Origin of the sequence: Frigoribacterium sp. PhB107, from assembly GCF_003751515.1 — a bacterium.
In the GTDB taxonomy this organism is placed as follows: Bacteria; Actinomycetota; Actinomycetes; order Actinomycetales; family Microbacteriaceae; genus Frigoribacterium.
Genome location: NZ_RJKU01000001.1, coordinates 57,672 through 115,342, shown reverse-complemented (window position 1 = coordinate 115,342; position 57,671 = coordinate 57,672). Strand labels below are relative to the sequence as shown.

44 protein-coding genes (2 of these 44 cut by a window edge) are annotated in these 57,671 nt (G+C 73.6%); 25 read left to right on the top strand and 19 right to left on the bottom strand.

Going from position 1 to position 57,671, the window contains the following annotated elements:
• On the bottom strand, window positions 1-747 hold the 5' portion of the coding sequence (gabT, locus tag EDF18_RS00440; RefSeq protein WP_123545439.1) for a 4-aminobutyrate--2-oxoglutarate transaminase. It extends 609 nt beyond the left edge of the window; 747 of the gene's 1,356 nt are visible here — the first part of the coding sequence; the start codon lies at window positions 745-747; its stop codon lies off the left edge, out of view.
• A 121-nt stretch (window positions 748-868) separates the two neighbouring features.
• Here gabT and EDF18_RS00435 point away from each other — a divergent pair, with 121 nt between their 5' ends.
• Both EDF18_RS00435 and EDF18_RS00430 read left to right on the top strand, forming a co-directional pair.
• On the top strand, window positions 869-2,377 hold the full coding sequence (locus tag EDF18_RS00435; RefSeq protein WP_123545437.1) for a PucR family transcriptional regulator ligand-binding domain-containing protein: 1,509 nt from the start codon (window positions 869-871) through the stop codon (window positions 2,375-2,377).
• Between the two features lie 25 nt (window positions 2,378-2,402).
• On the top strand, window positions 2,403-4,541 hold the full coding sequence (locus tag EDF18_RS00430; RefSeq protein WP_123545435.1) for an ATP-dependent DNA helicase RecQ: 2,139 nt from the start codon (window positions 2,403-2,405) through the stop codon (window positions 4,539-4,541).
• A 94-nt stretch (window positions 4,542-4,635) separates the two neighbouring features.
• Here the strand turns inward: EDF18_RS00430 and EDF18_RS00425 are convergent, their stop codons facing one another.
• Both EDF18_RS00425 and EDF18_RS00420 read right to left on the bottom strand, forming a co-directional pair.
• Complete coding sequence (locus EDF18_RS00425) at window positions 4,636-6,255, bottom strand: molybdopterin-dependent oxidoreductase (protein WP_123545433.1); 1,620 nt, start codon at window positions 6,253-6,255, stop codon at window positions 4,636-4,638.
• A gap of 108 nt (window positions 6,256-6,363) precedes the next feature.
• A complete protein-coding gene (locus EDF18_RS00420; RefSeq protein ID WP_123545431.1) occupies window positions 6,364-6,648 on the bottom strand; it encodes a hypothetical protein in 285 nt (94 codons plus the stop codon).
• A gap of 48 nt (window positions 6,649-6,696) precedes the next feature.
• On the opposite strand from EDF18_RS00420, the gene EDF18_RS00415 reads away from it, so the two are divergent.
• Entirely contained in the window at window positions 6,697-7,053 is a 357-nt protein-coding gene (locus tag EDF18_RS00415) for a hypothetical protein (protein WP_123545430.1), read from the top strand.
• Between the two features lie 97 nt (window positions 7,054-7,150).
• Here EDF18_RS00415 and EDF18_RS00410 read toward each other — a convergent pair whose 3' ends face one another.
• From EDF18_RS00410 to EDF18_RS00395, 4 genes are all read right to left on the bottom strand, one after another.
• Entirely contained in the window at window positions 7,151-9,658 is a 2,508-nt protein-coding gene (locus EDF18_RS00410; protein ID WP_123545428.1) for a glycoside hydrolase family 65 protein, read from the bottom strand.
• On the bottom strand, window positions 9,655-10,533 hold the full coding sequence (locus EDF18_RS00405; RefSeq protein WP_123545425.1) for an HAD family phosphatase: 879 nt from the start codon (window positions 10,531-10,533) through the stop codon (window positions 9,655-9,657). Before EDF18_RS00405 ends, EDF18_RS00410 begins: the two co-directional genes overlap by 4 nt.
• A gap of 153 nt (window positions 10,534-10,686) precedes the next feature.
• On the bottom strand, window positions 10,687-11,283 hold the full coding sequence (locus tag EDF18_RS00400) for a hypothetical protein (protein WP_123545423.1): 597 nt from the start codon (window positions 11,281-11,283) through the stop codon (window positions 10,687-10,689).
• A gap of 62 nt (window positions 11,284-11,345) precedes the next feature.
• Window positions 11,346-12,491 (bottom strand): zinc-dependent alcohol dehydrogenase, encoded by a 1,146-nt coding sequence (locus EDF18_RS00395; RefSeq protein WP_123545421.1) that lies wholly within the window; start codon window positions 12,489-12,491, stop codon window positions 11,346-11,348.
• A gap of 192 nt (window positions 12,492-12,683) precedes the next feature.
• Between EDF18_RS00395 and EDF18_RS00390 the strand changes: the two genes are divergently transcribed.
• From EDF18_RS00390 to EDF18_RS00380, 3 genes are all read left to right on the top strand, one after another.
• A complete protein-coding gene (locus tag EDF18_RS00390) occupies window positions 12,684-16,241 on the top strand; it encodes a DEAD/DEAH box helicase (RefSeq protein ID WP_123545419.1) in 3,558 nt (1,185 codons plus the stop codon).
• A gap of 135 nt (window positions 16,242-16,376) precedes the next feature.
• Window positions 16,377-17,138, top strand: a complete 762-nt coding sequence (locus EDF18_RS00385; RefSeq protein WP_233568917.1) for an MBL fold metallo-hydrolase — start codon at window positions 16,377-16,379, stop codon at window positions 17,136-17,138.
• Window positions 17,139-17,256: 118 nt separating this feature from the next.
• A complete protein-coding gene (locus tag EDF18_RS00380) occupies window positions 17,257-17,652 on the top strand; it encodes a hypothetical protein (protein ID WP_123545417.1) in 396 nt (131 codons plus the stop codon).
• Between the two features lie 151 nt (window positions 17,653-17,803).
• Here EDF18_RS00380 and EDF18_RS00375 read toward each other — a convergent pair whose 3' ends face one another.
• On the bottom strand, window positions 17,804-18,922 hold the full coding sequence (locus EDF18_RS00375; protein ID WP_123545415.1) for an SDR family oxidoreductase: 1,119 nt from the start codon (window positions 18,920-18,922) through the stop codon (window positions 17,804-17,806).
• A gap of 122 nt (window positions 18,923-19,044) precedes the next feature.
• Here EDF18_RS00375 and EDF18_RS00370 point away from each other — a divergent pair, with 122 nt between their 5' ends.
• The 3 genes from EDF18_RS00370 to EDF18_RS00360 all read left to right on the top strand — a co-directional run bounded on the left by EDF18_RS00370 (window position 19,045) and on the right by EDF18_RS00360 (window position 23,463).
• Window positions 19,045-19,743, top strand: coding sequence for a T6SS immunity protein Tdi1 domain-containing protein (locus EDF18_RS00370; protein WP_199732287.1), 699 nt, complete (start codon window positions 19,045-19,047; stop codon window positions 19,741-19,743).
• Between the two features lie 10 nt (window positions 19,744-19,753).
• Window positions 19,754-21,601: a threonine/serine exporter ThrE family protein gene (locus EDF18_RS00365; RefSeq protein WP_233568916.1), complete on the top strand. Its 1,848-nt coding sequence runs from the start codon at window positions 19,754-19,756 to the stop codon at window positions 21,599-21,601.
• Window positions 21,602-21,681: 80 nt separating this feature from the next.
• Window positions 21,682-23,463: a DEAD/DEAH box helicase gene (locus tag EDF18_RS00360; RefSeq protein WP_123545413.1), complete on the top strand. Its 1,782-nt coding sequence runs from the start codon at window positions 21,682-21,684 to the stop codon at window positions 23,461-23,463.
• A 192-nt stretch (window positions 23,464-23,655) separates the two neighbouring features.
• Here EDF18_RS00360 and EDF18_RS00355 read toward each other — a convergent pair whose 3' ends face one another.
• On the bottom strand, window positions 23,656-24,009 hold the full coding sequence (locus tag EDF18_RS00355) for a hypothetical protein (RefSeq protein WP_123545411.1): 354 nt from the start codon (window positions 24,007-24,009) through the stop codon (window positions 23,656-23,658).
• 200 nt (window positions 24,010-24,209) lie between these two features.
• On the opposite strand from EDF18_RS00355, the gene EDF18_RS00350 reads away from it, so the two are divergent.
• The 3 genes from EDF18_RS00350 (at window position 24,210) to vsr (ending at window position 25,550) form a co-directional block, all read left to right on the top strand.
• On the top strand, window positions 24,210-24,566 hold the full coding sequence (locus EDF18_RS00350) for a hypothetical protein (protein WP_148050018.1): 357 nt from the start codon (window positions 24,210-24,212) through the stop codon (window positions 24,564-24,566).
• Between the two features lie 191 nt (window positions 24,567-24,757).
• Window positions 24,758-25,057, top strand: a complete 300-nt coding sequence (locus EDF18_RS00345) for a hypothetical protein (RefSeq protein ID WP_123545408.1) — start codon at window positions 24,758-24,760, stop codon at window positions 25,055-25,057.
• A 109-nt stretch (window positions 25,058-25,166) separates the two neighbouring features.
• Window positions 25,167-25,550 carry a DNA mismatch endonuclease Vsr gene (gene vsr, locus EDF18_RS00340; protein ID WP_123545406.1) on the top strand — a complete coding sequence of 128 codons (384 nt, stop codon included), beginning with the start codon at window positions 25,167-25,169 and terminating at the stop codon, window positions 25,548-25,550.
• 147 nt (window positions 25,551-25,697) lie between these two features.
• On the opposite strand, the gene EDF18_RS00335 is transcribed toward vsr, so the two are convergent.
• Window positions 25,698-29,129: a TM0106 family RecB-like putative nuclease gene (locus tag EDF18_RS00335; protein ID WP_369878075.1), complete on the bottom strand. Its 3,432-nt coding sequence runs from the start codon at window positions 29,127-29,129 to the stop codon at window positions 25,698-25,700.
• Window positions 29,130-29,307: 178 nt separating this feature from the next.
• On the bottom strand, window positions 29,308-30,174 hold the full coding sequence (locus EDF18_RS00330; protein ID WP_123545404.1) for an AraC family transcriptional regulator: 867 nt from the start codon (window positions 30,172-30,174) through the stop codon (window positions 29,308-29,310).
• Window positions 30,175-30,302: 128 nt separating this feature from the next.
• On the opposite strand from EDF18_RS00330, the gene EDF18_RS00325 reads away from it, so the two are divergent.
• The 9 genes from EDF18_RS00325 to EDF18_RS00285 all read left to right on the top strand — a co-directional run bounded on the left by EDF18_RS00325 (window position 30,303) and on the right by EDF18_RS00285 (window position 46,015).
• Complete coding sequence (locus EDF18_RS00325; protein ID WP_158614587.1) at window positions 30,303-33,734, top strand: DUF5107 domain-containing protein; 3,432 nt, start codon at window positions 30,303-30,305, stop codon at window positions 33,732-33,734.
• Between the two features lie 9 nt (window positions 33,735-33,743).
• A complete protein-coding gene (locus EDF18_RS00320) occupies window positions 33,744-34,757 on the top strand; it encodes a substrate-binding domain-containing protein (protein ID WP_199732286.1) in 1,014 nt (337 codons plus the stop codon).
• Between the two features lie 81 nt (window positions 34,758-34,838).
• Entirely contained in the window at window positions 34,839-36,383 is a 1,545-nt protein-coding gene (locus EDF18_RS00315; RefSeq protein WP_123545399.1) for a sugar ABC transporter ATP-binding protein, read from the top strand.
• A gap of 14 nt (window positions 36,384-36,397) precedes the next feature.
• Window positions 36,398-37,447 (top strand): ABC transporter permease, encoded by a 1,050-nt coding sequence (locus EDF18_RS00310; protein ID WP_199732285.1) that lies wholly within the window; start codon window positions 36,398-36,400, stop codon window positions 37,445-37,447.
• A 3-nt stretch (window positions 37,448-37,450) separates the two neighbouring features.
• Complete coding sequence (locus EDF18_RS00305; RefSeq protein WP_199732284.1) at window positions 37,451-38,641, top strand: zinc-binding dehydrogenase; 1,191 nt, start codon at window positions 37,451-37,453, stop codon at window positions 38,639-38,641.
• On the top strand, window positions 38,638-39,603 hold the full coding sequence (locus tag EDF18_RS00300) for a hypothetical protein (RefSeq protein WP_123545397.1): 966 nt from the start codon (window positions 38,638-38,640) through the stop codon (window positions 39,601-39,603). Before EDF18_RS00305 ends, EDF18_RS00300 begins: the two co-directional genes overlap by 4 nt.
• A gap of 216 nt (window positions 39,604-39,819) precedes the next feature.
• Window positions 39,820-41,490, top strand: coding sequence for a DUF3375 family protein (locus tag EDF18_RS00295; protein WP_158614586.1), 1,671 nt, complete (start codon window positions 39,820-39,822; stop codon window positions 41,488-41,490).
• Window positions 41,487-42,383 carry a DUF4194 domain-containing protein gene (locus tag EDF18_RS00290; RefSeq protein ID WP_123545394.1) on the top strand — a complete coding sequence of 299 codons (897 nt, stop codon included), beginning with the start codon at window positions 41,487-41,489 and terminating at the stop codon, window positions 42,381-42,383. The genes EDF18_RS00295 and EDF18_RS00290 overlap by 4 nt, the downstream gene beginning before the upstream one ends.
• Window positions 42,380-46,015, top strand: coding sequence for an ATP-binding protein (locus EDF18_RS00285; protein WP_123545392.1), 3,636 nt, complete (start codon window positions 42,380-42,382; stop codon window positions 46,013-46,015). Before EDF18_RS00290 ends, EDF18_RS00285 begins: the two co-directional genes overlap by 4 nt.
• A 377-nt stretch (window positions 46,016-46,392) precedes the next feature.
• On the opposite strand, the gene EDF18_RS00280 is transcribed toward EDF18_RS00285, so the two are convergent.
• Genes EDF18_RS00280 through EDF18_RS00260 form a run of 5 tightly spaced genes read right to left on the bottom strand, consistent with a single transcriptional unit; the run spans window position 46,393 to window position 51,782 of the window.
• Window positions 46,393-47,373 (bottom strand): citryl-CoA lyase, encoded by a 981-nt coding sequence (locus EDF18_RS00280; protein WP_123545390.1) that lies wholly within the window; start codon window positions 47,371-47,373, stop codon window positions 46,393-46,395.
• Window positions 47,370-48,635 carry a CaiB/BaiF CoA-transferase family protein gene (locus EDF18_RS00275; RefSeq protein ID WP_233568913.1) on the bottom strand — a complete coding sequence of 422 codons (1,266 nt, stop codon included), beginning with the start codon at window positions 48,633-48,635 and terminating at the stop codon, window positions 47,370-47,372. Before EDF18_RS00275 ends, EDF18_RS00280 begins: the two co-directional genes overlap by 4 nt.
• Window positions 48,632-50,185 (bottom strand): tripartite tricarboxylate transporter permease, encoded by a 1,554-nt coding sequence (locus EDF18_RS00270; protein ID WP_123545388.1) that lies wholly within the window; start codon window positions 50,183-50,185, stop codon window positions 48,632-48,634. The genes EDF18_RS00275 and EDF18_RS00270 overlap by 4 nt, the downstream gene beginning before the upstream one ends.
• A complete protein-coding gene (locus EDF18_RS00265) occupies window positions 50,185-50,784 on the bottom strand; it encodes a tripartite tricarboxylate transporter TctB family protein (protein ID WP_199732283.1) in 600 nt (199 codons plus the stop codon). Before EDF18_RS00265 ends, EDF18_RS00270 begins: the two co-directional genes overlap by 1 nt.
• Window positions 50,781-51,782 carry a tripartite tricarboxylate transporter substrate binding protein gene (locus EDF18_RS00260; protein ID WP_233568912.1) on the bottom strand — a complete coding sequence of 334 codons (1,002 nt, stop codon included), beginning with the start codon at window positions 51,780-51,782 and terminating at the stop codon, window positions 50,781-50,783. The genes EDF18_RS00265 and EDF18_RS00260 overlap by 4 nt, the downstream gene beginning before the upstream one ends.
• Before the next feature lie 140 nt (window positions 51,783-51,922).
• Here EDF18_RS00260 and EDF18_RS00255 point away from each other — a divergent pair, with 140 nt between their 5' ends.
• Genes EDF18_RS00255 through EDF18_RS00245 form a run of 3 tightly spaced genes read left to right on the top strand, consistent with a single transcriptional unit; the run spans window position 51,923 to window position 54,446 of the window.
• Complete coding sequence (locus EDF18_RS00255; protein WP_123545384.1) at window positions 51,923-52,771, top strand: IclR family transcriptional regulator; 849 nt, start codon at window positions 51,923-51,925, stop codon at window positions 52,769-52,771.
• 60 nt (window positions 52,772-52,831) lie between these two features.
• The gene (locus tag EDF18_RS00250; RefSeq protein ID WP_123545381.1) at window positions 52,832-53,494 is read left to right on the top strand and encodes an RraA family protein; all 663 of its coding nucleotides are present in this window, start codon (window positions 52,832-52,834) and stop codon (window positions 53,492-53,494) included.
• A complete protein-coding gene (locus tag EDF18_RS00245) occupies window positions 53,487-54,446 on the top strand; it encodes an NAD(P)-dependent oxidoreductase (protein ID WP_199732282.1) in 960 nt (319 codons plus the stop codon). Before EDF18_RS00250 ends, EDF18_RS00245 begins: the two co-directional genes overlap by 8 nt.
• 300 nt (window positions 54,447-54,746) lie before the next feature.
• Here the strand turns inward: EDF18_RS00245 and EDF18_RS00240 are convergent, their stop codons facing one another.
• From EDF18_RS00240 to EDF18_RS00230, 3 genes are all read right to left on the bottom strand, one after another.
• The gene (locus tag EDF18_RS00240; protein WP_233568911.1) at window positions 54,747-55,481 is read right to left on the bottom strand and encodes a small multidrug efflux protein; all 735 of its coding nucleotides are present in this window, start codon (window positions 55,479-55,481) and stop codon (window positions 54,747-54,749) included.
• A 107-nt stretch (window positions 55,482-55,588) separates the two neighbouring features.
• The gene (locus EDF18_RS00235) at window positions 55,589-56,308 is read right to left on the bottom strand and encodes a GPP34 family phosphoprotein (protein ID WP_123545379.1); all 720 of its coding nucleotides are present in this window, start codon (window positions 56,306-56,308) and stop codon (window positions 55,589-55,591) included.
• The gene (locus EDF18_RS00230; protein ID WP_123545378.1) at window positions 56,305-57,150 is read right to left on the bottom strand and encodes a MerR family transcriptional regulator; all 846 of its coding nucleotides are present in this window, start codon (window positions 57,148-57,150) and stop codon (window positions 56,305-56,307) included. Before EDF18_RS00230 ends, EDF18_RS00235 begins: the two co-directional genes overlap by 4 nt.
• 306 nt (window positions 57,151-57,456) lie before the next feature.
• Here EDF18_RS00230 and EDF18_RS00225 point away from each other — a divergent pair, with 306 nt between their 5' ends.
• On the top strand, window positions 57,457-57,671 hold the 5' portion of the coding sequence (locus EDF18_RS00225) for an FN3 domain-containing metallophosphoesterase family protein (RefSeq protein ID WP_123545376.1). It continues 2,305 nt past the right edge of the window; only the first 215 of its 2,520 coding nucleotides appear in the window; it begins with the start codon at window positions 57,457-57,459; the stop codon falls past the right edge of the window.

Sequence of the window (57,671 nt, the reverse complement as noted above, 5' to 3'; positions counted from 1 at the left end):
GAACCCGGGCGCCGGCACGATGAAGCCGCCCTCGCCCTGGATCGGCTCGATGACGACTGCGGCGAGGTTCGCGGCGCCGACCTGCTTCTCGATCTGCGAGATCGCGCGAGCCGCGGCCTGCGGCCCGTCGAGCCCCGCGTCCCGGTACGGGTACGACAGCGGGGCGCGGTAGATCTCCGGGGCGAACGGCCCGAAGCCGCTCTTGTAGGGCATCGACTTGGCGGTGAGCGCCATCGTCAGGTTCGTGCGGCCGTGGTAGGCGTGGTCGAAGGCCACGACGGCGGACTTCCGCGTGTACGACCGCGCGATCTTGACGGCGTTCTCGACCGCCTCCGCGCCGGTGTTGAACAGCGCCGAGCGCTTGTCGTGGTCGCCGGGCGTGAGCCGGTTGAGGGCTTCGCAGACCTCGACGTAGCCGTCGTAGGCCGTGATCATGAAGCAGGAGTGCGTGAAGCGCTGCACCTGCTCGACGACCGCCTCCACGACGCCGGGGGCCGAGTTGCCGACGCCCGTCACCGCGATGCCCGAGCCGAGGTCGATCAGGGTGTTGCCGTCGACGTCGACGAGCACTCCCCCGCCGGCCGCCTCCGTGAAGACGGGCAGCGAGACGCCGACGCCCGCGGCGACCGCGCCGCGCTTGCGCTCCATCAGCTCGCGGCTCCGCGGGCCGGGCACCTCGGTGACGAGACGGCGGCGCTGCTCGAGGCCGGGGCCTCCGCGCGGGGTGGTGACTGTGGTGCTCGACATGCAGGCGCTCCTTCGACGTTGCGGCGACTCTAGGGAGCCGGGGCGCACCTCCTCGACCGACATTTCGTCGCATGTTCGCCTCCGGCCTGCCAGATCGGCAGGCCGGTGCTAGGTTCGGCGCGTGCGCCCCACCGTCCGAGCCCTCGTCCGCCAGGCTCCCCTCGGCCTGCGCCTCCTCGACCCGACGACGCGCACCGACGAGCCGCTCTCGTGGGTGCACAGCTCGGACCTGGTCGACCCGTCGCCCTTCGTCGCCGCCTCGACCATGCTGCTCACGACCGGCAGCCAGTTCCGGGCCGACGCGACGCAGGACGACTACGACGCCTGGGTCGAGCGGGTCGTCGGCGCCGGCGTGGTCGCCCTCGGGTTCGGCGCCGGCGTGCACCGGCCCGACACGCCCGTCGAGCTCGTGCTCGCCGCCTCCGCCCTCGGGGTGCCCGTCGTCGAGGTCCCCTGGCGCACCCCCTTCATCGCCGTCGCCCGCTGGGCGGCCGACCAGCTGGCCGAGGAGGCGCGCGACCGCGACCGCTGGACGCTGCGGGCCCAGCGCGCCGTCTCCGTCGCGGCCATCGGCGACGGCGGGCTCGACGCCGTGCTGCGGGTGCTCGGCGAGCAGCTCGGCGGGTCGGTGGTGCTGCACGGGACGGATGCCGCGGCCGACCACGGGCAGGTCGACCAGGGGCAGGTCGAGGCCGAGGTCGCACGGCTCCTGCGCCGCGGGGCCCGGGCCGGCAGCACCGTGACCGTCCCCGGGGCCGTGGTGTCGCTGCAGACCCTCGGCCGGCGGGACGGCCTCCGCGGCGTCCTCGCCGTCCGCACCCCCGCCGAGCTCGACACGGCCGCCCGCGCCGTCCTCACCAGCGTGGTCGCCCTCGCTGAGGTCACCCTCGAGCGCGACGTCGCCCGGCTGCGCGGGCAGCGCGAGCTCTGGCGGCAGGTGTGGTCGCTGCTGGTGGCAGGGCAGGTCGAGGTGGCACGGTCCATCACGAGGTCGGTCGGGGTGGGCATCGCCGCGGGGCCGGTCGTCGTGGCCCTCGCCGCGCCTCCTCGGGACTCGCCCGACCACGCGACCGAGGCCGTCGAGCGACTCGCCGCCGGTCGGCCCGACGTCTTCGTCGCGCTCGTCGACGGGAGGATCGCCGTGCTCGCCGCCGAGAGCGCCGTCGATCTGCCAGCGCTCGCCGCCGCCCACGGCCTGCGGATCGGCGTCTCGGACGTCACCGACCTCGACCACCTCGCCGGTGCCGTGGCACAGGCCGAGCGCGCCCTCGCCGTCGCGACGTCGTCCGCCGAGGAGGCGGTGGTCACCTGGGCGAGCCTCGCGGCCGGCGGCCTCGTGGCCGCGCTCTGGTCGGAGGGGGCCGCCGAGCTCGCGTCGTCCCGCCTCGCCCCCGTGGCAGCCCTGCCCGACGGCGACGAGCTGCTCGTCTGCTGCCGGACGTGGCTCGAGCACAACGGCGCCTGGGACCCGGCCGCCCGCCGACTCGGCCTGCACCGCCACAGCCTCCGCGCGCGGGTGGCCAAGGTCGAGTCCGTGCTGGGGCTGCCGCTCGACGGCTTCGCCGGGCGGGCCGAGCTGTGGGCCCTGCTGGAGGCCGCGGGCGCGGGAGTCGGCACCGGGCCTCGCTGACGGTGGCCCGTGACAGCATGGCCGGATGACGACGAGCAGCACGGCCAGCACCACGACCGACATCGACGCCGAGGCGCTCGAGCTGCTGCGGGCCCTGACGGGCCGCGACGACGCCGTGTTCCACGACGGCCAGCTCGAGGCGATCCGCGCGCTCGTCGCCGACCGTCGTCGCGCTCTCGTCGTGCAGCGCACCGGCTGGGGCAAGTCGGCCGTCTACTTCATCGCGACCCTGCTGCTCCGACGCCGGGGCGGCGGGCCGACCCTGCTGGTCTCGCCGCTCCTCGCCCTGATGCGCGACCAGGTGGCCGCGGCGAGCCGCGCCGGCGTGCGGGCGGTCGCGGTCAACTCGGCGAACGCGCACGAGTGGTCCGACGTGCAGCAGGCCCTCGCGGCCGACGAGGTCGACGTGCTGCTCGTCTCGCCCGAGCGCCTCAACAACCCGCGGTTCCGCGACGAGCAGCTGCCCGTGCTGGTGGCACGCCTCGGCATGCTCGTCGTCGACGAGGCGCACTGCATCAGCGACTGGGGCCACGACTTCCGGCCCGACTACCGGCGGCTCGCCGACCTGATCCGCACCCTGCCGACGACGGTGCCCGTGCTGGCCACGACGGCGACCGCGAACGAGCGGGTCGTCGCCGACGTCGAGGAACAGCTGACGGCGGGGCCGGACGACCAGGTGCTGACGATCCGCGGCTCGCTGGCCCGCGCCTCCCTGCGGCTCGGCGTGCTGACGCTGCCCACCTCGCGTGACCGGCTCGGCTGGCTGCTCAGCCACCTCGACGACCTGCCGGGCAGCGGCATCATCTACACGCTCACCGTCTCGGCGGCCGACGACACGGCCCGCCTGCTCCGTGAGGCCGGCCACGCGGTGCGCTCGTACTCGGGCCGCATCGACAACGAAGAACGCGAGGCGCTCGAGGGCCAGCTCAAGCGCAACGAGCTCAAGGCGCTCGTCGCCACGAGCGCCCTCGGCATGGGCTTCGACAAGCCCGACCTCGGCTTCGTGGTGCACCTCGGGGCGCCGTCGTCGCCCGTCGCCTACTACCAGCAGATCGGCCGCGCGGGGCGCGCGACCGACAACGCCGACGTGCTGCTGCTGCCGGGCACGGAGGACGCCGAGATCTGGCAGTACTTCGCGACCGCCTCGATGCCGTCGGAGGCCCGCGCGTCGGCTGTCCTCGCCGAGCTCGGCGATACGCCCCTGTCGACGCCGGCCCTCGAGGCCCGGGTCGACGTCAAGCGCTCGCCGCTCGAGCTGATGCTCAAGGTGCTCGACGTCGACGGCGCGGTGTCGCGGGTGCAGGGCGGCTGGGTCAGCACGGGGCGGCCATGGGTCTACGACGCCGAGCGCTACGGGCGCATCGGCGAGGCCCGGGTCGCGGAGCAGCAGTCGATGATCGCCTACGAGCGCGCGACGACCTGCCGCATGCAGATGCTCCAGCTCGACCTCGACGACACCGCTGCTGCGCCCTGCGGGCGGTGCGACATCTGTGCCGGTGCCTGGTACCCGAGCGAGATCGGCGGCGAGGCTGCCGCGTCGGCCTCGACCTCGCTCGACCGGGTCGGCGTCGAGATCGAGCCCCGGGCCCAGTGGCCGACGGGCGCCGACCGGGCCGGCGTGCCCGCGAAGGGCAAGATCGTCGAGGGCGAGCGCGTCGAGACCGGCCGCGCCCTGGCCCGCCTCACCGACCTCGGCTGGGGCACGACGCTGCGCCAGGTCTTCGCGGCCGGTGCCGAGGACGCCCCGCTCACCAAGGCGCTGCTCGACGGGGTGGTCCGCGTGCTCAAGGAGTGGCCGTGGGCCGAACGCCCGGTCGGTGTCGTGTCGATGCCGTCGTCGTCACGCCCTCAGCTCGTCGGCTCGCTCGCCGAGGCCATCAGCACCGTGGGGCGCCTCCCTCTGCTCGGCTCGCTCACGCCGACGCGACCGTCAGCCGGTCGAGGCAGCAGAGGAGGCGGCAACAGCGTCTACCGGCTCGCCGACGTCTGGCAGGCGGTCGAGGTCGGCCCCGAGCTGGCCGCCGCGCTGGGTCAGGTCTCCGGGCCCGTGCTGCTCGTCGACGACCTCGTCGACAGCCGCTGGACGATGACGACCGCCGGGCGCGAGCTGCGCCGGGCGGGGGCGTCGGCCGTGCTGCCGTTCTCGCTGGGCGTCGTGGGCTGAGGCTCGCCCGTCCCGGACCGTCCAGGGCCGTCTCCGGACTGTCGGGGCCTGTCAGGGCCTGTCGGGGGCTGTCGAGGCCCGTCGGCCAGCGGGCTCAGCGCACCGACACCGCGTGCTCGTCCCAGCCCTCCGCGCCGTTGGGCGCGGGCGGCAGCTCGGTCTCCGACTGGACGGTCCCGTCGGCGCTCGTCGCGCGGACGCGCAGCGTGTGCCCGCCCGACGACGCCGACCAGCGGTAGACCCACTGCACCCAGGTGTCGGGCGAGATCGACTCCGCCAGCTCGGCCTCGTCCCACGCGCCTCCGTCGACCTGCACCTCGACGCGCGAGACGCCGGTGTGCGGGTGCCAGGCCACTCCGGCGACGGCGACCGTGCCGGCGTCGACGGTCGTCCCGGCGGCGGGCACGTCGATGCGCGACTCGAGCTTGACCGGGCCGAGGGCGTCCCAGCCGCGGGGGGTCCAGTAGCCCTCGGCGTCGGCGAAGCGGGTCACCTCGAGCTCGGTCACCCACTTCGTCGCCGAGACGTAGCCGAAGAGGCCGGGCACGACGAGGCGGGCGGGGAACCCGTGCTCCTGGGGCAGGGGCTGGCCGTTCATGCCGACCGCGAGCAACGCCTCGGTGTCGTCGTCCTGCAGCACCTCGAGCGGCGTGCCCGCGGTGAAGCCGTCGATGCTGCGGGAGAGCACCATGTCGGCGCCGGCTTGCGGGCGGGCCCGGGCGAGCAGGTCGCGGAGCGGGTAGCCGAGCCAGAGCGCGGTGCCGATCAGCGTGCCGCCGACCTCGTTCGAGACGCAGCTGAGCGTGGCCGTGTGCTCGACGAGCGACAGGGCGAGCACGTCGTCGAACGTGAGCACCACCTCCTCGTCGACCAGGCCGTGGATGCGCAGCGACCAGTCCGCCGGGTCGATGCCGGGCACGCGCAGGGCGGTGTCGATCCGGTAGAACTCGTCGTTCGGCGTGATGTACGACGTGAGGCCGTCGACGTCGAGCGAGGCGCCCGCGGGCACCGCCTCCTCGGCGGTCGCCGCGGCCGGCAGGCGCAGGGCCGCGCGCAGCTGCGTCACGTTCGCCCGCGTCGCGTTCCAGGCACGGGCACCGGTGCCGAGCACGACCGACGCCGCACCGGCCGCGCCCGCGAGCAGCACGAAGCTGCGGCGCTCGAGGCCGGGGCCGCGGAGGGGCGGCGCGGGCACCGAGGCCTCGGACCAGCCGGTGCGGGTGGTCGCCTGCCAGCGGGAGAGCCTCCGGACGAGCGCCGTGAGGAGGAGCAGGGCGACGAGCGTGCCCACCGCGGTGGGCACCCCGTTGATGCTCGACGAGTCGGCTCGGGTGAGCACGGCGATCATCGCGAGCACTCCCCCGAGGCCGAAGACGACCTTGCCTGCCGGGGGCCGACGGAGCTCGGCGATGCCCGCGCCCGCCGTGATGACGGCGAGCAGCACCCCCATGAGGGTGAAGAGCGCTACCTTGTCGCCGGTGCCGAAGAGGGCGACCATCGTGTCCTTGGCCACGGGAGGTGCCAGGTCGATCACCGCGGAGCCGACCGCGTAGAGCGGGCTGCCGCCGGGGCCGGTCACGACGGCGGCGAGCTCGGCCGAGGCGAGGAAGGCCGCCGCCGAGACGACGCCGGCGACCGCGGCCCAGCCCGAGGAGGTGCGGGTCGTCATGCCCTCGCGGGTCGCTGCTGCGGGTGGGTCGAGGCGCACGGACATGCGGTCAGGCTAGGCGGCGGCGCTCGGGATCCGCTGGGGCCGGGCGCGCCTCACCGTGGGCTCCGCTCACTCGTCGTCCACGACTCGTCGTCGGTCACTCGTCGTCGGTCACTCGTCGTCGTCGACGAGGCTCTCCATCAGCTCGACGATGAACGCGACGGACGACTCGGACCCGGCGGCCGGCTCGACGTCGTCGTCCGCATCGACGACGAGCAACGGGATGCCGGGGCCGATCACCAGCTGCGCCATGTGGGCCACGCCGCCGAGACGTGCCGCGACCGGGACGCGGAACGTGCGGTCGTCGTCGCTGAACTCCATGGCGGCGGCGAGCAGCACCTCGGCCAGCTCGTCGGTCACGATCAGTTCCTGGCCTGCGTAGAACAGCGTCTTCATGCCAGCCACCCTACGGGCGCGGCGCGCACGTGCCGTAGCCTCGGGCGCATGGCAGAGAAGCGAGCACCCCAGGTCGAGACCGGCGACGCAGACGTGACCCGCGCCTCCTTGGAGCTCTCGTTGCCGGTGTCGCTGCTCGCGGGCGTCGTGCGCCGCGCCGTGCAGTCGACGCCCGCCTTCTCGTTCACGTCGGCCGACGAGCAGGGCGCACGGCTGATCCGCCGCTCGGCGACGGCGAGCGACGCCGACACCGTCCACCTCGTCTTCGAGGAGGCGGGCGCGGGCAGCCGCATCTCCGGCGAGGTGCACGCGCCGGCCGGGACCATCGGCGTCAGCGTCAAGAAGCGCGACGCCGACACGATCGCGCTGTTCGACGCCATCGCCTCGGCGGCCGGGCCCTTCTAGCCCTCGGCCTCGGCGCGAGCCCGGGTCACGACGACGGCCGGCCCCTCCGAGGAGGTGCCGGCCGCGTTCCCGAGGACGTCGAGCTCTGGGTCGTCGCCTAGGCCGACGCTTCGTCGTCGTCGTAGCGGTCGATGCTGATCGTCGGGATCGACGCCGTGATCACGGAGCCGTCGGCCCGGACCAGCCCGCGCAGGTCGCTTGTCGTCGGCACCTTCGTGGTGATGCGGGGGCCCTGGTCGTCGAGCGCGACGCGCACGGGCCGGTCCGCCGGCACCTCGACCGTCTCGCCGCGGACGCTGACCGTGAGGCCCTCGCCGTCCTCGATCGTGAAGACGATCTCGTCGACGGCCAGGTCGACGCGGAGGCGGCTGCCCTTGACCGTCAGGCGGAACGTGAGCTCCTCCCAGTCTGCGGGCAGGCGCGGGTCGAAGCTGACGCCGCCGAGGTAGTCGCGCATGCCGCCGTAGCCGTTGACCAGCGCGCTCCAGATGCCGCCGGTCGACGCGACGTGGACACCGTCCGCGGTGTTGCGGTGCAGGTCGGCGAGGTCGACGTAGAGCGACGACAGGAAGTACTGCATCGACAGCTGGTGGTGGCCCACCTCGGCCGCGATGATCGACTGGACGACGCCCGAGAGCGTGGAGTCGCCCGTCGTCAGCGCGTCGTAGTACTCGAAGTCGCGCAGCTTCTGCTCGGCCGTGAACTCGTCGCCCTGCAGGAACAGCGCGAGCACCACGTCGGCCTGCTTGAGCACCTGGAACCGGTAGATCACCAGCGGGTGGTAGTGCAGCAGCAGCGGGCGCTTGTTCGCCGGCGTGGCGTCGAGGTCCCACAGCTCCTTGTCGAGGAACTGCGCATCTTGCGGGTGGATGCCGCGGTGCTCGTCGTAGGGGATCTCCATGGCCTCGGCGGCGCGCTGCCAGCCGGCGACCTCCTGCTCGTCGAGCCCCAGCCGGGAGACCATGCGCTCGTAGGCGACCGGCGACTCCTCCGCGAGCTTGGCGACGTAGCGGACGGCGGCCCGGAGGTTCGCGCGGGCCATGACGTTCGTGTACAGGTTGTCGTCGACGACGGTCGTGTACTCGTCGGGGCCCGTGACGCCGTCGATGTGGAACCGCTGGTCGCCGTTCGAGCGCCAGAAGCCGAGGTCGGCCCAGAGCCGTGCCGTCTCGACGAGGATGTCGACGCCGCCGCGCTCCATGAAGTCGAGGTCCCCCGTGGCCTGGACGTACTGGCTGAGAGCGTGGCTGATGTCGGCGTCGATGTGGTACTGCGCGGTGCCGGCCGCGTAGTAAGCGGACGACTCGAGCCCGTTGATGGTGCGCCACGGGAAGAGGGCGCCGCGCTGGTTCAGCTCGACGGCGCGGTCGCGGGCGGCGTCGAGCATGCCGAGACGGAAGCGCAGGGCGTTCCGTGCGACGTTGGGCGCCGTGTACGTGAGGAACGGGAGCACGTAGATCTCGGTGTCCCAGAAGTAGTGCCCGCCGTAGCCGGACCCGGTGACGCCCTTGGCGGCGATGCCCTGGCCGTCGGTGCGGGCCGTCGCCTGCGCGAGCTGGAAGAGGTTCCAGCGGACGGCCTGCTGGATCTCGGGCTGGCCCCCGACGACGACGTCGGTCCGAGCCCAGTAGTCGTCGAGCCAGGCCCGCTGCTTGTCGAACATCGCCTGCGGCGGCTCTTCCGCGGCACGGTCGAGGGTGCGGTCGCAGCGGTCGGCGAGCTCGCGCGGCGGCACGCCGCGGCTCGTGTGGTACGTCACCGTCTTGATCATCTTCACGGACACGCCCGCCTTCGCGCGGACGCGGTACACGTGCTTCGACAGGTCGTCGTCGATCGACGACGACTCGTCCCACTCGTTCTCGGTCTCCATCACGTGGTCGGCGCCGACCGCGATGGTCATGCCCGAGTTGGTCGTGCGGTAGCCGAGCACGGCGCGGGCGCCGCCGTTGCGGGCCAGCACGGGCTGCAGCACCCTGTCCTCGAAGGACTCGGCGCGGCGGGGGTCGAAGGCGTCGGCGGCGGCCCGCATGCCCGCGTGGTACTCGTCGCCCATGTCCTGGCGGTTGAGGATCTGGCTCGAGATCAGCAGCGAGGCGTCGGCGTCGAGCACGGTGACCTCGTACTCGATGATCGCCAGGTGGCGGTCCTCGAGGCTCACGAGGCGGCGGCTCGTGACGAGCACCCGCTTGCCCGACGGGGTGCGCCACTCGACCTCGCGGCTGAGGACGCCGTCCTGGAAGTCGAGCCGGCGGCAGTGCCGCAGGATGTCGGCCTCGAAGAGCACGAAGGGCTCGTCGTCGACGTAGAGCCGGATCACCTTCGCGTCGGGCACGTTGACGATCGTCTGGCCGACGCGGGCGAAGCCGAACGCCTCTTCTGCGTGGCGGATCGGCCACGTCTCGTGGAACCCGTTCACGTAGGTGCCGAACGAGTGGCCGCCGCGCCCTTCGTCGGGGTTCCCGCGGAGCCCGAGGTAGCCGTTGCCCACGGCGAAGATCGTCTCGGAGACGCCCTCGTCGCCCTGGTGGTACTCGTCCTCGACGAGCGCCCACTCGTCGACGGGGAACCGGCTGCGGTCGAGCGGGTCGGAGGTGATGTGGTTCACGGCTGTGCCTCTGCGGTCTCGGTGCTGGTCGTGTCGGGGGTGCCGGTGTTGGTGGTGTCCGCGCTGCTGGTGGTGGCGGTGTCGGCCTCGGCCGTGCGGGCCGGGTCGGGCGACGAGGAGGCGCGGGCCGAGCCGAGCGCGGCGACCACCTCCTGCAGGTCGTCGACCACCACGTCGGCGCCGGATCGGAGCAGCGCGTCGCGGCCGGTGCCGCGGTCGACGCCGAGCACGAGGCCGAACGAGCCGGCGCGGCCGGCCTCGACCCCGCTGGTCGCGTCCTCGACGACGACGCAGTCCGCGGCCGTGAGGCCGAGACGGCGGGCGCCCTCGAGGTACGTGTCGGGCGCCGGCTTGCCCGCGATGTTCTCGGCGGCGGCCACCGCGCCGTCGACGATCACGTCGAAGCGGTCACGCAGCCCTGCGGCCACCAGCACGGGCACGGCGTTGCGCGAGCTGGAGACCACCGCGACCTTCACGCCGAGGGCGATCGCGCGGTCGAGGAACTCGACGCTGCCCGGGTAGGGCTCGACGCCGTTCTCGTCCAGCTCGGCCGCGAAGACGGCGTTCTTGCGGTTGCCGAGGCCGCGCACGGTCTCGGCGTCGGCGCTGTCGTCGTCCGTGCCCTCGGGCAGCTCGACGCCGCGCGAGGCGAGCATCGCGCGGACTCCGTCGTAGCGGGGGCGCCCGTCGACGTGCTCGAAGTAGTCGGCGTCGGTGAACGGGGCGAGCCCGTGCGCGTCGAACCAGTCGTTGAAGAGGCGGGACCAGGCGCGCATGTGCACCTCGGCCGTCGGCGTGAGGACACCGTCGAGGTCGAAGAGGAGCGCGCCGAGCTCGCCGAGGCGGGACGCGTCGCGCGGGAGGGTGGAGGCCATGCACGGATCCTTCGAGGAGGTGTCGGTCAGAGGCGTTCGGAGCGCCCCGGAGCGACGACGGCCCGTGGTGCGCGCCAATTCTGGCACCACGCGGGCGTCCCGCACGACACCGCGGGGCCCTTCCTCCCAGCGACGTCCCTTCCCTCCCCTGGCTCAGCGCAGTGCGCGCACCGCCTTCGCGACGACGCGGACGGCGACCACGCCCGTCACGACCCACGGGCCGGCGACGATCAGCGGGTCGAGCCACCGGTGGTGGCGGTCGACGCGGGTCGAGTCGCGGGACGCGGCCCGCGCCTCCTTCTTCGCCTCGGCGGTCACGCCGGTCTCGGTCAACAGGTCGTCGGGCCGGCCGCTGACGAACGACCGGAGGTGCGCCCCCGTCGCGTCGACGCGGTCGCCGGCGACGAGCAGCAGCCAGTGCGCGAGGCGTCCCTCGCTGTAGCGGTCGTAGGCGAACCGGCGGATCGCGCCCGACACGCCGTGCAGCGGCTGGGCCGTGCCGAAGACGGGCGTGACGAAGGCGTGCTCGATCGAGCGCTCGCGCCCCTCGGCGCCGGGCTGCCGCTCGGGGAAGTCCCACCGGGCCCCGGAGGCGCCGGGCGCGAACTGCAGCTTGGGGTGCGACGGGCGGTCGGCCGGGTCGAGGTCGGCACCCCAGCCGGGCACGCGCTCGCGCAGCTGCTCGGCGCTCGGGACGTCGCGGGGCTTGGAGGGCACGTACGCCAGGGGGATGTCGTCGTGGTCGCTCATGGGATGTCTCCTCGTCCGTGGGACAGGTACGGGACAGGTGCTGCTGCGGGTGCCGGTCGGCCTCAGGTGCCCGGCACGACCAGGGTCTTGATGTTGCCGTCGAGCTTCGCCGAGAAGAGGTGGTACCCCTCGGCGATGTGCTCGAGGGGCACGCGGTGCGTGACGATGTCGCTCGGCGTGAAGTGACCGGCCCGGATGTGCTCGAACAGGCGCGGCCACTGCCGCTTGACCGGCGCCTGGTTCATGCGGAGGGTGAGGCCCTTGTTCAGGGCGTCGCCGAACTTGACGGCGCTGAAGATGGGGCCGTAGGCCCCCAGCACCGAGACGGTGCCGCCCTTGCGGACGCCGTCGATGGCCCAGTTGAGCGCGATCGGGGACCCGCCCTGGAGCTTGAACTTGGCGCTTGTCACGTGCTGGATCAGGTTGCCGTCGGCCTCGGCGCCCACCGCGTCGATGACGACGTCGGCGCCCAGGTAGTCGGTCTGCTTCTTGAGCTCGACGACGATGTCGTCGTGCTCGGCGAAGTTGAGGGTCTCGGCGTGGGCGAAGCTGCGGGCCTTCTCGAGGCGGTACTCGAGGTGGTCGACGACGATCACGCGCGCGGCGCTCATGAACCAGGAGGAGCGGGCGGCGAAGAGCCCGACCGGCCCGGCGCCGAGCACGACCACCGTGTCGCCCTGGGCGATCTCGCCGAGCTGGGCGCCGAAGTAGCCGGTGCTGAGGGCGTCGGTCATCAACAACGTGTCCTCGTCACGGATGTCGTCCGGGATGATGCTCGGCCCCACGTCGGCGAACGGCACCCGCACGTACTCGGCCTGCCCGCCGTCGTAGCCGCCGGTGGTGTGCGAGTAGCCGTAGATGCCGCCGACCGCCGTCGCGTTCGCGTTGACGTTGTGGCAGTTCGAGTACAGGCCGCGGGCGCAGAACCAGCACGAGCCGCAGTAGATGTTGAAGGGGACCATCACGCGGTCGCCCTTCGCCAGGTTCTCGACCGACGACCCGACCTCCTCGACGACCCCGATGAACTCGTGCCCGAAGGTGTGGCCGATCCTCGTGTCGGGCATCATGCCGTGGTAGAGGTGCAGGTCGGAGCCGCAGATGGCCGCGAGGGTCACCCGCACGATCGCGTCGTTCGGGTGCTGGATCGTCGGCACGTCCTTCTCGTCGACGCGGATCTTGTACGGCCCTCGGTACGTCATCGCCCTCATGCGTGCTGACTCCTCATCGTGCTGGGTCCTCTCGTCGGTGTGGCTCCCCGAGCCAACACCGGACGGCGCAGGGGCTGACGGGGCTTGTCGACGCGCGCCGGGAGCCCTATCCTCGCCCCGGCCGCACGGCGGTCGACGTCCTCCTCGACGGCCCCGTCCGCCGGTGTCGGCGGCTGCTGGGATCATGGGCGCATGCCCTCCCCCGAGTCGACGGACGCGCCCGCGCCCCTGGTCGACGCCGTCGACGTCATCCGGCTCGTCGGGCCGCGCGCGTTCTCCCGCGCCAAGGAGTACGCCCGCGACGAGCACGTCCTCTCGTCGTCGTGGGATGTGGAGGGGCAGGTGCTCTCGGCCGAGGTGCGGGGCAGCGTCGCCGCTCCCTACCGCTGCAGCGTCGTGCTCGCTCCGGGCCGCGGCGAGCACGGGCGCCCCACGAGCAGCGAGTGCAGCTGCCCGCTCGGCGGCGACTGCAAGCACGTCGCCGCGGCCCTGCTGGCCAACAACGCACGGGTCTTGTCTCCGGATGCTGGCCTCGTGCGCACGGCTTCGGGCGCAGGAGGCGCGGGCTGGGCCACCGGCGTCGCGGGCGGCGACGAGACGGTCGCCTCCCCTGCCGTCGTCGCAGGCGCTGCCGCCGGCACCGGCTCCCCCGCCGACTGGCGCTCGCGCCTGGCCCAGCTGACCGAGCCGCCTCGCCTGGTCGACGCCCGCACGACCCGCATGGGACTGCTCTTCGAGCGTCGGCCGCGAGCACGGCCCTCACGCAGCCGCTGGGACGCGCCGTCGCCGGCGCCGCTCGTCGACGCGCAGGGCCGTGCCACGGGCGGGCTGGGCGGGGGCGGGCTGGTGACGGGTGCCTCCCTGGGCGGGGCGGCGGGCGCCTCCTGGCGTCTCGGGGTGCGGCCGGTCAGCCTCAGCCGCACGGGCAACTGGGTGCGGGGCGACCTCACCTGGACGTCGCTGCCGTACCAGATGAACCGCCTGCAGATCGCGGCCGACGTGCACGCCTGGTTCGGCCAGTTCGCGGCCCTGCACCGCTCCGTGCACGCGGCCTGGGTGGCGGGCGAGAGCGACTGGCTGATGCTCGACGACTTCTCCAGTCCGCTGCTCTGGCCCCTGCTCGACGAGGCCGACCGACTCGGCATCGCGCTGGTGACCGGCAAGCGGAGCACGGACGTCACCGTCGCGGCGAGCGCCCGGGTGAGCGTCGACGCGCGCCGCGACGACGACGGGGGGCTCGTCCTCGAGGCGGGTGTGACGGTCGACGGCGTGCTGCGCACGGGTGACGAGACGGGCACGGTGGCCGACCACGGCGTCTATGTCGTGACGCCCGCCCCTGCCCTGTCGATCGTGCTCGCGCCGACGGCCGTGCCGCTCGGCGACGAGCAGCGACGGCTGCTGACGTCGGCGCGCGAGGTCGTCGTGCCCGCCGACGACGCGGACGAGTTCCTCCGCGACTTCTACCCCGCGCTGCAGCAGGCCGTGGCGGTGACGAGCAGCGACGACTCGGTCGTGTTCCCCGAGGTGCTGCCGCCGCAGCTCGTGCTGACGGCCACCTTCGGCACGGGCGACAGCCTCGGGCTCGCCTGGCACTGGGAGGTGGCGGGCCGCGTCGTGCCCCTCGGCTCGGCGGCACCGGCACCCGGCGTCGTCGTGCCCGACGTCGAGCAGTGGGGCGTCCCCGCCAGGGGGACGAGGCTCCGCGGCGTCGCTGCGGCCGAGTTCGCCCACGCACGCCTCCCCGACCTCGAGGCCCGGCGCGACGTCCGCGTCGACGTCGTCGGCGAGCGCCCTGACTACCGCGAGCTCACCGAGGCTCCGCACCTGACCGTGACGACGATCGAGACCGACAAGCGCGACTGGTTCGACCTCGGCGTGCTCGTCACGATCGAGGGGCGCACCGTGCCGTTCGTCCCGCTGCTGACGGCGCTGGCCAAGAGGCAGCGCAAGATGCTGCTCGTCGACAAGTCGTACCTCTCGCTCACGCACCCGGCGTTCGACGAGCTCAAGCGACTGATCGACGAGGCGACCTCGCTCGACGAGTGGGAGGTCGAGACTCCCCGCATCAACCGGTACCAGGCGGGCCTCTGGGCCGAGTTCGACGACCTCGCCGACGCGACTGTCCAGGCGGAGAGCTGGCGGCGGACGGTGGGCGGGCTGCTCGCACTCGCCGACGCGGCCGACGCCGCCGCCGGTGACGGCGAGGACGAGCGCGGGGCTGCGGCCGTCGTGGCCGCGTCGGCGTCCTCCGCACCCGTCCCCGCCTCCGTGACGGCCACGCTGAGGCCCTACCAGCTCGAGGGCTTCCGCTGGCTGGCGTTCCTGTACGAGCACGGGCTCGGCGGCGTCCTCGCCGACGACATGGGGCTCGGCAAGACACTGCAGACGCTCGCCCTCGTCGCCCACGTCCGCGAGACGGAGGCAGCGACAGCAGGGGCAGCAGCAGCGGCGAGCGTCGGCTCCTCCGGCGGCGGCTCCCCCGGCCACGACTCGCCCGACTCCCCGACACCTGCCCCGTTCCTCGTCGTCGCCCCCACCTCCGTCGTCTCGGGCTGGGCGTCCGAGGCCGCTCGCTTCACCCCGGGCCTCACGGTGCGCACGATCACCGAGACCGAGGCGAAGAGCCGCGGGGGTCTGCGGGAGGCGGCGGCCGAGGCCGACGTGGTGGTCACCTCCTACGCGTTGTTCCGTCTCGACTTCGCGGCGTACTCCTCGCACTCGTGGGCTGCGCTGGTGCTCGACGAGGCCCAGAACGTGAAGAACCCGCAGTCGCAGACGCACCGGTGCGCCGTCGACCTCGACGTGCCGGTGACGATCGCCATCACGGGCACCCCGCTCGAGAACGGCCTGATGGACCTCTGGGCGCTGTTCCGCATCGTCGCGCCCGGGCTGCTGTCGACGAGCGTCCGCTTCTCGGACGACTGGCTGAAGCCGATCGCGACCGGTGAACGACCCGAGCTGCTGCAGGCGCTGCGGCGTCGGATCCGGCCGCTGATGCTGAGGCGCACGAAGGAGCTCGTGGCGCCCGAGCTGCCCGAGAAGCAGGAACAGGTGCTCCGCGTCGACCTGGCGCCGGCGCACCGAGAGCTGTACGACGCGTTCCTGCAGCGGGAGCGCCTCAAGCTGCTCGACCTCATCGACGACCTCGACCGCAACCGGTTCATCGTGTTCCGCTCGCTGACCCTGCTGCGGATGCTCGCGCTCGACGCGGTGCTGATCGATCCTGCCTACGACGACGTGCCCTCGGCGAAGCTCGACCAGCTGCTCGACGAGATCGACGACGTCGTCGCGGGCGGCCATCGCGCGCTCGTGTTCAGCCAGTTCACGTCGTTCCTGTCGCGCGTCGCCGACCGACTCGCCGAGAGGGGGGTCGCCCACGAGTACCTCGACGGGTCGACGAGGCGACGGGCCGAGGTGATCGAGCGCTTCCGCTCGGGGGCGTCGCCCGTGTTCCTCATCAGCCTCAAGGCCGGCGGGGTCGGCCTGAACCTGACCGAGGCCGACTACGTCTTCGTGCTCGACCCGTGGTGGAACCCCGCCGCCGAGTCGCAGGCGGTCGACCGTGCCCACCGCATCGGCCAGACGAAGCGGGTGATGGTCTACCGGATGATCGCGAACGACACGATCGAGGAGAAGGTCCTCGCGCTCAGCCGCAAGAAGGCCGCCCTCTTCGACGCGGTCGTCGACGACGACGCCGTCTTCAGCTCGTCGCTCACCGCGGACGACATCCGCGGCCTGCTCGACGCCTGACCGACGGTGGTCGAACCCGGACACGGGCTGACTGGTGCCTGACACCGTCGGCCCGGCGCGCGGCTCCGTGGCCCCTCGACAGGGGCTCCTGTCAAGCCGTCTGCGCGGACGAGCCCGCCGTGGTTCGGTCGGTGCATGTCGTTCCTCCGCCCCTCCGCCCTGCTCGAGCGCGACGTCGCCCCCGGCGTGCACCGCCTCGAGGTCGCCGACACGAACCTGTACCTGGTCGAGCACGGCACGAGGGTGCTGATCGTCGACGCGGGTCTCCCTGCTGCGTGGCCGCACCTCCTGCAGGCCCTCTTCGAGCTCGGCCACGGCCGGGACGACGTCGACGGCGTCCTCCTCACCCACGCCCACTTCGACCACGTCGGCTGCGCTCGTCAGGTGCGGCGGCGCTGGGGGCTGCCGGTGTGGGTCCACGAGGCGGACGCCCGTCTCGCGGCCCGGCCGTACTCGTACCGCCACGAGCGCCCCCGCTGGAGGTACCCGGTCGAGCACCTCGCCGCCCTGCCGGCGCTCGGCCGCATGGCCCTCGCGGGCGCGCTGGGGGTGCGGGGCGTCCGGGACGCCGAGCCGATCGGTGCCGGCACCCCGTTGCCCGAGGGCGCCGTGATCGTGCCGACGCCGGGACACACCGACGGGCACGTCGCGCTCCACCTGCCCGACCGCGACGCCGTGATCGTCGGGGACGCGCTCGTCACGCTCGACCCCTACACCGGCGGTCGCGGCCCGCAGATCGTGGCCGGAGCCGCGACGGCGGACAGCGACGTGGCCCTCGCCTCGCTCGACGCCCTCGCCTCGACGGGAGCGCGGGTGGTGCTCCCCGGCCACGGGGCGCCGTGGCGCGACGGCGTCGAGCGTGCGGTCGAGCTGGCGCGGCGCCGCGGCGCTCACTGAACGGGGTGCCGCGGCGCGCGCTGAGCGGCCTGTGAACGGCGCACTGCTCAGTCGCACGGGAGGGCACTGCCTCCGAGATGCCTGACGATCACTCGCGAGCGCGGCGTACGGTCGCCGCATGGACGAGACGACACCGACCGACCGCACGCCCGAGCGCGACGCCGCGGAGCTCGCGCTCGCGATCGTGTCGCAGGCGGCGGCCATCTCCCAGGGCGACGACGAGGCGCTCGACGCCAGCGACGACAACCTGCGCGAGGTGGTCGCTGAGCAGGCGGGCGACCCGCTGACCGAGAAGCAGGAGGCGGTCGTCTCGACCCTCGGAGCAGCCGGCGGCAGCCTCGCGGCCGGCCTCAGTGCGGCCCTGGCCGAGGCACGCGGCGTCGACGCCACCGTGGTGCTCGGCGCCACGGCGCAGTCGATCCTCGCCCACGCGGACGACGTGCCCCTCGCGGAGGGCGCCCCCCGCCTCGACGACGCGTCTGACGGCCCGGCGGACGACACGCGCCTCCCCTAGCTCGCGACCCGCGCCTCCTCGGCTCAGCCCCGTCTTCCGCAAATGCCGACTGTCAGCCGTCGAGCGGCGCAGCAACAGGTGGAAGTGCAGGTATTGCAGCACCAGCGGTCGGCATGTGCGCGATGTTCAGCGCGCGGGAGGCGCACCCGCCCTACGGCACCAGGCGTGCCGCGCGGTACCGGTCGAAGAGCTCGGTGAAGGCGCGCTCCGTGCGGCGGAACCCGACGAACCCGGCCTCGCGGCTCTTGCCCATGTCGGTGACGACCTCCATCTCGCGACCGAGGTCGGCGTCGGTGTGCCACCACGACGCGACGCGCGCGAGGTCCGGCTCGGCGAGACCGTGACCTGCGGCGAGCGCCGCCCAGTCCTCCTCGCGGCCGGCCATCTGCACCTCGAGCGGCTGCGGCGCGCCCGACGGCCCGGAGACCAGCGCCGGGTCCACGCCGAGGTGCGCGGCGAGGCGGGGCCACATCCAGCGCCAGCGGAACACGTCGCCGTTGACGACGTTGAACGGCTCGTCCGCGCCGGCAGGGTCGGTCGACGCCCAGACCATGTGGTCGGCGAGCAGGCCGGCGTCGGTCATGTCGGTGAGCGAGTTCCACTGCGTCTCGCTGCCCGGGAACACGAACGGCAGCCCGTGCTCACGGCTCAGAGCGGCAGCAGCGGCGATCGTGAGGCCCATGTTCATCGCGTTGCCGACGGCGTAGCCGATCACGGTGTGCGAGCGGTGCACTGACCAGGTGAAGCCCTGGCGCTCGGCGGCGGCGAACAGCTCGTCCTCCTGCGCGTAGTAGAAGTTCGGGGTGTCGAGGCGGGGCTCCTCCTCGTGGAACGGCGTGTCGGGCATCTCGCCCGCGGCGTACGCCTCGAACGGGCCGAGGTAGTGCTTGAGGCCGGTGACCAGCGCGACATGCTGCACGGGCGCGTGCGCCAGGGCGGCGAGCAGGTCGCGGACCATGCCCGCGTTGACCGCGATGTTCTCGGCCTCGGTCTCCTGGCGCGACCAGGCCGTGAAGAAGACGTGGGTGGGGCGTTCGCCGGCCAGCGCCTCCTGCAGGCTGTCGGCGCTGCGCAGGTCGGCGGCGATGCCGCGGACGCCGGGGGCCGAGGAGGCGCGGCGCGACAGCGCGAGGACGTCCCAGCCGTCCGCCGTGAGGCGCTCGACCAGCGCGGTGCCGGTGATGCCGCTCGCGCCGACGACGAGCGCGGTGCGCGGGGCGGCCGAGGAAGTGGTCGAGGGGTCAGGGGAAGTGGTGTCGGCAGAGCTCATCCGTGGTGCAACCGGGTCGGCGGCCGTGCATTCCCGCAGGTCTGGCCTGAGCTCGGGCGGACCACCTCCTGAGTTCTCGTCAGCTCTCGACGGGCGCGCGCGGTCCCCCTAAGCTCACGCGAATGAGGAACCCGTTCCGGCGCTCGACGACGAGCCCCCAGGACACCGCGGTCGCACCCGAGAGCGCGCCTGCCAGCACCCCCGCCGGGCCGGCGCTCCAGCCGGAGGCCGCGCCCGCTGCCGAGCCCGCCTCCGGGCCCGGGACCCCCGAGCGCGCGGCCGGGCCCACTGCCCCCGAGCCCGCTGCCGGCTCGCCCGGCTACCACCTCCTCCCGTCGCCCCGTCCTGTCGGCGACCTGCCCGGCTGGGAGGGGCTGCACCGCTCGTACACCGACGTCGTCGGCTACTCGCACCTGGGGCACGTGTTCCTCCACGACCGGCGCGAGGGCACCTTCGGTGTGCTGCACCCCTTCCGAGACGCGTTCAAGGACTACGGCCGCTTCGACTCCCTCGAGCACTTCGACGCCATGGTCCTGTCCGACGAGGGCTTCGACGAGTTCGTCCTGCGCCGCCCCCACCTCGACGAGGTCGCCCGCCGTACGGGCCCCCTCGGCCCCGACCAGGTGTACGTGCCCGTGCCGTACCCGTTCCTCGGCGGCGACGAGTCGCCCGACAGCTACGACCGAGGCGACGTCTGGACGTTCCTCAGGATCGTCCCGCAGATGTTCGCCCGGCAGCGGGCGCAGGAGGCGGAGGCCGAGTTCTCGGGGGACGCGCCGGTCGGCGACGGTCGCAGCGACTCGCCGGGTGCGCCTGCCTAGACTCGTCCCGATGTCCGAACGCCCCGCCTCCGACCGACCTGCCGACCGCGACGGGACGCCGACCCGGGAGGGCACACCCGGCTTCGCCGACGGCCCACGGGCGTACGACCCGCCGCCGAGGCGACCTGCTGCTCCCGAGGCAGGACCTGAGGCCGACGGGGCTGCTCCCGGCGGCGCCCCGAGCGCCGCGACCGACAGGACAGGCGGCAGCGCCGCCGGTGCCGGCGCGCACCAGGAGGTGCCGGGGACCACCCGGGACCCCGCGGCTCCCTGGATCCCCACCTACCGGACGCCGCCGAAGGCCCCGGCCAAGGCGTCGGGGCGGGGTGCGCCCAAGGCGCCCTCGGCCCCGCGGCCGGCACGCGTCCGCCGCCGTCGGGTCGACGCGCAGGAGATGCGCGACGTCCGCGCCCGCCTGCGCGGCACGATCTACGAGGGCACGACGCCCGCCCACGGCCATCTCGGCGACCTCTACTCGCCCCGTCAGATCGTCGACTTCTGCCTCGACCTCGGCGAGGTGATGCTCGCCTCGGGCGCCGACGTCCGCACCGTCGAGGTCGCGATCGTCGCGGTCGGCACGAAGTGGAACCTGGCCCCGCTCGAGCTCGACATCACGGGCACCGCGATCACGGTGCAGTACACGCCCGTCGAGGGCCCGCCCCTCGTGAAGATGCGCGTCGTCGCGGCCGAGGGCAGCGACCTGCACCGGCTCTCGCTCGTCTACCAGATCGTCGACGAGCTGCTGCACGACGAGCGCGACATGACGAGCGCCGTCGAGGGGCTGGTCACGGTGCTGCGCTCTCCCCCGCGCTGGCCGACCTGGATCACGGACGCGGCCATGGGCCTGTTCGGCGTCTCCGTCTCCCTGCAGGCCGGCGGCTCGCTCGCCGGCGCGGCGGGCGCCTTCGTCCTGATGGTCGGCGCGATGGTCCTCGGGCGCTGGCTCACCCGCAAGGGCATCCCGAACTTCTTCATCGTCGCCCTGCAGTCGGCGAGCGTCGCCGCCGTGGGGTCGCTCGCGATCGGGGCGGGCGCGGTCGGCGCCGGCAGCGCCGCCGCGATGGTGGCCGCCGTGGTGGTGCTGATCCTGCCCCACGTGACGATCGTCACCTGGGCGCAGGACGCCATCTCGGGCTTCCGCGCGATGGCGTTGTCCCGGGCGCTGATCATCGCCTTGATCGTGGCGGGGATCGCCGTGGGCATCCCCGGCGGGCTGGCCCTCACCTCCGGCCTGTCGATCGAGGTCGACCCGACCGACATCACGCTCCGGACCCTGCCGATCTGGCTCCTCCTCGTCACGACCTTCTTCGCCGCGTCGGCGACGGCCGTCACACAGGGGGCCAACGCCCGCGTCGTGCCGGTCGCGATCGGCGTCGCGCTCGTCGGCACCGTCACCCTGTGGTGCCTGAAGCAGCTCGAGGTGCCCCTGCTCGGCGCGACGTTCCTGGTGGCCACCCTGCTCGGGGCGCTCAGCACCGTCATCGCGGCGCGCCTGCGCGTCTCGGCGACCGCCATCGCCGTGCCCGCCTTCTGCGGCTCGCTCCTGCCGTCGCTCGCCGTCGCCTCGGCCTTGCTGAACGTCATGGCGGGCACGGGCGGAGCAGCGCTCGACGTGGTCGGCTCCGTCTCGACGACGCTCGCCATCGGCGCCGGCCTGGTGCTCGGCAGCCTGCTGGCCACCCCCGGCGCGCGGCGCTCGCTGCGGCGCAGGGTGAAGCGCGTCGTGGTGCAGTCCGAGCGGCTCGACACCTCGCCGATCAGCATCGTCGGCCCGCAGACGCCGGCGCCGGGGAGCAGCGGCGGGACGACGGGCTCGGCAGCCGCAGGGGGCCCGGGAGGCTCGACCGGCGGCGCCTGAGCTGCCTCGCCGGGCACGTCTCGACGACCCGCCCGCGCCGAGCGGCCGTGGGAGCACCCGCAGTCCTCTACCCTTGCAGGATGAGCGACACCACCGAGAACGACACGATCGACGCCGATGCACCCGAGATCGGTCCGACGTTCTCGGACCTGGGTCTGAGCGACCAGGTGCTCAAGGCGATCAAGGAGATCGGCTACGAGACCCCCTCCGCCATCCAGGCGGCCACCATCCCCACCCTGCTCGGCGGACGCGACGTCGTCGGCCTGGCCCAGACCGGCACCGGCAAGACGGCGGCGTTCGCGCTGCCGATCCTGTCCCGCCTCGACGTCTCGGCCAAGAAGCCGCAGGCCCTCGTCCTCTCGCCGACGCGCGAGCTGGCCCTGCAGGTCTGCGAGGCGTTCGAGCAGTTCGCCAGCGGCATGCGCGGCGTCCACGTGCTGCCCGTCTACGGCGGCCAGGCCTACGGCGTCCAGCTGAGCGCGCTGCGCCGCGGCGTCCACGTCGTCGTCGGCACGCCCGGCCGCATCATGGACCACCTGGCCAAGGGCACCCTCGACCTGAGCGAGCTCAAGTACCTCGTGCTCGACGAGGCCGACGAGATGCTCAAGATGGGCTTCGCGGAGGACGTCGAGACGATCCTCGCCGACACCCCCGACGACAAGCAGGTCGCGCTCTTCTCCGCGACGATGCCGCCCCAGATCCGTCGCATCTCGAAGCAGTACCTCAACGACGCCGAAGAGATCACGGTCAAGGCCAAGACCACCACCTCGGTCAACACGAGCCAGCGCTACCTGATGGTCTCGTATCCGCAGAAGGTCGACGCCCTGACGCGCATCCTCGAGGTCGAGGCCTTCGAGGGCATGATCATCTTCGTCCGCACGAAGAGCGAGACCGAGACCCTCGCCGAGAAGCTGCGGGCCCGCGGCTACACGGCCGCCGCGATCAGCGGCGACGTGGCCCAGGCTCAGCGCGAGCGCACGGTCGGCCAGCTCAAGAGCGGCAAGCTCGACATCCTCGTCGCGACCGACGTCGCCGCCCGCGGCCTCGACGTCGACCGCATCACGCACGTCGTCAACTACGACCTGCCGATCGACACCGAGTCGTACGTGCACCGCATCGGCCGCACGGGCCGTGCCGGCCGCAGCGGCGCGGCGATCAGCTTCGTCACCCCCCGTGAGCGTCGCCTCCTCGGCGCCATCGAGAAGGCGACCCGCCAGCCGCTCACGCAGATGCAGCTGCCGACTCTCGAAGACGTCAACGTCACGCGCCTCGCGCGCTTCGACGACCAGATCACGGAGGCGCTGAACCAGGAAGCGAGGATCAGCGCGTTCCGCGACATCATCGGCCACTACGTCGAGCACCACGACGTGCCCGAGGCCGACGTCGCCGCCGCCCTCGCCGTCGTGGCTCAGGGCGAGACGCCCCTGCTGCTCGACCCAGCCGACGAGCGCCCGGCCCGGCGCGACGACCGTCCGGCCCGCGACGACCGCGGCTCGGCCTCCGGCTCGCGCGACGACCGCGGCGGGCGCTCCGACCGCGGCGACCGTGCCGAGCGCGGCCCCCGCACCTCGAAGCCGATGACCGCCTACCGCATCGAGGTCGGCCGTCGTCAGCGCGTCGAGCCCCGTCAGATCGTCGGCGCGCTCGCCAACGAAGGCGGCCTCAGCCGGGACGACTTCGGAGCGATCCAGATCCGTCCCGACTTCTCGATCGTCGAGCTCGCCTCGGACATCAGCCGCGACATGCTCGACCGCCTGGCCGACACCCGCATCAGCGGCACGCTGATCGAGATCAAGCCCGACCGTCGTAGCGGCGGCGCGCCCCGTCGCGACGGCGACCGCGACCGCAAGCCCCGCTACTAGCCTCCGGCCGCGGGCGCGGCTGCGGCTGCGGTGCTGAATACGCGTAAAGGGACAAGACACCTGCGGGCCCGCGGGTGCCTTGTCCCTTTGCGCGTATTTCTTCTCCACGTCGACGAGCGGAGAGGCCGCGGCGCGGGCGGGCACGGGCCGGAGCGGAGCGCGATCGTGGGAAGCGGCGACGCATGCCGGGAGCTACGCGGCGCGCCGGCGACGTGCGCGCACCTGGCGCCGCACGAACTGGATCACGGCGAGCACGACCATCCCGGGCACGAGCACCGACAGGAGCCCGCTGAGCCCGTTCTCGAGCATGCCCAGCGACACCATGTCGTCGGTGACCTGCCGGGCGCCGACGAGCAGTGCGACCCCGACGAGGGCCGTGACGAGCGACAGCACGGCGGCGAGCCCGAAGACCCGGAGGCCGTCGCCGCGCACGATCTGGATCAGCCCGTCGAGGAGGAACGATCCGATCAGCGGCAACGCGACCGCGAGGAGCAGGACTCCCACGATCATCAGCAGCAGGCCCATGAGGCCGGTGGCGTCGAACACACGACCCCCTCTCGTCGCAGCGACCCTAGCGGCGTCGTCTGGGCGACCCCTGCCGTCCAGCCGTGAGCGAGCCCAGGAGCGCGACCCGCGCCTCCTCGGCCCCGGTCAGCAGGTGCGGGAGACGACCAGGCAAGATGGTCACGCGACGCTCGTCGTGCCTGCCTGCCTGCCTGCCCCGCCCCGATCCCGTGAGGACCGCCGTGAACACCCAGCCCGAGGGCGTGCCCGCCCTGTTCGGCATCGTCCAGCTCGCCCTGACGCTCGGAGCCGTGGTGCCGCTGGCCGTGGCCGTGCTGGCCGTCGTGCTCTTCGTGCCCAGGCAGAGGAGGCGCGCCACGGCGGACGACGCCCGTCGCCTGCACGACCTGGCTCGCGTCGCCCTGCTCGGCTCGGGCCTCGCGACCGCGGCACTGCTCATCGGCCGGCTCGTGACGTCGGCGTCGGGCGGCGCCTCGTTCGTGTCGGGGGTGTCGTCGGCGCTGCTGGCGGTCGCGGTGCTGACGGTGGTCGTCTCCGGGGTGCTGTTCTTCGTGGTGGCGACCAAGCCGCAGGACTGAGGCTCGCGACACGGCCCGACGCCTCGACGGCGCTCTGGCCGGCCGTCTCAGCCCCGGGGCTGAGACTCGCGCGGCCGGGTGTCGCATGGTCCCACCGGTCTGTATCGTTGCGCGGCATGGACTCCCCGTCGCCCCCGCCGTCGCCTTCGCCTTCGCCGTCGCCGTCGCCGTCTCCGGCGAGGCGTGGTCGTGTGCGCGTCGCCCGTGTCGTGGCCGTGCTCGGCGGACTCGTGGGCGTCACCGCAGCGATCCTGCTCGTGAGCGTGCCGTGGGCCGAGCCGGGGCCGATCGCCGCCGCGACGGCGCTGGCGGTAACGGTCCCGACGGCGGGTGCGGTCGGAGCCGTCGCTGCGGTGACGACGGTGCTCCCCTCGAGCGAGCCGTCGGAGCACGAGGCCGTCGACGTCGCCCTGCTGGTCGTCGACGTGGCCGTGGTCGTGCTCGTGCTGCCGGCCATCTGGCTGGTCGGCGTCCTGCTCGGCGGCCCCTGAGGCCGGTTCTGGCCTGCCGTTCCTCCTCCGAGCGACGCAGCCGTCGAGCGTCCACAGGCGACGCCGCCCGAGTGGGGTCGGACGCCTCCTCGCCCTAGCGTCGTCATCCATGCCCTCCTCGTCGCACCCCAGGCGACCCACGGCAAACGAGTTCGACTCGGACGCGGCGACCCGTCTCCGGATGAGCCGCATCCGTCGTCGCGACACGAGGCCCGAGTGGCTGCTGCGAAGAGCCCTCCACGCCCGCGGCTGGCGCTACTTCGTCGACCGACCGGTGCGGGGCGTGAGCCGGGGCCGACCCGATCTGCTGTTCCCGCGTCTCCGGGTGGCGGTCTTCGTGGACGGCTGCTTCTGGCACTTCTGCCCGGCGCACACCCACCTCCCCCGGTCCAACGCGACGTACTGGCACGCGAAGCTGCTCGCCAACCGGCAGCGCGACGCCCGTCACGACGCCGAGCTGACGCGGGCGGGCTGGCGCGTGGTGCGTGTCTAAGAGCACGACCCTGCCGGGGTCGCCTTGGCGACCGTCGAGGCCGTCCTCGTCGCCGCGCAGCACGCCCGAGCCGCCGCGAGGCGAAAGACGACGTGAGAGCGACAAGACGACGCGATGTTCCGCGTTGCCTTGTCGTCTTCGGGTCGCCTAGCCCGGCTGCTGGCCCGGCTGGCTGCCCTCGACGAGCTCGATGAACCGCGACAGCAGCCCGAGACCGGCGATCGAGGTCGGCATCGACGACGCCAACGCCGGCGAGTGCACGAGCCACGCCGCCCACTTCGCGCGCGAGATCGCCACGTTCAGCCGGTTCGGCATCAGCAGGAAGTCGAGCCCCCGTGGGATGTCGGCCGCCGACGACGCGGCGAGCGACACGATGGCGACGACCGCCTCCCGGCCCTGGAACAGGTCGACCGTGCCCACGGTCGTGCCGGCGTAGCCCGCGCTTTCGAGCAGCTCGCGGATCACCGCGCCCTGCGCGTTGTAGGGCGCGACGACGATCACGTCGTCGTCGGTCAGCGAGCGGCTGCCGCGCTCGTCGGTCCAGCGGCGGCCGACGACGTCGCGCACGAGCTCGACGACCCGCTGGGCCTCGTCGACCGACGACGTCGTGTCGCCCGCGTGCACGACCGGCGCGACGTGCAGCCCCGGCTCGACTCCCTCGAGCAGCCGGGACGGAGCGCGCGACTCGAGCTGCCCCGCGTACGAGAGCCGCGACACCGGCGCCGTCACCGCAGGGTGCATCCGGAACGTCCGCGACAGGAAGTACCCGAGCTCGGCGGGCAGCACGTCGTGCCCGTCGGCCACCCAGCCGAGCGCCGACTCGTCCACGGGCTCGGGGTGAGAGCCCTGGCTGACCTGCGGCAGCTGCTGCGGATCGCCGAGCAGCAGGAGGCGCTGGGCCGCCACCGAGGAGGCGATGGTCGGGGCCAGCGAGAACTGCCCGGCCTCGTCGACCACCAGCAGGTCGAGCGACCGGCGCGCGATCGTGTCGCCGTTGGCGAAGGTCCACGCCGTGCCGCCGACGACGCCGCCGGTCTCGCCGGCCCCGGCGAGGAAGCCGGCCACCGCGGCGCCGTCCTTGACCGGGGTCCAGGCCGCCGCCTCCAGCGTCTCGGCGTCGGTGCCCTTCTTGGGCACCTTGACGACGCGCGAGGAGTCGACGCCCTTGGCGACGACCGCCTCGAGGAAGTTCTCGACGACCGCGTGCGACTGCCCGACGACGCCGACGCGCCAGCCGTGCTCGCTCACGAGGCGGGCGACGACGGTCGAGCCGACGTAGGTCTTGCCCGTGCCGGGAGGCCCCTGCACGGCGAGGTACGAGCGGTCGAGACCGAGCAGCGTGCGGGTCACGGCCGCCACGGTGTCGTCACCGACGACGGGCACGACTCCCCCGCGCGGCGGGATCCGGCGCAACAGGTCGAGCGCCGGGTCCGGCCGCATCGCCGGCAGCTCGTCGAGCAGGGCGCGGCCCCACCCCGAGATGGCCTCGGGCTGCGGGGCCGCCCGAGGCGGCGCGGCGGGAGTCAGCGCGAGCGGGAACTGGTGGTGCGGCTCGCCGCCGCTCGCCAACGACTCCTTGACGAGCAGGACGACGCTGTCGCCGTCCGCGTCGACGTCGAGCACCGTGGCACGACCGGACGCACCGCGGAGGCCGGGCCCGGCGGCGCGGACAGTGGGCGGCAGCGGCGCGTCGTAGACGAGGTGCGGCGACGGACCGCCTGCGCTGAGACGGCTGCCCGGCCCGAGCGAGCCGACGAGGCGCAGGTCGCGCGAGAGGGTGCGGGCCCGCGGCAGCTTCTCCCAGTCGCGGACGACCTCGGCACGCTCGACGACGAACACGTCGCGGGTGTCGCCCCACTCGTCGACCGGGCCGCGGAGGCGGTCGAAGTGCTCCTGCCAGAAGGTCTTGGCCTCGCGCCGGTGGTAGTCGATCGCGGCCGCGGCGAGCGCCAGCGCCGTCTGGTCGGCGTCGCGGTCGAGCGGGTCGACGTCGGCCAGCAGGGCGGCGAGCTCGACGAAGACGGGGTCGGGCTCGGCCTTCACCCGCTCGTCGTCGACGAGCGGCAGCAGGTCGTCCGAGGCCTCGACGTCGGTGGTCGCGGCGAAGCCGAGCAGCCAGTCGCGCAGCCGCAGGGTCGAGCGGCAGTCGTACTCGTTGTAGTCGGCGACCTGGTCGAGCCGGGCCTGACCGGACGGGTCGCCGGCGCGCAGTGCGGTGATCGCCTCGACGTAGGCCGTGATGCTGTCGGCCGCGTTGACGACGCCTGCGTCGTCGCGCAGGTCAGGGCCCATGTACAGCGGCTCGAGCTTCTTGATCGAGTAGCTGCGCGAGCCGACCAGCAGGGCCTTCCGCACGATCGGGTAGAGGTCGACGAGCACGCCGTCGCGCAGCAGGTCGTCGACCTCCTCCTCGCCGACGCCGTGCCGGGCGGCGAGCGAGAGCAGGTGCGTCCGCTCGTAGGAGGCGTAGTGGTAGATGTGCATGCCCGGGTGCGCCGCGCGTCGCTCGCGGACGAACGCGAGGAACGCGACGAGCGCACGTCGCTCTTCTCGGAAGTCGTGCGCCCAGAACGCGGTGAACCGCGCCTCCTGGTCGACGAGGCCGAAGAGGTAGTCGAGGCCCCACACGCTGCTGTCGCCCTCGGTGTACAGCGGGTCGCCCTCGAAGTCGAAGAAGACGTCGCCGGGGTCGGGTGCCGGGATCGCGGCGAGCGCCCCGGCGTCGACGAGACGCACCTCGGGTCGGCCGTGCTCGCTCGCCAGCTGCAGCTGCGCCTGGCCCCGGAGGCGCGCGAGGGCGGCGCCGCCCACTCCCGGCACGCTGCCGGTGCTGACCGCCAGTTCGTCGATGCTGTGCACGCCGGCGTCGTTCAGCCGGGAGCGCTGCGAGAGCGTCAGCCCGGCGACGAGCACGAGGTCGCGGTGCAGCTCGACCTGCGCCGAGCACTGCGAGCAGCGGCCACAGGCGGTGATGCCCGGGGCGCCCCAGGCCAGGGGCTCGGTCGCGCGCACCCGCTCGGCGACCACCGCCCGGAGCTGCGCCTGCTGAGCCCGGAACACCGGTGCGATGTCGGCGAGGTCGTGGGTGGACCGCGACCCGTCGCCGAGCACGAGGTGCACCTGCGCGCCCACCGGGATGCCGAGCGCCTCGATCTGCTCGGCGTAGGCGGCGAGCTGCAGCAGGGCGGGGATCTTGGCGTGCCGCGCCAGCTTCGTGTCGTACACCTCGTACTCGCCGGCGTCGTTCCGCACCAGGAAGTCGCTGAACCCGATGAACGACCCGTCGAAGAACGTCGCCTGGTAGAGCACGTCGGCACCGGCCCGCATCGCGTCGGCCGCCGCCCGCGCCGCCGCGGGGTACTCGTCGCGGGACGGCCGCTCGAACTCGACGACGTCGTGCGTCGCGCGCAGCTGCTCGAGGAACCGCACCTCGTGGTCGTCGCCGAGCCGAGCCGTGCGGTCGAGCATCGCGTCGGCCTCGTCGACCACCGCGTCGATCCGCCCCAGCTTCGCGTCGAGCCGGCGGAGGAACGCCCACTCGCACGTGGCCCAGGTCGTGAGGTCGGTGGGGCTCGTCACCACGGTGTCGTCGGCGATGTAGATGGGGGCCTCCTCGTGCAGGTCCGGCCGGGCGACGAGCGTCGCGGGGCGTGCTCGACACCGTAGCGGCCGCCTCCGACACGACCCGGCAGCAGGCCGGCCAGCAGACCGGGCGGGACGCCGACCCGCACGCCCGTCGGCAGGCCGACCCGGTGCTTCAGCCCTTGCGCTGGGCCCGGTACGCGACAGGCGTCAGCCCGTGCACTGCTCGGAACTGCCGCGAGAAGTAGAACGGGTCGACGTAGCCCACCCGGTCGGCCACGAGCCCGACGGGCAGGTCGGTCGTGTCGAGCAGCTCCCGGGCCCGCGCCATGCGGAGCTGCGTCTGGTACCGGAGCGGCGTCGACCCCGTCTCCTGCTTGAAGCGGGCGGCGAAGTGCGAGGGGCTGAGCCGGGCCAGCGCGGCGAGCTCGTCGACGGAGACGCGTTCCGTCACGTGCTGCCGCAGGTACTCCTGGGCCTGCTCCACGGCCGACTCGCGGGGGCTGCCGACACGCCGCTCCGAGCAGAGCAGCGCCATGAGGTGCCAGGCGGCGCCGGAGGCGGCGAGCACGCTGGCGAACGTCTGGTCCCGTTCCATCGCCTGCACCACCTCCTCGATGAGCGCGACCACGCGGTAGACGTCCGAGAGCTGCCGCACGGGAGCCGACGACGAGAGGCCCGCCACCCGGAGGAACTCCGCGAGGTCGCGGCCGTCGAGGTGCAGCCACCACAACGTCCAGGGCGACGCGTCGCCCGAGCCGTACTCGTGCGGCGCGTCCGGCGGGACCACCACGACCTGGCCGGCGGCCACCTCGTGACGGATGCCGTCGACGACGCACCAGCCGGCGCCGCGGACGCAGACGAGCACGACGCTCTGCGGCACTCCTTCCGGCCGGGCCATGCCGTGTGCCCTGGCCTCGGGGAAGTACCCGGCGTCGGTCACGACGAGGTGCGACGTGCCGGGCCGTGCCAGGGCCGCCCGGACGCGGGGGCGAGGCATGACGAGCAGGCGCTGCCCGGGGAAGCCGTCCTCGATGGTCATCCCACCATCATGGACGCGCGTCGTGGTTTCGTCCAGGCATGCCGCAGGATCGGTCGTTCCGGAGGCGTCGACCGCCTCCGTACGCTGGCCTCATGCTCACCGCCGAGTCGAGGTTGACTCTTCCCCCCGTGCCCGCTGACCAGGCCTCGGCAGGCGTCGCCGCCTGGTCGGAGCCCCTCGTCGTCGACACGTACCTGCCGGGCGAGCCCGACCGGTACCCGGCCTTCCTCGACTCCCGCGTCTACCAAGGATCGTCCGGGCGGGTCTTCCCGCTGCCGTTCCACGAGAGCATCGAGCCCGAGAAGCGGCCGTACGCCTGGGACGCGGTCCACCTCGAGAACCCGTGGCTGCGCCTCGTGATCCTGCCCCAGCTGGGCGGGCGGATCCACGTCGCCTACGACAAGACCGCCGACTACGACATCTTCTACCGGAACAACGTCGTGAAGCCCGCCCTCGTGGGCCTGGCCGGTCCGTGGATCTCCGGCGGCGTCGAGTTCAACTGGCCCCAGCACCACCGCCCCGCGACGTTCCTGCCGACCGACGTGTCGATCGAGCGCGAGGCCGACGGGGCCGTCACCGTCTGGTGCTCCGACCACGACCCGTTCGCCCGGATGAAGGGCATGCACGGCATCCGCCTCCGGCCCGACTCCTCCCTGATCGAGGCTCGGGTGCGGTTGTTCAACCGCAGCGACGAGACGCAGACGTTCCTCTGGTGGGCCAACGTCGCCGCCGCCGTGGGCGACGACTACCAGTCGTTCTTCCCCACCGACGTCCGTCACGTCGCCGACCACGCGAAGCGGGCCGTCGTCGACTTCCCCCGGGTCGCCGGCGAGTACTACGGCGTCGACTACCCCGCCCGCGTCGACGCCGACCGCCCCGACGCCGACCGCCTCGACTGGTACCGCAACATCCCCGTGCCGACCTCGTACATGGTCACCGCGACCGACGACGACTTCTTCGGCGGCTACGACCACGGCCGTCGTGCCGGCTTCGTGCACTGGGCCGACCGGGCGATCTCCCCCGGCAAGAAGCAGTGGACCTGGGGCGACGCGCCCTTCGGCTGGGCCTGGGACGACAACCTCACCGACTCGGACGGCCCCTACGTCGAGCTGATGGCCGGCGTCTACACCGACAACCAGCCCGACTTCTCGTTCCTCGCCCCGGGCGAGACCAAGACCTTCAGCCAGTTCTGGTACCCGATCACCGAGATCGGGCCCGCGCACCAGGCCACGAGGGACGCCGCGATGCGCCTCGACCTCGCCGACGCCGGCGACAGCAGCAGCGACCGCGCCCCCGTCCTCCGCGTCGGCCTCGCCGTGACGCATGTCCACGACGAGGTCGACGTCGTCGTCCTGTCGCCTGACGAGTCCGTGCTCGACCGGCACCGCGCCTCCGTCGCTCCGGGCCTGCCCGCCGTGCTCGACTGCGCCCTGCCCGCCGGCACGACGCTCGGCGGGCTCGTCGTCGAGGCCCGAGCCGACGGCCGCCTCCTCGTGGCCGTCGACGGTCGCGACGTCCTCGCGCAGCTCGACGCGGAGGCGCGGGCGGCCGACACGAGCAACGCCGACGGAACGGACGAGACGGACGCCGCCCCGGCCGCCGCCGTCGCCCCGCCCGCGCCCGCCGACGTCGCGACCGTCGACGAGCTGTTCCTCGTCGGCCAGTACCTGCAGCAGTACCGGCACGCGACGCGCTCGCCCGAGCCGTACTGGCGCGAGGCCCTCCGCCGCGACCCCGGCGACGTGCGCGTGAACGTCGCCCTGGCGACGCGGCTGCACGACGCGGCCCGGTACGACGAGGCCCTCGCCCTGCTCCGCACTGCGGTCGCGCGGCAGCTCGCCTGGGCGCCCAACCCGGCCGACGGCGAGCCCCTCTACCGTCTCGGTCTCACGCTCACGCGGCTCGGCCGGACCACAGAGGCGAAGGAGGCGCTGGCCAAGTCCGCCTGGAACGCGGCCTGGGCGGCCCCCGCGTCGCTGGCCCGGGCCCGGCTGCTCGGACGCTCCGACCCGGCCGCGGCCGAGCAGCTGCTGCGCGACGTGCTGCGACGCGACGCCGACAACCTGCAGGCGCGTGACCTCCTCGTCCTCGTCCTCCGCGCGCTGGACCGGCGCGACGAGGCCGACGCCCTGCTCGACGAGACGTTGGCGCTCGACCCGCTCGACCAGTGGGCCCGGCACCTCGCCGGACGCGTGCTCTCCGACGACGCCCCCACCCTGCTCGACGTCGCGCTCGAGTACGGCTCCGCCGGCTGGCTCGACGAGGCGCTGTCGGTGCTCGACCTGGCGCAGGCGCAGCTCTCCCGCGCCGCGCAGGGGCAGGTGAACGTCGGGCCCCTGCTCGGCTACCACCGCGCCTCCTTGCTGGCCCGTGCCGGTCGTGCCGACGAGGCCCGCCGTGCGCTCGTCGCGCTGCACGCCGTCGACGCGATCCGCTGCCTCCCCTCGCGGCTCGACGACGTCGCCGTCCTCGTCGAGGCCGTGCAGGTCGATCCTGCCGACGGATTCGCCTGGTCACTGCTCGGCAGCTGGTTCTACGCCCACGGCCGCGGGGCCGACGCCGCCGACGCCTGGCGCCGGGCGCTCGAGGGCGACGTCGACGACGCGCAGGCCGCGGTCGCCGAGCGCAACCTCGGCATCGCCGCCTACAACGTCGAGCACGACCCCGAGCTGGCCGCGACGCACTTCGAGGCCGCCCGGCGCCGTCGTCCCGACGACTCCCGGCTGCTCTTCGAGGCCGACCAGCTCGCCGAGCGCCGCGGCACGGCCCCGGCCGACCGCCTCCGTGCCCTCGAGCTGCGTCCCGACCTCGTCGACGAGCGAGACGACCTCAGCGTCGTCCGGGCCCGGCTGCTCACCCTCGTCGGTCGGCACCACGACGCGATCTCCGCGGTGGCCGCACGCCGGTTCCAGCCCTGGGAGGGCGGCGAGGGCCAGGTGCTCGGTGTCTGGGAGGCAGCCCAGCTGGCGGCCGCCCGCGAGGCCCTCGCGGCGGGTGACGCGGCAGAGGCTCGTACCCGTGTCGAGTCCGCCCTCGAGCCCCCGGCGAGCCTGGGCGAGGCACGTCACCCCCTCCAGACGACGGCGGAGCTGCACCTCGCCCTCGGCGACGCGCTTGCCGCACTCGGCGACGACGAGGCAGCTCGCGCCGCCTGGCAGCAGGCCGCGGCCGCGACCGGCGACTTCGCCGGCATGGCGACCCAGGCCTTCACCGAGCGGAGCGCCGCCGCGGTCACCGCCCTGACGCGCCTCGGCGCGGACGACGAGGCGCGTGCGCTGCTCGCCCGGTTCGACGCTTTCGTCGACGAGTTCGCCGAGACCCCGGCCGAGGTCGACTACTTCGCCACCTCGCTGCCGACGATGCTGCTGTTCCAGGACGACCCGCAGGACGTGCGCGACGCCGAGGTGCAGCGGCTCCGCGACGTGGTCCGCGACCTGCGGACCGACCTCGGGCCCGACCTGCCGCGTCGCTCCTCCCCTGTCTCCCCCGCTTCCCCCGTCTCCACACCTGACCCGACCGCCCCCGCGATCACGACCGGCGACGACGCCGGTCGCCCCTAGGAAGGAACCATGACCATGACGACACGCACCAGGACGCGACGCCGCGTCCTCTCCGCTGCCGCGCTGCTCGCGGCCGCCGCCGCCCTCGCCGGCTGCTCGATCCCGACCTCCGACGGCGGCGAGGGCGGGACCGAGCGGATCGGCGCCCTCTACCTCGACTCGCAGGGCTTCTACGGAGGCGTCAAGAAGGGCGTGCAGGACGCGGCCGACGCCGACTCCAAGAACGTCGACTTCCTCGAGTCGACCTCGGCGGGCGACGTCTCGAAGGAGAGCTCGTTCATGAACACGCTGACCTCCTCCGGCGTCAGCGCCATCATCATGTCGGCCGTGTCGACCGACGGCAGCGTCCCCGCCGTCCGCCAGGCGAGCGAGGCCGGCATCCCGGTGATCTGCTACAACACCTGCGTCAGCGACGACGCCGTCGACCAGTACGTGACGGCCTGGGTGCTCGGCGACCCGCTGAAGTTCGGCGGCGACCTCGGGAAGCAGGCCGCGGCGTACTTCACCGAGGCCGGCATCACGGCGCCCAAGATGGGCGTCATCAACTGCGAGCAGTACGAGGTCTGCCAGCAGCGCTACAAGGGCTTCTCCGAGGCACTGACCGCCGCGCTGCCCGGCACGGTCTTCGTCGCCAACCAGGAGGGCGCCGAGGTCGACACGGCCGTGTCGACCGCCGAGCAGATGCTCAGCGCGAACCCCGACCTCGACGGGCTCTACGGCGAGGCGGGAGGCGCGACCGTCGGTGCGTACAAGGCGGTCCAGACCCGCGGCCTCACCGGCCAGGTCGCCGTCTTCGGCTCGGACATGACGAGCGACATCGCGGCTGAGCTGGCCGACGGCTCCGTGCTCAAGGCGGTCGTCGACATCAGCGGCATCGAGGCCGGCAAGCTCGCCTTCGCCGCCGCCCAGGACGCGATCGACGGCACGACGCCCGACGACAAGGTCGTCGCCGCGCCGATCGACCTGTACCTGCCGGCCGACGCCGCAGGCTGGTCCGAGACCCACCCCGACGGCCTCCCCTGATCGGCAGGAGGAGCCCGGCGACCCGTCGGGCTCCTCCTCGTCCGTTCCCCCTCTCCACCACCCGATCCACGGAGGACCCCCTTGTCAGAGTCGACAGCCGCCACCCCGGCCGTGCCGCTCGATCCCGAGCGCGACCGCGGCGCGCCCATCGCCGAGGCCCGCGGCGTCAGCCAGGTCTACCCCGGAGTCACCGCCCTCGACGGGGTCGACTTCGCCGTCCACGCCGGCGAGGTCCGCGCCCTGCTCGGCCAGAACGGCGCCGGCAAGTCGACGCTGATCCGCCTGCTCAGCGGCGGCGAGACCCCGACGACCGGCGAGGTGCTGCTCGGCGGTCAGCCGCTGGGCGACGGCGGGGTGACCGCCGCCTCCGCCGCGGGGGTCGCCACCTGCTACCAGGAGCTCAGCCTCGTCCCCGGCGTCACGGTCGCCGAGAACCTCGCCATGGGCCGCTGGCCCCGTGGCCGGTTCGGCATCGACACCCGCGCGATGGTCGAGCGGGCCCGCACCACGTTCGAGCGCCTGGGAGCCGACATCGACGTGCACGCCGAGGTGGCCGGGCTGACGCTCGCCCAGCAGCAGATCGTCGAGATCGGGCGGGCGCTGCAGGACGACCCGCGTCTCCTCATCCTCGACGAGCCGACCAGCGCCCTGGCCGCCGCCGAGGTCGACCTCGTGCTCGACACCGTCAAGCGGCTCGCCGCGCAGGGCGTCGCCGTGCTCTACGTCAGCCACCGGATGGACGAGATCCGCCAGATCGCCGACACCGCCACGGTGATGCGCAACGGGAAGGTCGTCGAGACCGTCTCGATCGCCGGCAGCGACACCGCCCACATCATCGAGCTGATGATCGGCGCCGACCCCGAGGAGCGCTCCGTCGCCACCCGCCCGGTGACCTCCGGAGAGGTGCTGCTCAGCGTCGCCGACCTCGACGTGGCGCCGAAGCTCCGCGGCGTCAGCTTCGAGGGCCGTGCCGGCGAGGTGCTCGGCATCGCCGGGCTGCTCGGCTCGGGCCGCACCGAGCTGCTGCAGGCCATCGCCGGGTTCCGACCCGCCGCCTCCGGCACGATCGCGATCGCCGGCTCCGTCGTCGACCGGCCGACCGCCTCCCGCATGCTCGCGCTCGGCGTCGGCATGACCCCGGAGGACCGCAAGGGCCGGGGCGTCGTGCCCGGTCTCGGCATCGACGAGAACATCGTCATGAGCGACTTCGCGAAGGTGAGCCGAGGAGGCGCACTGTCGGCCGGCTCGATCGCCACGGCCACGAAGGCCCTCGCCGAGAAGCTGAACATCAAGGCTCACGACCTGTCGCGCCCGATCAGCACCCTCAGCGGCGGCAACCAGCAGAAGGCCGTGATCGCCCGCTGGCTGCACGCCGACAGCCGCGTGCTGCTGCTCGACGAGCCCACCCGCGGCGTCGACGTCGAGGCGAAGGCGCAGATCTACGAGATCATGCGCGCCGTCGCCGACACCGGCAAGCTCGTCGTCTTCGTCTCGAGCGAGGTCGAAGAACTACCGCTCGCCTGCGACCGCGTCCTCGTGCTCCGCGACGGCGGGCTCCGCGAGGAGTTCCGCGCCCCCGACATCTCCCTGCCCGTGCTGCTCCAGGCCTCCATGGTCTCGAGCTAGAGAAGGACGACCCGATGACCACCACGCTCGACCCCACGACCACCCCGGCCCCGGGACGCGGAGGCGCGCCCCGCGACTCCGCCCTCGGCCGCGTCCGCGACGCGTTCCGGCGAAACACCACGCTCGTCAACATCGTCGGCCTGCTCGTCGCGATCGTGCTGCTGTACCTCTACCTCATGTTCAACGCGGTCGGCTTCTTCACGATCGCGAACCAGAGCGGACTGCTCCGCGACGCCGCCCTGATCGGCATCGCCGCCACCGGCATGACCCTCGTGATCATCGCCGGCGAGATCGACGTGAGCACCGGCCCCGCCGTCGCCCTGTCGTCGGTGATCGTCGCCGTGGCCATGACCCAGTGGGGGCTGCCGGCCCTGCTCGCCATCCTCATCACGCTCGTGGTCGGGGCCGGCTGGGGCGCCCTCGCCGGCGTGCTGCGCGCCCGGTTCCTCGTGCCGTCGTTCATCGCGACGCTGGGGCTCTGGAGCGTGCTGCGCGGCCTCGGCCAGTTCGGCACCGACGCCCTGCCCGTGCCGCTGCCGCTCGACGAGCCGGTGATGCCGTTCCTCACCGGGACGATCGTCGGCGTGCCGACCCCGGCGGTCATCATGATCGTCGCGTTCCTGGTCTTCGCGTTCGTCGCCCGCAAGACCGCCTTCGGCCGCTCGGTCTTCGCCATCGGCGGGAACGCCGCCGCGGCCCGCCTGGCCGGCATCAAGGTCGCCCGGGTGCGCGTCATCCTGTTCGCGATCATGGGCATGCTCGGTGCGCTCAGCGGCGTCCTGCTCGCCGCGCGCCTCGGCTCCGGCAACGCCGGCGCCGCCAACGGCCTCGAGTTCGACGTCATCGCGGCGGTCGTCATCGGCGGCACGGCGATGTCGGGCGGGCGCGGCAGCCTCGTCGGCACGTTCCTCGGCGTGATCTTCATCACCCTGATCGGCAACGGGCTCGTGCTGCTCGGCGTCGACTCGTTCCTCCAGAGCGTCGTGCGCGGTGTCATCATCGTGCTCGCCGTCCTCCTCAACGTCACCCTGTCCCGCAAGCGCGGGTCGATCGAAGAGAGCTAGGCCATGACCACCACCGCACCCTCCCCCGCCGGCGCGACCGGCACCTCCTCGTCGCTGCCCGCCACGATGCAGGGCGTGTTCCTGCCCGGCGACCGCACCGCCGAGCTGCGCACCCACGACGTGCCGACGCCCGGCCCCGGCCAGGTGCTCGTGCAGGTCGGCGCCAGCGGCATCTGCGGCAGCGACATCGGCTTCATCTACGGCGGCTACAAGACACACAAGGGCCTCGACGGCGCCCCGGCCTACAAGGGCGTCGTCGCCGGGCACGAGCCCTCGGGGCGCATCGTCTCGGCGGGCACCGGAGTGACCCGCTTCGGCGTCGGCGACGACGTGATCGTGTACCACATCCAGGGCTGCGGCCGGTGCCGCAACTGCCGCTCGGGCTACTTCATCAGCTGCACCGACCAGCCGCACAAGGCCTCGTACGGCTGGCAGCGCGACGGCGGCCACGCCGAGTACGTGCTCGTCGACGAGTCGACCTGCGTGCCGCTGCCCGACGGGCTCTCGTACGTCGACGGCGCCCTGATCGCGTGCGGCTTCGGCACCGCGTACGAGGGCCTCCGCCGCACGGGCGTGCACGGCGGCGAGGACCTGCTGGTCGTGGGCCTCGGCCCCGTCGGCCTGGCCGCCGCCATGCTCGGCCGGATGCTCGGTGCCCGTCGGGTGATCGGCGTCGAGCGCTCGCCCGAGCGCATCGAGTTCGTGCGCGCCACGGGCCTCGTGGACGACGTCGTGCTCGCCGACGCCGACGCCGTGTCGAACGTCCTCGCCCTCACCGACGGCGTCGGCTGCCAGGTCGCCGTCGACTGCTCGGGCAGCACGCCCGGTCGGTCGACCGCGGTGGAGGCGGCGGCCGAGTGGGGCAGGGTCGGCCTGCTCGGCGAGGGCGGCCGGCTCGAGACCGAGGTCTCGGACACGCTGCTGCACAAGCAGCTCACCCTCACCGCGTCGTGGGTGACGTCGCTGCAGGGCATGGAGGACGTCGCGCGCATGATCGCCGAGGGCGGCCTCAGCCCCGAGATCGTGGTGTCGCACCGCCTCCCGCTCGGCCACGCCGACGAGGCGTACCGGATCGCGGCGGCCGGGGCGACCGGCAAGGTCGTGCTGGTGCCGGACGGCGCGCCCGTCCGCGAGGAGCCCGCGTCGCGGACGACGACCGTCGCGCACGCCGCCTCGGGGCACGCCGCCTCGTGACGGTCGCCGTCGAGCGGACCGGGCGGGCCGACCTGCCCCTCCTCCGCGTCACGACCGACGAACTGGCCCTGGTCTTCGCCCCGACCCGAGGCGGGCGGCTCCTGTCGCTCGTCGCGGGCGGCCGTGAGCTGCTCTGGCAGAACCCCGAGCTCGTCGGCGCGGACCTCACGCCGCTCGTGCCGATGGCCGACTGGCCCGCAAGCGACGGCGGCATGGACAGCTGGGCGAACCTCGGCGGCTCCAAGACCTGGCCGGCGCCGCAGGGCTGGGCGGGGCCGGACGAGTGGGCAGGCCCGCCCGATCCCGTCCTCGACTCGGGTCCGTGGACGGCCGAGTGGGAGGCGGACGACGCCGAGGCGACCGTGACGCTCACCAGCGGCGACGACCCACGGACCGGGCTCCGCGTCGTCCGCGAGTTCCGCCTCCTCGACGGCACGTCGTCGTTCACCGAGCGGGTCACCTTCACGAACACGTCGGCGACGACGCGGCGCTGGTCGATCTGGGAGGTCTGCCAGGTCGACACCGGCGGCCCGGACGGCCGAGACGCCAGCGACTCGGTCGTCGTCGTGCCCCATGCCGCCTCGGCCGTCGAGCTCGACCTCGGCACGTACGAGGGCGAGCTGCACAGCGAGCGCCGCGGCCACGACGTGGTCCTGCCGCTCGGCACGGGCGTCGCCAAGCGCGGCTACCCGGATGCGTCCGGGTCGGTCGAGCTGCACGGCCCCGACGGGCTCGAGATCGGCCTCGCGACGTCGTCGGAGGCAGGGACGGGCACCTGGCCCGACGGAGGCTCGAAGGTCGAGGTCTGGCTGCAGCGGCCTACGGCCGAGCCGATCGCATCGCTGGAGGGACTGCACCCCTCAGCGCACCTCGTCGAGCTCGAGGTGCTCGGACCGCTGACGACCCTGGCGCCCGGCGCGACGTCGACCCTCGACGTCGAGTGGAGCACCGCGCGGCCCTGACCTCTGCAAGTCGGCGGGTTCCTGTGCGCGTCGGCGGGTCCCTGTGCCCGTCGGCGAGCCCCCGTGCCCGTCGGCGGGTCGCCGTGCCCCCCGGCGGGTGGGCGCCCGCCCGCCGGGGCCGACGGGAACCCGCCGAAGCGGAGCGCGCCGCCCGCACACGGTATCGTCGTCCGTCGACATCGAGCACGGTCGGCACGGCGCAGGAGGGGACGAACGGTGGACGAGACAGCAGCCCCAGCCCCCGAGGCGGCAGCTCCCGGAGGCCCCCTCACCCGCGACGACGTGCGCGACGTGTGGGAGGCGGACCCGACCTGGTCGCTCCTCCGCAGCACGAACAGCCGCTGGGTCGTCCCTCTCTTCTCCGAGCACCTCGAGCAGGCCGAGGGCCCGGTCTCGGCCGACTGGTTCCACCAGCGCGTCGCCGACGCCCTCGAGGAGAACAGCACGGAGCAGAACAGCACGGAGCGGAACAGCACCGAGCAGCCGGCCCACGACCAGGACCCCGCCGAGGAGGCGCGGCCCGCGCCGGCCCCGGACGGCTCCGCACCCGAGACGCGCGCCACCCCGGCGGACTACTGCCGCAGCTGGGTCGACGCCCGGTGGCTCGTCCGCACCCGCGCCTCCTCGGCGGACACGGCCCGTGCCGAGTACCGGCTCTCGCCGCACGCGCTGCGGGCGCTGCGCATCGTGCGCGAGCTCGTCGAGGCCGACAACTCCGTCAGCGAGGCGCGGCTCGGCAGCATCGCGAACGCCGTCCGGCAGCTGGCCGGGCTCGCCGACCCGAGCGTCGAGTCGCAGCTCGGCCGGATCGACGCGCAGCTCGCCGACCTGCAGCGTCGGCGCGACCGGATCGAGCAGCACGGCACCGAGCCGGTCCCCCTCGACGCGCTGAGCCGTCAGCTGCACGAGGTCGTCCGGCTGACGGCGTCGCTGCCCGCCGACTTCAGGCAGCTGAGCGCGATGGTCGAGCAGCGGCACCGTGAGGTCGCCCGCCGTGCCGCGAGCGAGGACCTCGGCAAGGGAGCGCTCGTCGACCAGTACCTCCGCGAGAACGACCTGCTCGAGCAGACGCCCGAGGGGCGGGCCTACCGCGGCTTCGCCCAGATGCTGTCGTCGAGCGAGATCGACCAGATGCGGGCCGACATCGAGACGGTCCTCGCCCAGCCGGACGCCGCCTCCCAGATCGGCGAGCGCCAGCGCGCCCAGCTCGAGCAGCTCATCTCGTCGCTGCTCGCCGAGGAGCAGGCCGTGCAGGAGACGTACGGCCGCTGGACGTCGTCGCTCCGCCGGTTCCTCAGCCGCTCGGGCGCCGACCGGCACCAGCGGCTGCTCGCCCTCGCCGACCGTGCCCTCGACGCCGGTGCAGCCTGGGCCGAGCAGCGGCCGGGAGCTGCCGTGCTGCCCGCCGACGTGCTCGGCCTCGGCCCGCTCGACGCCGTCGACCTCACGCAGCTGCAGCTCTGGAGCGAGCGCGGCCGGCCCACCGTCGACGTGCAGGTCACCGAGGGCGACCTCGCCCTGCCCGAGGCCGACCGCGTCGCGCTGCGCCTCACCGCCGGCACGAGCCCCGCCGCCGTCGCGGGCACGCTCGACCGGCTCCTCGCAGAGCGTGCCGAGGTGTCGAGCACCGACGTGTGGCTCGCCACCGAGCCCGAGTTCCGCCGCCTCGGCCTCGTGCTGAGCATGCTCGACCTGGCCGTCGACCGGGGCGCCGTCACCGACGACCGCGAGTCCGTCCTGCTCACCGCCGACGAGGGAGGCACGGGCCGCGAGGTCGTGCTGCCCCGCCTCGTCTTCACGGCGCCGTCCTCCGCATCCGCCGACGCCGACGCCGACGCCGACACCGACGATGCTTCCCCGCTGCACCTCCAGGGAGACCCCTCATGACCGATGCCCCCGTCGACACGACGCCCGAGGTCGAGGACACCGCACCGGACGCCGGCGCCGACGGCGCCGACGGTGCCGCCGACGTCCTCGCCGCCCCCGGCACGCTCCCCCTCGCCGGTCGTCGCGCGCTCGTCACCCTGCTGACCCACCGCTTCGTCTCGCGGGCGAGGCAGAAGGAGGCGTGGGCCGGCCTCCTGGCGCACGAGGCCGACATCCGCGCCCGCCTGTCCGAGCTGTTCCTCGACCTCGAGGTCGACCACGGTCACGAGGTCGCGTTCAAGCGGCAGTCGGGCAGCGACGACGCCCCCGTGCTGCTGCGCCGCGAGAAGCCCCTGTCGCGCGACGCGTCGTTCCTGCTCGTGTTCCTCCGGCGCGAGCACGCGTACACCGACGGCGACGACGAGGCCGTCGTCGTCTCGCGCGACCAGGTCGCCGAGTTCCTCGGCAGGTTCCACGACGACACGGGCCGCGACGAGGTGCGGGCCGACCGCCGCGTCGACGCCGCCATCGCCGCGATGGTGTCCCGCGACCTGCTCGAGCCCGAGCCCGACGACCCGCAGCTCTTCACCGTCTCGCCCGCGATCGTCCCCCTGGTCAGGCCCGAGCAGCTGGCGCACCTCGAGCAGGTGTACCTCGACGCCGCAGGAGGCGCGGGTCCCGACGTCGAGGTCGGTCCCGACCTAGACGAGGCCGAGCCGGACACGGAGACGGACGCAGAGGCCGTCGGGGTGCTCGACGGCGCCGAGTCCGACACGGAGGCCGACGAGGCCCACACGGACACGGACCCCGACGAGCCCGACGCCGACGAGCACGCCCCCGACCCCACGGCGGTCGCGCTCGACCTCGACCTCCCGCTCGACCTCCCCCGCGACACGGAAGCAGACCCGGCATGACCCCCGCCTCCCCCGCCGACGCGACTGCCGCCTCCTCGGCTGCCCCGACCGCCTCGGCCGCCCCGGTCGGCGCACCCGTGCCTGGCCGCGGCGGCCCGACCGACACGGCGCCTCAGACCCCCGCGCTCGACGTCGACGTTGCCCCCGACGACGCCCCCGACCTCGGCATGTTCCACTCCGGCCAGTACCGCATCGAGCTCGTGCAGCTGCTCAACTGGGGCAGCTACGCCGGCCTGCACCGCATGCCCGTCGGGCGCGGCGGCATCGCGATCCTCGGCCCGACCGGCCGCGGCAAGTCGACCGTGCTCGACGCGATGAGCGCCGTCATCATGCCGAACCCGCAGGAGTTCAACCGCGCGGCCCGCGACGACTCCCGCCAGCGCTCCGAGCGCACCGTCTACAGCTACGCCCGCGGCAAGACCGACGAGGTGCGCGACGCCGCCTCCGACCAGACGACGACGCGGTTCCTCCGCCCGCTCGGCGAGGCCTTCGCGAGCGGCTCAGCCATCACCTGGAGCACCGAGCTCGGCGAGACCCTCACCGCCGTCCGCCTCGCCTGGATCGGTCCCGAGACGTCCAGCCAGGACGAGGTCACCCAGTCGACCGTCTACCTGCTCGTCCGCGGTCGCTTCGACCTCAGCCGCCTGACCGAGGCCCGCCGCGACCCCACCAGCACCTCCCCGCTGACGAAGAGCTCGCTCAGCCGCCTCGTCGACCCCGCGCACGACCTCGTGACCTACTCGCAGCCCGAGCTGCGCGTCCGGCTCTGCGGCGTGCTCGGCATCGGCGGCAGCGACGAGTCGCAGCTCAAGGCGTTGACGCTGCTGCGCCGTGCACAGGCGTCGAAGGGCGTCTTCTCGATCGACGAGCTCTTCACGCAGTTCGTGCTGACGCAGCCCAAGGCCCTGAGCCGCTGGGAGACGACGCTCAGCACCTACCGCGAGGCCTCGCAGCTCTACGACGTCTTCGAGACGACCCGCAAGAAGCTCGAGGTGCTCGAGCCCGTGCCTGCCCTCGCCGAGCAGTGGCAGGCCGCGGGCGACGACGCGACGGCCAAGCGACGACTGCTGGCCGAGGGCGACGAGCCCGGCGCCGAGCCGAGCCGTCTGCGCGTCTGGCTGGCCGGCAAGGTCGGCGACTGGGTGGGCGGCGAGGTCGACCGCGTCCAGCTCGCGAAGCGCGAGGCGACCGAGACGAGGAGGCGCGCGGCCGACGACGAGGAGGTCGCGCTCCGTGCCCGTGAGAACGCCCTCGCGCAGATTGCCGACCTCGGCGGCGATCCCTCGCACTCCCTCCGCGAGCAGGTGCGCTGGGCCGAGGACGCGCTCGCCCGCGTCGAGGCGCAGCACCGACGCTTCGCCGCGCCGCTCGAGGGCGTCGGCGAGGCCGTGCCGACCTCGGCCGACGAGCTCGAGGACCTGCGCGGTCGTGCGTCCTCGCTCGCCGCCGAGGAGAAGACCGCCCGCCGCGAGCACGACGAGCTGCGCGGCGAGCTCGCCGCCCAGATCGCCGAGACGCGTCGTGCGGTGGGCGAGCGCCAGCGCCAGAAGGAGTCGTTCGAGCGCCGCCGCAGCAACGTGCCCGACGAGGCCGTCGAGCGTCGCCGTCGCATCGCGGACGGCACCGGCGTTCCCGTCTCCCGACTGCCCTACGCGGGCGAGCTGATGGAGGTCGCCCCCGAGCACCGCGACTGGAGCACCGCGGTCGAGCGGGTGCTCGGCGAGCTGGCCACGCACCTCCTCGTCGACTCGGACGACTTCGCGGCCGTCCGCCGTTTCGTCGACGCCGAGGACATGCGCGGCCGCGTCACGCTCGTGCCCGCGACCCCGGACCTCACGCCGCGTCTCGAGTCGGTCGCCCGCACGGTGCCGTCGATGCTCGTGCTCGACCAGGCGAGCCCGTTCCGCGGCTGGCTGCACGACGAGCTCGTCGCCGAGCGCAGCGTCCTCTGCGTCGAGGGCGCCGACGACCTCGACGCGCCGTTGCCCGCCGGCGCGCGCGGGGCCGTGACCCGGGCGGGTCTCCGCACCGGAGGCGGTCGTCGCGTCACGAAGGACGACCGGCGGATCCGCTCGTGGATCGGTCTCGACAACGCCGCGCGCGTCGCCGAGCTGGGCGACGAGATCGACGAGCTGACCCGCTCGCTCGACGCTGCCCGGGCCGAGTGGGACGCAGCCGAGACCGTCGCCGGCGCACGCCGCCGCGTCGTCGAGACGATCGAGCGCGCCGTCGAGACGAGCTGGTCGGACGTCGACGCCGCCCCGGCCCGCGCCCGGCTCGACGACCTGCGCGGCCAGCTCGAGCGGGTCGCCCTCGAGCGTCCCGAGGTCGCCACGCTGCAGGCCGCCGCCGCCGAGCACGACGAGGCCCGGCTCGAGGCCGTCCGTCGCGGGGCCGAGGTGCAGCAGGTCCTCGACCAGCTCGAGCAGACCCACGCGACCCTGGTCGACATCGAGGACGCGTTCAGCGACGCCCTGCACGGCGCCGACCCGCTCGACGACCACGAGCGCGCCTTGCTCAGCACCCTGCCGTTCACGGCGCCGCGCGAGGCGGCCGACGTCGAACGGTCGCGCCGCGACGCCGCCGCCCAGCTGCGGTCGCAGATCGACGCGCACGACCGCGAGCGGGGCCAGCACGAGCTGACCCTCGAGCTCGTCTTCGCGCGCTACCTCGAGCTCGACCGCAACGCCGGGATCGACGCGACGATCGACAGCTTGCCCGCCGTGCTCGCCATCCACCGCGGGCTCGTCGACGACGACCTGCCGCACGCGAAGGAGAGCTGGCTCGAGAAGGCCGGCAGCAACATGGGCGACAGCCTCCGCGCGCTGCTCGTTCAGATCGAGGAGGACGGCCACGTCATCCGGCGCGGCGTCCGCCCCATCTCGGAGGCGCTCCGGGCGATCGAGTTCCGTGAGGGCTCGACGCTGGACATCGAGCCGCGTCCCGTGTCGAACAGCGACCTGGCCGACTTCCGGCGCACCCTGCGCGAGCACCTGGGCGACGCGCGCGGGTCGGTGCGCGGTGCCGGGCCTGACGCGGGCTCGAGCGCAGGAGGCGCTGGCCCGGCCGGCACGTCCGTACCGTCTCGGGAACCGGCCGAGGTCGAGCGACGGTTCCTCCGCCTCCGGCGCGATCTGGCCCACCTCGAGGAGCGCTCAAAGGTCGGCGACGCGTGGCGCCGCCGGGTGCTCGACGCGCGGGAGCACTTCCAGTTCCGGGCGATCGAGACCAGGGCCGACGGCACCCAGATCGTGCACGAGGGCGTGGCAGGCAAGTCGGGCGGCGAGGGCCAGGAGCTGATCGCGTTCGTGCTCGGCGCCGCCCTGCGGTTCCGGCTCGGCGACGGCACCGACCGGGTGCCGACCTACGCGCCGATCGTGCTCGACGAGGGCTTCGTCAAGGCCGACACGGAGTACACCGGCCGCGCGCTGTCGGCGCTGCGCTCGCTCGGGTTCCAGCTCGTCGTGGGAGCCCCGCGCGACAAGGTCGCCGCCTTCGAGCAGCACGTAGAGAGCGTGGCCTACATCTCGAGCGACCCGACCCGCCCCGAGCTCTCGCGCATCTGGCCGCTCACGATCCGCGAGGCGATGGAGGTCGAGCGCCACGGCCTCGACCCGGCCCTGCTCGGCTAGCTCAGGCCGCCTCCCCCGGCCGGGCCGCCGAGTGGTCAGCAACGGTCCTCCCCTGCAGTTCAAGGGACACGTGCTGACCACTCGGCAGCGCACACCTCCTCGTCTGCACCCACAGCCACTTCCGGATGTCGGCGGGTTCCCGTCACCCGCGGCGGGTCGGCGCCCACCCGCCGTCGACGATGGGAACCCGCCGCACACCACAATCACCTGCCCGCAACGACGGCGACCCGCCGACTTCGGACGCAAGAGCCTCGTGGCAGGTTCGGGCTCGGGCTCGGACACGCTCAACGAGTCGCCCCGAATTGCTGTCTCACACCGCTCGGAGCAGCACTTCGGGGCAACTCTCTCGATGCGCGGCAGGGAGGGGACGAGCGGCGTCAGAGGGCGCGGGTGGGCGAGCCCGTGTAGTCGGCGAGGAAGCCCTTCGGCAGCGGACCCTTGATGCGCTGGCCGGACTGCGACTCCTCCCAGGCGTGCGCAAGGATGCCGACCGATCGCGACAGCACGAAGAGGCCGCGCGCGAGCTCCGGCTCGATGCCGAGCTCGCCGTAGACGACGGCCGAGACCCCGTCGATGTTCATCGGGACGTCCTTGGCCGCCAGCTCGTCCTCGATCGCCAGGGCAGCGGCGAGGTGCTTGCCCGCCACGACGCCGTCGTCGCGTGCCCGCTCGACGAGCGTCAGCAACGGGTCCCGACGGGGATCACGCGGGTGCCACCGGTGGCCGAAGCCCGGCACGAAAGCGCCGCGCGCCCTGTACGAGGCCACGAGGGAGGCGGCGAGCTCGTCCAGAGGACGCCCGCCACCCAGCCCGCCTGCCCCGCCGATCCCGTCAGCGCGCGAGCCCTCGCCCGCACTGGAACCCTCGTGTGCCGCGACCATCTCGTTCAGCAGCGCGACGCACTGCTGGCCCGCGCCTCCGTGGGTGTCGCCCAGCACGTTGACCCCGTTCGCGATGGCCGAGTTGAGGCCGACGCCCGAGGTCGCCGCCATGCGCGCGCTCGCGATCGACGGTGCCTGGGGTCCGTGGTCGACGCTCGCCACGAGGGCGGCCTCGAGCAGGGCGGCCTGCTGCGGGGAGGGCAGCTCGCCGCGCGTCATCAGCCACACCGTGCTGATGAAGTCCACGTTCCCGATCAGCTGCTGCACGGGGTAGCCGCGCAGCTCGATGACCCCGGGCGCGATCTTGGTGATCGCGGTCGACCACCACGCGGTCGTCGACGCGAGACGCGCCTCGAGCCGGGCGTTCTCGGCCCGGGCCGCGGCGAGCTGCTCCTCGAGCGAACCGGCGGCGGCACCAGCACCCGCACCCGCACCCGCACCATCACCGGCACCAGCACCAGCACCCGACGCGCTCACACCGCACCTCCCTCGTGCAGCGCCCGGATCTCTGCCGCGTCGTACCCGAGCTCGGCCAGCACCTCGTCCGTGTGCTCCCCGAGCAGGGGCGGCGACACGGTGGGCCTGCCCGGCACCCCGTCGATGCGGATCCCATGCCCCATGACGCGCAGCGGCTCGTCGCCGACGGCTCCCCCGGGGAACGGCAGCGAGTGCACCAGCTCCCGGTCACGCACCTGCGGGCTGTCGAGCATCTCGGCGACCGTGAGGACGGCGGCGGCCGGCACGCCCGCGTCGCTCAGCGCTTCCTCCCACGAGAGAGCGGACCGCGAGGCGAGAGCCGCCTCGAGCTCGGCGGTGAGCGCCGCTCGGTGCGTCTTGCGCGCCTCCCGCTCGGCGAAGCGCGGGTCGGCGACGAGGTCGGGGCGGCCGACGACGCCGCAGAGCAGCTCGAACTGCTCCTGCTTGTTGGCGGCGATGTTGAGGGCGCCGTCGCCCGTTGCGAAGGTGCCGGAGGGGGCGGCCGTGCCGTTGTCGTTGCCGAGCGGACGCGGCTCGGTGCCCGCGACGAGGTGGTTCGAGACGACCCAGCCCATCGCGGTCGCGGCCGTCTCGAGCATGGACACGTCGATCACCGAGCCGACTCCGGTCCGTTCCCGCCCGAGCAGGGCCGACGAGATGGCGAAGGCGGCGGCGAGCCCGCCGAGGGTGTCCGCGATCGGGTAGCCGGCCCGCAGCGGCGCGGTGTCGGGGGTCCCCGTGACGCTCATCATCCCCGAGCTGCCCTGGATGATCTGGTCGTAGGCCGGCTTCGAGCGCAGCGGTCCGGTCTGCCCGAAGCCCGAGATCGCGGCGTAGACGAGCCGCGGGTTGATCGCGCGGAGCGCGTCCCAGCCGAAGCCGAGCCGCTCGAGCACCCCGGGCCGGAAGTTCTCGAGCAGCACGTCCGACTCCGCGACCGCCCTTCGGAGCACCTCCGCGCCTCCCTCGGTCTTGAGGTCGACCGTCAGCGAGCGCTTCTGGGCGTTCTGCGCCAGGAACGAGATGCCGAGGAGGCGCCCGTTCAGCTCCGCAGACGCGCCGAGCTGGCGGGCCAGGTCGCCGCCCCTCGGCGTCTCCACCTTGATCACGTCGGCTCCGAGCAGCGCCAGCTGGTAGGCCGCGTACGGCCCGGCGAGCACGTTCGTCATGTCGAGGACGCGGATCCCCTCGAGCGGGCGAGGGCCGGCAGACGAGCCAGCCCCCGCCGCGGCACCGGCTCCTGCGGGTGGGGCGTCGGTCACGCGTTCTCCTTCTCTCGAGCGAGCTCGCCGCCGCCGCCGGCGAGGCCGCGCGCCGCCCGGCGACGCGCACGGATCTTCGTGAACGCGGCCCCCGCGACGGCGATCACCAGCACGGCGTACAGCGTCACGGTGATCCCGCTCGACACGAGGATCGACGGGTCGCCCTCGCTCACGAGCAGCGCCCGGCGGAACTCCGTCTCGGCGAGCGGGCCGAGGATGATCGCGATCAGCATCGGCGCGACGGGCAGCCCGTAGCGTCGCATGAGGAACCCGATCAGCCCGATCACGGTGACGAGCGCCAGGTCGAGGATCTTGCTGCTCGTCGCGTAGACGCCGAGCATCGCGAAGACGGTGATGCCCGCGTAGAGGTAGTGGCGCGGCACCTTCAACAGCTTCGCCCAGAGCGGCGCGAACGGCAGGTTCAGGATGAGCAGCACGACCATGCCGACGAAGAAGCTCGCGAGCAGGGCCCAGACGAGGTCCGGCGCGCGGTCGAAGAGCAGCGGCCCCGGCTGCAGGCCGTACTGGCGGAACGCGGCCAGCAGGATCGCCGCGGTGGCCGACGTGGGAAGGCCGAGCGCCAGCAGCGCGCCCATCGCGGTGCCGGCGGTGGCGTTGCCTGCCGCCTCTGGCCCGGCGACGCCCTGGATGGCGCCCCGACCGAACATGGGCGACTTCCGTCGGGAGTCGAGCCTCTTCTCCGTGCCGTAGGCGAGGAACGTCGGCACCTCGGCGCCGCCGACCGGGATGATGCCGAACGGGATGCCGATCGCCGTGCCGCGCAGCCACGCGGGTGCGGCGAGCCGCAGCTCGCGCCGCGACAGCCAGAGGCGACCGGTCGAGCGCAGCAGCTGCGTCTCGTCGCGCGAGCCGCGGCGAGCGGCGACGCTGAACACCTCGCCGAGGGCGAGCAGGCCGACCGTGATCACGACGATGTCGATGCCGTCGAAGAGCTCGGGCACGCCGGCGGTGAAGCGCGAGGCGCCCGAGATGCCGTCGATGCCGACCACCGAGATCGCGAGGCCGATCGCGAGGGCGCCGAGGCCCCGGACGACCGACTCGGTCACGACCGCCGAGATCGCCACGAAGGCGAACACCGCCAGCGCGAGGTACTCGGCCGGCCCGAACAGCGTGGCCAGCTCGGCGAGCCGCGGAGCGAAGAACACCACGAGGATCGACGCGACGATGCCGCCGATGAACGCGCCGATCGCCGACGTGGCGAGCGCCTGCGCGGCCCGGCCGCTCGTGGCCATCTTGTGGCCCTCGATCGTGCCGGCGATGGCCGTGCTGTTGCCCGGAGTGTTCATCAGGATGCCCGAGATCGAGTCGCCGAACAGGCCGCCGAAGAGCACCCCGGCGAACATGATGAAGGCGCCGATCGGGTCGAGCGAGAAGGTGACCGGCAGGAGGAGCGCGACGGCCATCGCGGAGCCGAGGCCGGGCAGCACGCCCACCGCGGTCCCGAGCAGGGCACCGATGAGCACCCAGAGCATGTTGATCGGCGTGAGGACGGTGGCGAAGCCGTCGCCGAGGTTCGCGAGCGACTCCATCAGAGGATCCCTCCCAGGACGCCCGGAGGCAGGTTGAGGCCGAGGCCGGCCGAGAAGGCGAGCTGCACGATCGAGGAGATCGCGAGCGACAGGGGGATGTCGAACAGCGGTCGCTGGCTGCCCAGCGCCCGGGCGACGCCCCAGAACAGCAGGGCGCCCGAGAGCAGCCAGCCGAGCGGGGTGAGCGCCGCGATGAACACGACGACGGTCAGCAGCGCGCCGAGCAGCGCACGGTGGTTGCTCGTCGGGCGGAGCGCCTGCGGCTCCCCCTCCTCGTCGAGCACGAGGTCGTCGTCGGGCTGGCCGGGGGCCGCGGGCTGCGCGACCTCGACGCTCTCCGACTCGGGCTTGCGCAGCACGTCGATCGCGAGCAGCACGGCGAGCACGATCACCAGCGCGGCGATCAGCGAGGGGAAGACCTGCGGGCCGGGCGAGGCCGTGTTGGCGGGCACCTCCATCGTCACCGTGCCGACCACGAGGCCGAGCCCGATGACGAGCATCAGCGCCGGGACGATCAGCCCGGTGCGGCGGCGCCAGAAGCCGTCGGCGACGACCACGGCGCGACGGGTGACCGAGACGGTCCGGATGACGCCGCTCACAGGCCCAGCTCCTCGATGATCGCGTCGACACGGGCCTGGTCCTCGGCGATGAACTCGACGAAGTCGTCGCCGGTCACCACCGCCGGCTCCCACGAGTTGCGGCGCAGGGTGTCCTGCCACTCGTCGGACGCGACCATCTCGTCGATGATCGCGACGAGCTCGTCCCGCTCGGCGGTCGTGATCCCCGCCGGGGCGACGATGCCGCGCCAGTTGGGCAAGTTGATGTCGATGCCCTGCTCGATGAAGGTGGGGGCGTCGATCCCGTCGACGGGCTCCTCGGCCGAGAGGGCGAGGGCGCGCAGGTTGCCGGCCTCGATCTGGTCGCTGAACTCGTTGTAGCCGCTGACGCCGATCTCGACCGTGCCCGACAGCAGTGCGGTGAGCACCTCGCCGCCGCCCGGGTACGACACGTAGTTGATCTCGCCGGGGTCGACGCCGACCTCGCGGGCGAACAGCCCCGCGAGGAGGTGGTCGGTGCCGCCCAGCCCGCCGCCGCCGATCGCGTGGCTGGAGGGCGCCTCCTGCCAGGCCTCGACGAAGTCGTCGATGGTCTCGTAGGGCGAGTCCTCGGGGACGATGAAGACCTCGTAGTCCTCGGCGAGCTTGGCGATCGGCGTCGTGTCCTCGAGATTCACGCTCGAGCCCTGCACGGTGATCGCGCCCTCCATGACCGTGCCGGTCATCATCAGGGTCGTCGGGTCGGGGTCGAAGTCGGCGAACTGGGTCAGGCCGATGGTGCCGCCCGCGCCGGGCACGTTGACCACCTGGACGTTGTTCACGATGGAGGCGGCCCGCAGCGCCTGCTGCGCCTCGCGGGCCGCGAGGTCCCAGCCACCGCCGGGCGCGGCCGGGGCCATCACCGTCAGCTTGGCTCTCGGATCGGCTCCCGCGGTGCCGTCCCCGGCGTCCACGGCGGCGAAGCCGACGAGCACGGCGGTGACGGCGACGCCGACTCCCCCGAGCAGGCGGCGCCGCGTCTTGTCGTTCGGTCTGGCCACGTTCACTCCCTTGTGACGTCGGACGCGCATCCACTAGGTGGATGTCTGTGTCCGCCTGATGGTAGCTTCGCGTCGAGACATCGTGCAAGGCGGACCGCACAGGACGGTCCGGAGGCGCGGGTCGGGACGAGAGGTCGGCGATGGTCACGGAAGCGAGCGGGGTCCGCGCCGTCAGCCGCGCCCTCGACGTGCTGCAGGCGTTCACGCCCGAGCGCACCTCCCTGTCGATCGGCGAGCTCGTCAAGGCCGCCGGGCTGCCGCGCACCACCGTGCTCCGCCTGGTCGAGACCCTCGTCGCCGAGCGCATGCTGCAGCACGTCGCCGACGGCCGCGTCGCCGTCGGCACGCGCCTGATCCGCTGGGGAGCCTTCGCCTCCGCCGCCTGGACCGTGCCCGAGGCGACCGCCGCCCGCATGGCCGAGCTGGCTGCCGAGACGGGCGAGACCGTCAGCCTCTACGTGCGGAGCGGCACGACCCGCGTCGTCGTCGCCCAGTCGCCGAGCCCGCACTCGCTGCGGCACGTCGTCCAGGTCGGCGACGAGCTGCCGCTGTGGAAGGGCGCGGCCGGGATGGTGCTGCTGAGCTCGGTCGCGCCGGAGGCACTCGGCGCCGAGGTGGCGGCGCTGGCCGCCACGGTCGCCGGAGCGGGCGCCGGGTCAGGCACCGGGTCAGGCGCCGGTGCACCGTCTGCATCCGGGGCTGGCTCGAACGTCGGTTCCGCTGCCGAGGTCGTCGACGAGGAGGCGCTGGTCGCCCGCGTCGAGCAGGCCCGGGCCGCCGGCTGGTCGCTGTCGCACGGCGTGCGCGAGCCCGGCAACAGCGGCATGGCGGTGCTGGTCCGCAGTCGCGACGGAGCGCAGCCCGTGGCGCTGGCGCTCGGCGGACCCACCAGCCGGTTCACCGACGAGGCGACCGCGCGGTTCCTCGGGGCACTGCAGGCCGCCTCCTCGGACATCGCCCGCACCGGGCTGCCGCCCGCCCTCGACTGACCCCGGCCCCGGCCCGGGCGACGTCGCCGCGGGTCACCACCCCGAACGACAGGAGCGACGATGCCCCAGCCCGACCCGCAGCAGCCCGAGACCGCCGGATCCCCCGCACCGGGGCCCGTCGGCGCCGGGCCCGACGCCCGACCCGCCGCCTTGCCCGCCGCGGGCGAGCTGCCCGTGGCCACGATCTCGGACGCGATGGAGCGGTTCGGCGTCGCCGAGGGCATCCGTCCGCTCTGGCGCGGGGCGGCTCTGTCGGGGCGCGCCTTCACCGTCTGGACCCGCCCCGGCGACAACGCCGGCCTGCACGCCGCGTTCGAGCAGATCAGGAGGGGCGAGATCCTCGTCGTGTCCGGCGGCGGCGACGAGACGCGGGCGCTGATCGGCGAGCTCGTCGCCGAGAAGGCGCTCGCGTTGGGGGTCGGCGGGATCGTGCTCGACGCCGCAGCCCGCGACGTGGTCGAGCTGGAGCGCGTCGGCGTCCCCGTGTTCGCCCGGGCCGTGACGCCTGCCGGGCCGTGGAAGACCGGCCCGTACTGGCTCGGCGAGACCGTGGCCGTCGGCGGGGTCGCTGCGGCTCCGGGCGACTGGGTCGTCGGCGACGACGACGGCGTGGCGGTCGTGCCCGCGGGTCGCGTCGACGACGTGGTCGCGGCGACGCACGAGCTGCTGCGCGGCGAGGGCGAGCGGCGCGAGGCGAACCGGCGGCTGGTGCCGCGTGGCTGAGGGTGCGGCCGAGTCCGTCCGGCCCGTCGTGTGGGTGCCGCGTCCGATCGACGACGCGGTCGTGGAGTCCCTGGCGGTGTGGGCCGACGTGCGTCTCGGCTGGGGCGCGACGGCCGCCTCCTGGGCTGACGTCGCTCCGGAGGTGCAGGGCGTCCTGCTCCGCACCGCCCGCGTCGACGGGGCGATGATGCGCGAGGCCCCGGGACTGCGGATCGTGGCGCGGCACGGAGTCGGCCTCGACACGGTCGACGTGGCGGCCGCCGCCGAGCTCGACATCGAGGTCACGACGACTCCCGCGGCCAACAGCCGGTCGGTCGCGGAGCTCGCGGTCGCCCTGCTCATGGTCACGCGCCGCGGGCTCGGCCCGGCACTCGCGAGTGCGAGTGCTGGTGCCGACGCCGCACCTGCCGACCGCGCGTCGATGACCGGCCGCGAACTGGCCGGAGCCACCCTCGGCCTGCTCGGCTACGGCCGCATAGCGCAGGTCGTCGCCGGCATCGCGCGCGACGGGCTCGGCATGCGCGTCGTCGCACACGACCCGCACCTCGGTGACGACGCGATCCGCGAGGCCGGAGCCGAGCCCGCCGGTCTCGACGACCTCCTCCGCGCCTCCGACGCCCTCAGCGTCCACGTGCCCCTCACCGACGCGACCCGCGGCCTGATCTCGGCTCGCGAGCTCGCCCTGCTCCCCGCGGGAGCGGTCGTGGTCAACACCTCACGCGGAGGCGTCGTCGACGAGGAGGCGCTGGTCGCCGCCCTGGAGTCCGGTTACCTCGCGGGAGCCGGTCTCGACGTCACCTCGGTCGAGCCGCTGCCCGGCGACCACCCCCTGCGGCACCGCCCCGACGTCGTGCTCACGCCGCACGTCGGCGGGCAGACCCGCGAGGCGATGTCCCGTGTCGGCCACGAGGCCGCTGCCCACCTCCGTCGGTCCCTCCTCCCGCCGCGCTGAACCGGCAGGAAGTGCTGCCCGCCACCCCCTCAAGAGCACTTCCTGCCGGCTCACCGCCCGACTGGTCAGATACTGCTGTCCTCGACCCCATCAAGAGCACTTTCTGACCACTCGACCCCCGCGCGGGTGACCGGCGCTGGACGAGAGTCCCCGAATCGACCTCCCCGCCCCTCCAGAGGTCGATCTGGGGCCTCTCGACCTTCCTGCTAGGGGTGAACCGGCAGGAAGTGACTTCTCAAGCCCCGTCGAGAGCACTTCCTGCCGGTTCACCGGCCCAGCGAGGAAGGGAAGCAGAGGCAGCTAGCCGATCGCGGAGATCAGACCCGTCGCGAGCAGCGTGATGAGCGTGGTCCAGACCACGATGGCGACGGCCTGCCAGAGGATGACCCAGCCCTTGGAGACTCCCGATCCGACGAACGTGGCCGCCGTGAACATGGTGGGCAGCGCCAGCGGGGCCAGGAGGCTCGCCCCGGGCACCCCGAACTTCACCAGCCAGCGCCGCAGCCGCGCCTTGCCCTTCTTCTCGGGCACCGCCTCCGTCGCCTCGACCGACCCGGCCGCGACAGGGTCCGGAGTTGCCCCGGCAGCCGGAGTCGACGCGGCGGCCCCCGCTGACCCAGGAGCGGCGGCGTAGGCGACCGAACCGCCACGAGTCGCAACGGTGCCGACACCGACGCCCGCGGCCGACGGGCTCGGATCCGCGGCCCCGGCCACCTGAGCGCCGCGACCGGCACGTCTCCGGACCAGCGCCTCCCTTATTCGTGACCCCAGCAGCACGACGACCACGACGCAGAGCAGGTTGCCGACGATCCCGGCGAGGGCGGCCACGAACGGGTGCACGCCGCCGATGATTCCGAGCGCGGACGCTCCCTCGCCCTCGATGAACGGGACGGCACCGGCCAGGGCGATGACGAGCGGCTGAACGACCTCGGGCACCTGGCCGACGAGGTCCTGGAACCAGGCGAACGGTCCGCCGGCGGTCGTGGCGGCCGAGGTGCCAGCAGCCGAGGAGGCGGTGTGGACGAAGAAGGACATGGCGGTCTCCAGGGGCGGGGTCGTCAGGACGGGAAGAAGGGGTAAGTGAAAGAAGAGGAGAGAAGAGCAGGAAGGGCAGGAGGAGGGGTGCGAGGCCGAGCAGCGGCTCAGTCGCGCAGAGACGGCAGCACGACGCTGACGAACAGCGAGTTCGAGAGCACGGCGGCGGCGACCGCGGCAGCCGACGCAGCCACGGCCTCGCCGGTGGCGGCGGCGCCCCACTCGCCGCGCTGCAGCTGCTGCCCGCGGGTGTAGAGCGCGCCCGACCAGGGCAGGTCGCGGTGCAGCGCCGGCAGCGCGCCGCTGGCCGACAGCAGGGCGGCGAGCGCCCCTGACCGCGGCGACGGCTCCTGGCCGTCGAGCAGCACCGGCCGCACGAGGGCGAGCAGCTCGTCCCGTCGCCCGGTGCCGCCGTCCACGAGCGCCGTCGTCGGGATGAACCCGAGCGTCTTGCGGCTCTCGCGGCGCAGCCCTCCGCGCTCGACGACCCGATCGATCACCGGCCCGCGCAGCCGCGGGCCTATCTCGAGCAGCAGCGACCGCAGGTCGGTCGACTTCTCGGCCAGGCGCTGCCACGTGGTCGCGAGCAGCGGGTCGACGGGCTCCTGTCCCTCGACGGCGTGGACGAGTCGTCCGCGCAGCCCCGACCCGTGCTCGTCGACCGTGACCGACCCGTCGAGGGCAAGCTCGGTGAGGACGGCGCCCGCCAGGGTGTGCAGCAGCGGCGTGCCCTCCGAGCGGATCGTGCCCGACTCCGGGTCGAAGAGCAGCACGAGCACGTCCTCGGCGAGCAAGGGCGAGGTGGTGGTGGGGTCGGTCTCGGTCATGGTCGTGTCCTCGGGTCGTGTTCGGGAGCAGAAGCAGGAGCGGGAGCAGGAGCAGGCGAAGGTGCGACGCCCTCGGCACCCTCCGCCGCGTCCAGCGCGGCCTCGAGCACCGCCAGGTCGTCGTCCTTGCCTGCCGACACGAGGTACGCGCGGTAGAGCACCTCGAGCTGCGCCTGGTTGTAGAGCTCGGTCACGGCCGCGCCCACGGTGGCTGTCGAGGTCGCGGAACCGTGTTCGGCGTGCCCGCCCGGATCGGCCAGCCACGGGTACTGCTCGAAGAGCCGGCCCATGCCCGGCGCCAGCGCCGCACCGAGTCGACGGCGGGTCGCCCGGTCGGCGTCGGCGGGCAACGCGTCGAAGGCGTCGTCGTCGGAGGTGCGGGGCTCGTCCCGCAGGATCGTCCGGAGATCGTCCATCGCCGGCTCGTCGAAGACCCGCGACCAGATCATGACGAGCGCCCGGTCGGCGTCGCTGAGGTGGCCGCCGACCTCGCCGAACCCGGCGGGCAGGTCGACCGGCGCCCGGTGCTGCAGGATCAGCGCGAGCTCGCCCCGGACGCGCTGCAGCCGCTCGATGGTGGTCTCCAGCTCGGAGTCGAGCACGCGCAGAGCCGCGTCGGGGTCGTCACCCGCGCCACCGACGGCCTGGATCTGCGCCAGCGGCACGCCGAGATCGGTGAGCCGGGTGATCTGCAGCAGGCGGACCAGGTGCCGCACCTCGTACTGCTTGTAGCCGTTGCTGAGCCGTTCCGGCTCCTCGAGCAGCCCGAGCTGGTGGTAGTACCGGACGCTCTTGACGGTGGTGCCGGCCATCTCGGCCAGCTGGCGGGTGCTCCAGGCCACGGGGCGCCTCCTCGTCGGTGTCGTCGCCGGCGCTCGTCGCCGACTACCCACAAGTAGAAACCGTGCCCCTGGGGCAAGGTCAAGCGATCCCCCGAGAAGTCGCCGACCGGTCGAGCCCGCCCTCAGCCGAGTGGTCGAGAACGGTCCCCCCTGACCGGAGGAGAACCGTATCCGCCCACTCGACGACGCCGGTCGTCGGCGACACATGTCACCCCCGCTACACCTGTCGTCCACATCGCCCTGCTCTGATGCCCGAGGCCCGCCCCTGAACGAGGGGAGGCGCCTCCCCGATCACGAAGGACCAGGATGACCACCACCCCCACCGCCGCACGACGCCCGCGCCACCGCGCCCGCGTCGCCGCGGCGCTCCTGCTCGTCACGGCCACCGCCGTCGGAGCCACGAGCACCGTCACGTCGGCCCGCGCCGACGACGCCGTCCCGCTGCTGACCACCGAGTCGACCGCGTGGAGCTACCTCGAGACCGGGGTCGACCCGTCCGCCGGCAGCACCGACCCGCTCAG

Coding starts and splice junctions, on each gene's coding strand:
- EDF18_RS00310 (WP_199732285.1), top strand. CDS start 36,398: ATGACCACCACGCTCGACCCCACGACCACCCCGGCCCCGGGACGCGGA.
- EDF18_RS00285 (WP_123545392.1), top strand. CDS start 42,380: ATGACCCCCGCCTCCCCCGCCGACGCGACTGCCGCCTCCTCGGCTGCC.
- EDF18_RS00330 (WP_123545404.1), bottom strand. CDS start 30,174: ATGACCATCGAGGACGGCTTCCCCGGGCAGCGCCTGCTCGTCATGCCT.
- EDF18_RS00305 (WP_199732284.1), top strand. CDS start 37,451: ATGACCACCACCGCACCCTCCCCCGCCGGCGCGACCGGCACCTCCTCG.
- EDF18_RS00370 (WP_199732287.1), top strand. CDS start 19,045: ATGAGGAACCCGTTCCGGCGCTCGACGACGAGCCCCCAGGACACCGCG.
- EDF18_RS00375 (WP_123545415.1), bottom strand. CDS start 18,922: ATGAGCTCTGCCGACACCACTTCCCCTGACCCCTCGACCACTTCCTCG.
- EDF18_RS00385 (WP_233568917.1), top strand. CDS start 16,377: ATGTCGTTCCTCCGCCCCTCCGCCCTGCTCGAGCGCGACGTCGCCCCC.
- EDF18_RS00425 (WP_123545433.1), bottom strand. CDS start 6,255: ATGTCCGTGCGCCTCGACCCACCCGCAGCAGCGACCCGCGAGGGCATG.
- EDF18_RS00390 (WP_123545419.1), top strand. CDS start 12,684: ATGCCCTCCCCCGAGTCGACGGACGCGCCCGCGCCCCTGGTCGACGCC.
- EDF18_RS00400 (WP_123545423.1), bottom strand. CDS start 11,283: ATGAGCGACCACGACGACATCCCCCTGGCGTACGTGCCCTCCAAGCCC.
- EDF18_RS00250 (WP_123545381.1), top strand. CDS start 52,832: ATGCCCCAGCCCGACCCGCAGCAGCCCGAGACCGCCGGATCCCCCGCA.
- EDF18_RS00255 (WP_123545384.1), top strand. CDS start 51,923: ATGGTCACGGAAGCGAGCGGGGTCCGCGCCGTCAGCCGCGCCCTCGAC.
- EDF18_RS00320 (WP_199732286.1), top strand. CDS start 33,744: ATGACCATGACGACACGCACCAGGACGCGACGCCGCGTCCTCTCCGCT.
- EDF18_RS00290 (WP_123545394.1), top strand. CDS start 41,487: ATGACCGATGCCCCCGTCGACACGACGCCCGAGGTCGAGGACACCGCA.
- EDF18_RS00415 (WP_123545430.1), top strand. CDS start 6,697: ATGGCAGAGAAGCGAGCACCCCAGGTCGAGACCGGCGACGCAGACGTG.
- EDF18_RS00405 (WP_123545425.1), bottom strand. CDS start 10,533: ATGGCCTCCACCCTCCCGCGCGACGCGTCCCGCCTCGGCGAGCTCGGC.
- EDF18_RS00420 (WP_123545431.1), bottom strand. CDS start 6,648: ATGAAGACGCTGTTCTACGCAGGCCAGGAACTGATCGTGACCGACGAG.
- EDF18_RS00270 (WP_123545388.1), bottom strand. CDS start 50,185: ATGGAGTCGCTCGCGAACCTCGGCGACGGCTTCGCCACCGTCCTCACG.
- EDF18_RS00235 (WP_123545379.1), bottom strand. CDS start 56,308: ATGACCGAGACCGACCCCACCACCACCTCGCCCTTGCTCGCCGAGGAC.
- EDF18_RS00240 (WP_233568911.1), bottom strand. CDS start 55,481: ATGTCCTTCTTCGTCCACACCGCCTCCTCGGCTGCTGGCACCTCGGCC.
- EDF18_RS00430 (WP_123545435.1), top strand. CDS start 2,403: ATGACGACGAGCAGCACGGCCAGCACCACGACCGACATCGACGCCGAG.
- EDF18_RS00365 (WP_233568916.1), top strand. CDS start 19,754: ATGTCCGAACGCCCCGCCTCCGACCGACCTGCCGACCGCGACGGGACG.
- EDF18_RS00360 (WP_123545413.1), top strand. CDS start 21,682: ATGAGCGACACCACCGAGAACGACACGATCGACGCCGATGCACCCGAG.
- vsr (WP_123545406.1), top strand. CDS start 25,167: ATGCCCTCCTCGTCGCACCCCAGGCGACCCACGGCAAACGAGTTCGAC.
- EDF18_RS00380 (WP_123545417.1), top strand. CDS start 17,257: ATGGACGAGACGACACCGACCGACCGCACGCCCGAGCGCGACGCCGCG.
- EDF18_RS00395 (WP_123545421.1), bottom strand. CDS start 12,491: ATGAGGGCGATGACGTACCGAGGGCCGTACAAGATCCGCGTCGACGAG.